This is a genomic window from Lysinibacillus sp. JNUCC-52, assembly GCF_015999545.1.
Lineage (GTDB): Bacteria > Bacillota > Bacilli > Bacillales_A > Planococcaceae > Lysinibacillus.
On record NZ_CP065546.1, the window covers coordinates 1,321,283 to 1,378,953 of the forward strand.

Consider the following 57,671-nt stretch of genomic DNA (forward strand, 5'->3'; position numbering starts at 1 on the left):
CTAAGGTTTTTTCCATTAAACTCATTGATAAAGCGATTACGAGCATCTCTATAGTTCGATTTAGCATAGTCTGCCAAATTCAAGCTTATGAATGCCAAAACTAAAAACAAAATAAACCCATAAAATAAACGTTTTGTTTTCTTATTTATACTAATATATTTCATTTTCATCCCTCCGCATTTACTATTCAAATAATGAAACCTGTAAATCGATTCCATAACAATGTACAAGCATGGCATGTAGTTGTCCTCTATGATGGTAAAGGTGTGCAACAATTTCTATCAACCATTCATAGCGTGAATAAGTAACACCCCAATAAGAAGTCACTTCCTCTAGCAGTTCTTCCTCAGTAAACCTCTCGTATTTTTCTTCTAAAATCTTATAATTTTTTATCAACCCGTCTTTTAATTCATCCAGACTGTTATAGGAAACATTCGTATAATATTCATCCATCTTGGCTTTGGAAGATCCGTCTGAAATAAGAGAATCCGCTTCACAAATCAAAGCAATATGTGTTAATAACTCACCAATAGAATGCTTATTCTCTGTAGGTCTTTTTTGCAAGTCATGTACTGCTAACCTATCTATCATTTGAACAATTGTCGTGACAGCGACTTTGATTTGATGTAATGTGCTCTTACAATAAATATTCATCTAAACTCCCTTAACTCTATAAATCATTGTCATGGACGTTCCTAATAATTCATAATCCTCAAAACCTAATTTTTTATAAATATGTACCGCCTGTCTATTTTCAAGGTCTACACTTAAAGAAATGGATTTATAACCGTCATTCATTGCTTGCTGAATGATTGCCTTCATCAGCAAAGTTCCTATTCCTTTTCCCCTAACTTCTGGAGTCAATGCTATTCCTAATTCAGGCGTATGATTATCTACATAGCCATATCCTTTATTACTCTCGTTAAACAAGCGATACCAAACAGCGCCAACAGGTTGGAGATTCGTATTTACTGCAATGAATGCTGTATCTCCATTTCGCCCCCAGCCTTCATGATATTTTTTAATATGACTTGAGTTGATTAAATCCTCTTTTTTAGGTTTGTTCTCAAGAATATGGATAGATTCATAAAGCATATCCGTCAAAAAATCCAATTCACTTTTTTCAACATTTTTAATTGTAATCATGCCAATCCCCCTGATACTTTTTATTTTCTTTTATGTACAATTGCTTTTTCCCTCAGCAACTAAAATACACTACGTAAAAATCGAAATATTATAAATATTACCTTACCTATATTTAGTATAATAAATAAAGAATAAAATTTTAAGTGAAACAGGAGGAATTTTTTATGTCATTATCCAAAACAAATGTTTGCATTTGGAAGCCATTTTCAACTTCACCACCACCGTTTACTCCTGCTGCTCAGGTAGCACTGAATAGGCTTATATACAAAACAGATTAAGAATCTGCGAGATATAAGCTGTTTCGCAGATTCGAAGGAGTAAACAATGCAATCTAAAATTCAGTTTATTTTATCCATGATTATTTTCGGTACAATCGGTTTAGTTGTACGAAATATTGATCTTTCTTCGAGCGAAAGAGCTTTACTAAGCAGTCTTATAGGATGTTTATTTTTAACCGTACTTTTCTTTATGATGAAGAAAAAAATATCATGGCAATTAATGAAATCCAATGCATCCATTTTGTTATTTTCCAGTATTGCATTAGGGGGAAATTGGGTTTTTCTTTACCAATCCTATGACCATACGACCATTGCCAACGCAACACTTGGCTACTATTTTGCACCAGTGTTTGTGATGATTCTTTCTCCAATTATATTGAAAGAACAATTGTCACTGAAAAAAGTAGTTTGTATTTTGGTCGCAATTATGGGGTTAGTTTTAATTGTAGGGGAAGGTGTGAGTGCATCTAAAACGGATGATCTCCTCGGACTTTTTTATGGATTAGTTGCCGCTGCTTTTTACGCTGCTTTATTACTATTAAATAAATTTATTAAAGGGATGGAGAAACTGGAGCTGACAATTATTCAGCTCGGTACAACTGCAATTTTTCTTATGCCCTATGTTCTCTTAACTTCTGGCTTTGGCATGTTTAACGTATCGAGAGCATCCATTCCTTTTATTTTTATTTTAGGGATTTTTAATACGGGGATTGGATTTTGGTTATTCTTTTCTGGTATGGAGAAACTTAAAGGGCAAAGTATTGCGATGTTAAGCTATGTTGATCCATTTGTAGCTATCCTGATTTCGGCTTTAGTACTGCAGGAGCAAATGACAATGCTTCAAATGCTCGGTGGTGCATTACTATTAGCCTCAACCTTCATGAGCGAAATTAAATCACTTACATTTTTGAAACAATAAATATCGCCCTATACAGTGGGAAGTATTGATTTCCCACTGTATTTTTATTTTTACGAATTTCTATTGATTAAAAATTACCAAAGTAAATCATTTAAAAATGTCAGAATATCTTCGTTCACGTCGTTTTGGTCTGTGCCTATTGTCATTAAATGCTTAGCGTTCGGATACCCTTTCATCGTTTTATACGGTGTTGCAACGTTTTGAAAAATTACCTCTGCACTGTCTTTATATAAAGAATCATCTAATACACCATATAAAATACTAATTGGTGAGGTAATAAGTGCTAATTGTTCCATCGTTCTTTGAATGAGGTGTTGGAATTCAACTAATGAGTTGATAGGCATCTGTTGTAGACGTGTTATTTCTAAATTTATTGCGTCTTCATTTTTTCCTTCGAGCTGTTTATAACCTTTTGCATAATGAAAAACACGCTGTTGAAGAAAAGTTGCTTCTCTATGTATGGGTACAGACATTGTCACAACACCAGTTACCGATAACTCTTGAGCTACTTTTAATGCAAATACACCACCAAGCGAAAGACCAACTACAGCTATTTTTTCATAGCCCTCATTCTTCAAAAATTGATAACCATCTAGTACATCTTGCCACCAATCAGTCGGTCTAAAAGTGAGCAGTTTTTCTGCTGTTAAACCATGTCCTTTGTACAATGGTGCGTAGCAAGTATAATTGTGCTTCTGCAAAAACTTCCCTAACTTTTTCATATCAATCGTATTACTTGTAAAAGAGTGTAATAGTAAAACAGCCTTGTCTCCACCTGTATAGAAAAAAGGCTTAGGGGGTATTATTTTCATCACGTTTTTATACCTCGCTAACATATGCTTTTTCTTCAATTTCATTTCGGAACGTCCAATTTCTTTTAAGGATAATTTCCATGCTTATTTACCAAGTCTATCAGCACTTCCAATTTCATTTCAACCTGCTGAAGGAAATCGAGCAGGCGAGCAATTTAAAACTTTGATATAATTTATGCGTACTATTGGAAATTTCAAACGTTAGAAAGAAGGAATAATAATGTCAGTAAGAAACAACGATAATTTGGTTAAATACCCCAAATTATTAGTTGCTGCTATCGTGTTGGGAGTCGTTTTAAACCCATTAAATACAACTATGATTACGGTAGCTTTGCCATCCATCCAACATGAATTTCAACTTACAGCACATGATATTTCTTTATTAATATCTTCCTACTTTATTGTAAGTGCCATCTTTTTACCTCTTGCTGGAAAATTTAGTGATCATTATGGTAGGAAAAAAATCTTTCTATCAGGATTAATCCTAGTTTCTATTTCTTCCTTATTCGCACCATTATCCCCTAATCTCATGTTTCTAATAGGAATGAGAACCATCCAAGCCATTGGAACCTCAGCTCTTTTTCCCGCTGGAATAGGGATTGTCCGTTCATATATTGATAAAAATCAAAATAGAGTAATCGCAACTTTAGCTGTATTTTCCACTACTTCAGCAGCACTCGGTCCAACAATTAGTGGATTATTAATTCAGTATGCTGGTTGGTCGGTTATTTTTTATGTTAATTTCCCTATTATCATAACTTCAGCAATATTAGCTTTAGTTTGTATACCAAAAGATAGTAGTATGGCCAGTCAACATTTCAAATGGGATTTACTTGGCATAATCTTATTTGGCACATTACTGTCATGCTGGATGATGTTTTTCCAATCATTAGAAAATGGTTTCAATGTAGGAATGTTAGTCTTATCGATTTTAACTTCACTTTTGTTTTACTACTACGAAAAAAAGAAAAAAGAACCATTTTTAAATGTGGTGTTTTTAGCAAAAAACCCAAAAATATCATTAGTTTATATTCAGTTTATACTAGTAACACTGGTCTTTTTCTCTTTAATTTTATCTATGCCTACTTACTTACAAAATGTGATTATGCTTGACTCCAAATCAGCAGGAATCATGTTGCTCTCTATTTCATTGTTTGCCATGCTGATGACACCTATTGCAACGCGGTGGATTGAGAAAGTAGGATTTAGAATTCCATTAATGTTTGGAGCAATTGTAGGAATTTTAGGTGTTGGATTATTGTTTGCCTTTAATCACACTTCAGATTTACTATGGGTGTTCACCGTGTTATCAATTATAGGGATAAGTAATGGTGCATTATCAATTGGTACACAAAATTCACTCTATTCGATTGTTTCAAAAGAACAAAGTGGCATTTCTTCAGGTTTACTACAGACCTCCAGATTTATAGGAAATATTCTTGCATCTAGTTTATATGGTGTTATGTTTGCTTCTGGGGTAAATGATGCAAATAAAAATGCTATTTCCTTCGTTTTACTAATTGTTTCTTGTTTGATAATACCTGCTATTCTTTTTATTACAAAGCGAGATAAAGGTAATCCGATAAATGAATATGTAGAGTAAAAATTTTAAAATAGATCCATCAATACCATTAACTTTAAGCTTCTCTAAATAAAAAACCAATCTCCTATCTCAGGAAATTGGTCAGTGTATTTCTATTTTTACATTTCTAAATCTGTAAATGCGTATGGTAGTAATTCCTTTAAAGTCAATTCTAAAATATCTTTATTTTCGTTTGTTAAATATACAGGCATGTCAGGTAAACAAAACTCTGCTAAAACTTGTCTGCAAATGCTGCAGGGCGGAAGAAAATCAACCGTATCACCTGCTACAGCAATAGCCTTGAAATCACCTTTTTGATAACCATTTGCTACTGCCGTAAAAATAGCGGTTCTCTCTGCACAGTTAGTTGCACCTAGAGAAACATTTTCTACATTTACTCCATTAATTACAGTATCATCTTTTAGCAATAGTGCTACTCCAACTGGGAATTTGGAATAAGGAACGTAAGCTTTTGCCTTCATCTTGCGCGCACTTTCCATTAATACTTCTTTATTCATAATATCCACCCTTTTTTCTAAGAATGAACTTTTTAAAGTTCCCTTTACGTCAACATATAGTTGACAGGACTATTAATACTATATGTGAAATAGGTATCTGTCAATATAGTAGATGTAACAAAAAATACTTTTAAAATAAACAAATGTTTAAGTAACCTTAAAAGTAAAAATGCCTCGATCAGATAGACAACGAGGCATTTTCTGTGTCAAAATTAATTACTTTTTAGGCTGTAAATCCTCTATGGAGTCTATATCCATATATTCAGGTACTACAAATCCATTTTTTGTCCCTTTTAAGTTCTCACCTAAATCATCTAAGTCATCCTTATATTTTTCATAAAATGAGCTATGTGTTGTTGGTAACCAAGCAGCTACTGTTGCATCAGCTACCCCTGTAGCGATTGCTTGAAACATAATGGCAGGATCTACGGGTGTAATTGTGACAGTGTATCCTAGTTCTTCAAATACTGCCTGTAGTACACTACTTGAAGCTCTTTCTGAATCCCATGGCGTAGAAGCTAATTCAATTTCTGTTCCATCTACTTTTTTCGCATCTTTTGTCCAATCTTTTACCTTGTCTTGGTTTTCTTCTATCCATTTGTCTGCTGCTTCTTCAAATGAACTCGTTTGTGCTTCAAACATTACAGCTTCCATATCTTCTGGTTCCCAATAGAAATTGTCGAGGATTTTATACGCATCAGGTAAATCTTTTTCCAAGTCTTTACGTGCAAGTGTATTAATGTTTTCCTCTCCACCTAATGTCCCTTGAGGATCTTCTAAAAATTTCAAATCATAAGATGAAAACATCCAATGTGGTGTCCATCCAGTAATAATAATTGGATCTTCATTGCGAATAGCCTGTTCTAAAGAACCTAACATCCCAGGTGTTGAACTTTGTTCAAGTTCCCATCCTTTTAAGTTATCATATTTCTCTAAAGTTTTTTCCGCAAGATCAGTCAACCCAGCTCCTGGTTCAATTCCAATAATCTTATAATCTACTTGTTCCCCTATGTTTGGCGCATTGCCTGTTGAATTGCCCTCGTCTTTTTTACTATCTCCATCACCACACCCCGTTAAAAGTAGCATAGTGGCTAATCCTAAAGTGAGTCCTACCGATTTCAATTTCATCTTTTTTCTTCCCCCTAGTTTGAAAACTTAGAGTTTCAGTATCTTCCTAAGAAACCCTTTATTTTAATTTTTTTACTCAGCTACCAAAAGTAACAACTTGATTTTAACAACAGGTTGTTACTTTTGTCAAACGACTCCCTTTCTAGAGATACCCCTCTTTGCGTATTCACTAACATCTTTTCTCAATAAAAAAATAGCCCTTTCTTCAGTTCTCACTATTATCCTTAAAAAATAAAAATCGCATTTTTAAGGCTAATTTTTCATACTATATTTCCATAATTTATTTAATAAATGAAATGAATGTATTAAAATTAAGGTAAAAGTTGGTTTGAAGAAACGTGAGGTGCGGACGATTTGAATAAAAATTTATTAGCAAATATATTTTTATTTATGGGAATCATTTTGTTGTTATTAAAATTATTCATTGTAATGGGGTATTTAAAAGAAGTTCGCGGAAACTACGGTACGTATATGGATGTATATTTGTTTTTCTTTTTCATTGGGGTCGTCTTGAAGTCATCGAGAAAGGGGAAAGGAAGCAACGCTTAAGGAAATACCCCGATACAATATATCAAGGCATTTCCATAGCTAAGGAGCCTATCGGTAAAACATTTATTATCTACAGCCATGTCATCCCCCTCCATTAAAATGGACCACCTTCAAAACCAATAGGCCAACCATCTTCTTTGAATTTTACTTTATACTGATATTCTTTCGGATGCTCACTATAAAAAGCTATACTAAAACCTGTGAAAATTCGATCATCAAAATTAATGATCTTGCCAAATGTTATGGTGGATAAATAGAAATCATCCACTTCTTGAGCAGGAAAGAAATTTTTTAAATACATGAAAGCACTGCTAACATGTTGATGAAGTTGATCGAATATTCGTTCCGCCAAGTCAATAAATTTTGCACAAGGCCTATCATTATCTCCTTGTACAAATATTTCAACATCTTCCCATTGAGCAATAGCCAAACTGCAAAACCATTGTTTTGGAAGGAAACTTTCTTCTTCATCTTCTAAATAGGTATTAGAAAGGTTCAATCGTTTTGCATCATTGTTAGTTAATGATTTAGAAAGAATAAGATTCTTAAGTAAAAAATCTTTCACATCTTTTATTTCGAAATAATCCACTTTTTCACCTCATAGTTCTTATTTAAAATAGTTGACCATTTTATATCGTGAATACTCATCGAGCCAATCGCTGTATTTTTCATATATGGGTAATATCGTTTCCTTATTTGTTGCAATGACTTCGCAGCCTCTATCATCATAAATAAAAAAAATAACATTTTTAGTGATGTTTATAAAAAACACATCTGGATAGCTCGCAGCCGATCGAAATTTTGGTTTTAGCGGGAAATCTTCGTTACACGCTGCTTTAATAAGTAATGGATATTTAATGTCTTGTTTATAGCACTTTAAGGAAAATCTGGAAATAAAATAATTATCCGCTTCCTCATCATCAAATACATTGGGCAATGTTTCTTGCCTCAAACTGAGTTTTACATCTTTATTTTTTATATAGTGATGATAAACATTCATTTTCTTAGATTCGAAAGACTTGTGCTGATAAACATTCGTAACAAGAAACAGCTCATCTGAATCAGAGAAAAGTTCATTGAAAATAACCATCGCCTGACTATATACGTAGTCGAACATCTCAAGATGGAGACGACCATCGTCTTTAAATTGATACATCCCCGCTCCTAGTTCAAAGTGCATACCTATATGCCATTGATGATAAAGACTAGGCACCAATGTTATTCCTGGAAATGTATTCGTTAAATAATAATCTAAATCTATCATTGTTCACTCCACTCTTTATATCTTTTAGCCCTTCGTCTGGACAATAAGAAAGGACCAATAATTGGTCCTTTCTTGTCGCAAATATTTACAACTTGTTACACTGTAATATGTTTAACTACAGCCATTTCCTTACCGAACCGATGACCTTCATCGATAAAGCCTAGACTCGCGTATAGCTTATGTGCTCCCACATTTTCAGGATGATAACCGACAACAATGTTTTTGAAGTTCGGTAATGTAGCCATCTTCGAAATCATTAACTTAGTTGCAGCTTTACCTATACCTTTGCCTTGGAAGTCCTTATCCACCATAATTCTATATATCCAATAACCATCCAGTTCTTCTTGAACAGAATTGTACATTAAAAAACCGACCACTTTTTCTTCAAAGTAAATAGCATACGGCTTTAAAGTAGGCTCAAACTTTGATTGAGCTATTGATATGGCATTCGGTTCAATGTATTTTTGTTGCTCCATAGAAATCTCTAACGTACAACATTCGTACCAGTTTTCAGCATTTAATTCTACAATTTTTACATTTTCATTCATCATTATTTTCCCCTTTCAAAATACGGGGAAACGCCAGTTAATGAGTCGTTATCCCCTTGTTACCATTAAGAATATAAAATCTTGTATTTGTCATAATGAACGCCTCCTCTAACAACGATTACCTAAAATAGTATGCGTGCATTTTTAGGCTTTTTAATTATACCATTTTTTTCATAAAAAAACTTTTTGTAGTGAACCTATATTATTAATTCCAAAAAGAAATCTATTCTTCTTCTTCATATTTTTCAAAAACTAAATCATTTGCTTTAATCTGACCATATGACCCGCTACTTTTAGGAATAGCGGCAACAAATCTCCAGCCTTCTTTACTATACTTATCGATTAATTCTCTATGACTCTCCATTGTTAATAAACTAGCAACCTTGGCTTCTACATACTTATATTTATACATTTTTATACACCTCATCTTTTATGTAATTATAAACATGAACAATGTGAACCATAGTTTAATTATTTAGCTCAATACATAAAGAAAGAGCACAATTGTGTATTCGAGAATTGCGCCCATTTATTTTTTTACAATTGGTATATAAATATCAAAATGCGGATGATTCGGGTCATGGTCAACTGGGTAGTGTTCGTGTTTAATCGGCATGTTTAGATCATAGTAAACTACTCCAGCTTCTTTGTATGCGGTATAGTCACTATTGAATAACCATTGATGTAAATCCGTATAGGTTTTTTGAACATCTTCCCCTTTGCAATGTGTCGTCTTCACATACGTCCATTCAGGAACCCGTAGTTCAATCATGCCATCAGGAATTTCCTGCTCTTCACTCACTTGATACACCGAGTAATGTACGAACCCATTCTCAATCACATGATAAGATAAACCTAATAGAACATGAGGGTTGATCTTATTCCCTACCTCATCAGCACAGTCTTTAACTTGTTGAATGACGTTTTTTAAATTCGGCACAATTTCAGAAAATGTCCCTACCCATTTTAATCCTACTGTCCGATAGGCTGGTAATGTTACAATTTCATAACTCAATTTATTTTCTCCCATTTAATTGTTTGGCATTAATAAAAAACGTTGATCCAATTAAAAATAAGCCTAAACAAATGAACATCGATATCCCTGAATATTTATCATCAAATATTGTTGTGCTTACCAAAATAACTAGCATCATTAGTGCAAGCGTTACATATAAGCCTTTCATATATTTCATAAGTAATACCTCCTCATAGTTTTAAAGAGTACACCTATTGTTCATGATTTTTTCTAGTTTGAATAAAGATAATAAATCCGACAATTAAAACCGCAAATGCTCCCAAACCTCTATAGATATAGTAGATGTTACTTTTTTGGTAAGTATACTCGCCTTCTCTAATTGCTTTTATATAAAGACCACTTCCTATGTGGATTGCAATTGCAGTGTCTGTATCTATCCCATCAATTGAATAATATTTCGTCCCTTTTGGATAGACATTTGAAAAGTTGCCTTCATATTGTTCCATATCTGAATACTTCGTGACTTCTCCAATTTCCTTATTAATCTTTTCTACATATTCATCACTAATGACATAAATATAATCGTTCCAAACAACGAAAGGATATGCCCAACTTGTTGCCATTACATGACATGGAAATAATGAAAAAACGACAATTGCAGTAAATAAGAAAAGTCTTGTATACCTCAAGTATGACACTCCCTCAATATATTTACTGATTAGACGATTAAAGTCCAATATAGTTACAAATATTCACATAAATACAATTAAGAGTTATATATCGTAGGTTAAATAACGCAATTATTATAGATATTTTCTCCACTCTTGCCATGCTTCCAAGTAGGCATCTAAGTCGTGCGGATGTACTTTAAAGCAGACGCCAATCCGTGTGTATAACTGAAAAAGCACTTCATCTATAAGTCGTTCCTTTGAAAAAGAAGAATCGCTGTTCCACAACGCAAACGATGACAATAATGTCTTCATATTTAAGCTATCTGGAGAAGAGCAAAAGGCATAGGTAAAATCATAAATTTTTGGTCCAATTAACGGTGACGGATCAATCACACCGTTGATCTTATTATCCAAAAATACAAAATTGTGAACACCTGTATCTCCATGTAAATAATATTTCTCTTCTTGAATATGATAAGCACTTAATTTTTTTACCAATAGCTCTACTCTTTTATGGTCATCGAATGGTAGTATGTCTTCTAAGTTCTTTTGAGCAAATGCTAGACTACTCTCATTAAATTCTGACCAACCATTTCTATGAAGTCCATTGACCCGTCCCCATGGAGTGTCCTGATCCACCCGCTGGTATTGATTGAATAACTCTTTTATGATAATTTCCAGCCATTCCAACTTGGACCCTCTACTAAAATGCGTCTCTCCAGAAATATAAGAGTAGACAATAAATTCTTTGTTTACGTCTGTATAAAGTACATCAGGCAATAACTTTACATCACGATAAGCGGATAGAAAATCGTTAGTGGCAGTAATACTAGCTGGGTTATCAATTTTTATTACAAAGGTTGGCGTATTGTTCATGCAGAGAGTATATAATACGCCACTTGTCGTTCCACTTTTTAACGTTTCTAATGTTAGACGATTGTTACTTATCAAACCTTTATTTATTAGTATTTCAATGACTTCATTTATTTTCTCCATCTTCCATCCCTCATTGATAATGTTCGATGTAATTGCCCTTTTCAAAAATTTCATTTGCGTTTAGGGCGGTCCATTCCTCTGGCGTTACATTCGGGTGTAATTTAAGATAGGATTTAACCATTTTATAGCCCTCACTGTAGCCATATGAATATGGTAGGTCATCCCCTCCAAAATTAATTTCTTGTGACCGCTCTAAGTTAATACTATTTAAATCTCCTACAACTTTTGACCAATTTTCTCTGTTGTATTCAGAGTACATTAAAGTGTCATAATCATTAGGATATTCAGGATAAACTAATTTACTAAACATAACCGCCTTTCCTTCAAAAACTAAGTTATCCAAAATCGTGAATTTCATATCTTTTTTCACATACTTCTCAGCCCAAATACTATGATGATATTCGTGAGATATGCCAATTCTTATATCCTCTTCTGTATAATCTTTATTGTATAGCACTGTGATTTTCCCCGCCCCGACCGTTACCATATAAGCGTTTACATTAGTGGCAGGAAAAACACATACAGTCGTTTCTTTTTCGGATGGAATAAGGTCTGAAGATTTGAAAAGAGCTTCTTTTATAAGCTTTTCTGTTTCTTCCCTATCAATTTTTTCACTCAATAATTGATTTTCTGTTAATTGGTCGGGCGCTACGTTTAGTGCATAATGTGCCATATGAAGATATTCGCCCTTGTCAAAACAATCACTATAGATAGGTTCAATAACCTCATCTTGATAAATTTCTCGTTTTGATTGGTTTGGGTTACTTTCAACCTTATCTTGATAGTTGTCATAAAGTTTAAAGGCATTGATTATTTTATACTTTTGCTTTGATTGAGGGTGTTCAAAAGATGAAACGATACTTTCAACATCTTCTTTTTTATGAGATTCCTCTGTTTGTGTACAGGAAGCAAGCGTTAGAATTGTGCATATTAGTATAAATACAGCTATTATTTTTGGTAATTTTATCAATAAAATACAACCTTCCCAAAACTTATATTTTACCATATTTTTCATATAATTTTATTATTTCTTATGGATAATTAATATATATTCCGAATATCTTCCCAACCATAAACGAGTTCCGCGAGTTTTTTGCCTGCAATCTGAATTTCAACAGTATCTATCATCTTCCCCCCAAGTGTTTCATAAAAATGACGTGAAGGATTATCTTTCAAGACAAGCACAAGCATAGAACGCAATCCCAGCCCTTTCAATTCTTCAACGATTGCTGTAACAAGTGCTCTCCCAACACCTTGTCCTTGGTATTCTCTTAAAAGATAAATGGCATATAATTCACCCTCGAAATCAATATAGTTACCGCTTCTTTCTTTACCGCCAGAAGAAAAACCAATAATTTGCCCTACGTTATTTTCCGCTACAAATACAGCGTCATTTGAAATATTTTTTATCCATAGCTGTTCTCGATTTTCATACGATAAATTTGTTAAGTATTCATTAGGAACGATGTTAGCATATGTTGTTCTCCAACTGTCGACATGTACTTTCGCTATTCCTTTTGCATCTGATGTGACTGCTTCTCTAATTTTAAAATTTTTATCCATACGATACGTTCACTCCAATGGAGGTTGATATAATCTTATAGTAGTGATTTGCACAGATTTTGTGGCGATTTGACCACGGGTATCGGCGTTTCTCAGGGGTTTATCGACGTTTTACTCCTAGCTAGCGGCGATTCCCGAGGCTTCATCGGCGTTTTACTCCGAGCTAGCGGCAATTCCCAGGGGTTTATCGGCATTTTACTCCGAGCTAGCGGCGATTCCCGAGGCTTTATCGGCGTTTTACTCCTAGCTAGCGGCGTTTCCCGAGGCTTTATCGGCGTTTTGCTCCTGGCTAGCGGCGATTCCCGAAGCTTTATCGGCGTTTTACTCCTAGCTAGCGGCGATACACATTAGCCGTTAGCAAAATTTTTTCACTTTAAATCCACACATCATTTTCAGCAGTCATTTCGCTATTTGTATCACCTGTATTGACAACGCCTCTAGGCTCCACTAGCATTATTTGGCATTCCTTTTCAGCAAAAGGCTTATGCTCTACGCCCTTTGGTATGACGTACATTTCTCCTTTTGATAGTTTGACCTCACCATCTCGAAATGCGATTACCATCTCTCCATCCAGTACGATAAATACTTCATCTGTCTCTTGATGTTGATGCCATACAAAATCCCCTTGAATTTTGACTAGCTTAAACTGATAGTCATTCATTTCAGCAATGACTTTAGGAGACCACTGCTCAGTAAACTTTGATAACTTTTCACTTAAATTAATAGGTTGATAACCCATGTAAATACCTCCTTTTTTTCCTTATATTATATTTTATCAGATATTCTCAGTTTTTAATTTCAAATTTTCTATCTTTTCTCACATTAGCAATTAGAGGCCTTAAATTCTGAAAATTATGTTAAAATAGACGAAGACTGCAAGGAGGTTTTACATATGGCAATTGAAAAAGTACGCGAACATTTCGCACAATGGAATTTACAGCATAAAATACAGGAATTGAGCGAAAGCTCTGCAACCGTTGAAATGGCAGCACAGGCACTTGGATGTGAACCAGAGCGTATCGCTAAAACATTATCTTTTCTAGTGAATGACGGCGCTATTTTAATTGTAGCTGCGGGCGATGCTAAAATTGACAATGCGAAATATAAGGTCGTTTTTGGAACGAAAGCTAAAATGCTGGCTAAGGAAGAAGTCAATGAACGGATTGGTCATGATATCGGGGGAGTTTGCCCGTTTGGTATCAATGAAGGGGTTGCTGTTTACTTAGATGAATCGCTCAAGCGTTTCTCAACGGTATTCCCTGCCTGTGGTAGCAGCAATTCTGCAATTGAACTTACCATTCAGGAACTAGAAGCATATACACCTTACCAGCAATGGATTGATGTTTGTAAAGGGTGGAACGATTAATAAACTAAAAAATCCACTTAGCCTCCTACGTATATGGAAAGCTAAGTGGATTTTTACTTTAAAAGGACAGCTTTATAGCCGACAGCTAGCCAATGGGAATCCCATTCTGTAATTTGATTGCCTACTCTACAAGACAAGCCACATGCACGATTATCTGCAATAAAAGAACCGATTAGCCATTTCTTAGAATGGAAACCATCTGCTTGTTGAATGTTGATTGAGGGCATTTCTACGTATTGCTGGTAAATAAACAAATTATCATCATAATGATTGTACGCAGAACCATTCGTTTTAGAACCATCACTCGCATAAATTTCAACCGTATTTCCTTCACGAGAATAGACTGGCTTTTTTACATAAGGCACTCCATCTGCTAAAAATGGCTCTGCGGAAATATACGTTGGTAACATATATTTAGTAATTGCAGCACGCTCTTCCGCAGTAAATAGTAGCGGATCATTTTTACGCTCCCAAATTAGCCACAACAAAATTTTCGATTGTAGAACATATGCCGCTGGAGCATTTATAATCGCAAGCTGACGATTTTTCACAAGGTCCAGTAATTGCAAACCGATTCTTTCCCCATCAGGTGATAAATCATCTATAATAAATTCTACGGGATGTGCAGGGCGATACAAAATATCAATTCTGTCCATTGAAGGCGTATAGAGCCCTCTCTTTGCGTCGGGCGTATCCTCTGAAAAAATAATTAGCTTGTCGATAGGTACATATTCAATATCAAATGGCACACATGTTTTCAAAAACTGCACCTGACAATACTCCTCATAATCCTGTTGTGCCGTTTTACCTGTAATGACGATTGTAGGCTTTTTCACATCATCTAAATAATGCATAGCAGCAAAAAGTGCACCAGATAATGTTTTATGTAATGCAGTCACATCATTAGGATTTACTAATTGAAAGTGTTGACAAAGTTGGTCATTCATTTCAAACGTTTCTTGTACAAGAAATGGCGTTTCACCATTCAGTTCAAGACATTTAATGTTGCCATCCTCAGTACAAATAAAATCAAAGCGAGCAAGTATAGACTGCTGTTGTAAATAATCTAACCCAATATACGGTATCATTTCTGAACGAATGCCAAGAGCAACAAGCTGTTCAGCTGTTAAATGTTTAAATTGCTTTCCCACTTTTAAAAATATTTGCCAAAGAATGTTTGAAGCATAATAAATCTCATCAATTTTCTCCTTCGGCAGCTCCATCACATCATATAACGCGTACTCTAAATCTTCAAAATCAGAAAAGAAATTTGGAAATTGGCAATAGAATAATTGCCGTTGTTTACAATAAATATCATGTTCCATCGAGAATTCTCCTTTTTCAATCGTTAAGACGAAGAAGAGCCTCCCCTAGATGCGCCTCCTGATCCAAAACCTGATTTTCCAGATGATGAGCTATTCGAATACGAATTAGATGAACTCGTATTATTTGAAGATGAGCCTGAACTATTCGAATACGAACGCTGACCACTTGAATATGAATTCGTGTTATTCGTATTAGTATTCGTGCCACTAGACGTTGAGCTATTTGATGTCGAACTATTTGTAGTAGATTCCTTAGTAGTAGAACTAGAACCACTTGTTGTTATACCAGTTGAAGTTGAAGAGGAGCCCCCCGTTGTAATGCCATTTGAATCCGCTTTTGGAGTGTTCGACTTATTGGTAGTCGTTGTCGCAGCTCCTGCCGAACCCCTACTATAATCGTCTTTATCTGTTCCATTTTTTAAATTGCGGCTTTTATAAATGGCACTTCCAATCATCGCACCAGCAGTAGCATACATTAAGCCATTAAAGAAATGCTGGGCGTAATACGGTGAATTTTCATCTAAACATTCAAACGAACCATCCTCACCTTCTTGCCATTCATCACACGCATCAGCCATTTCGCTGTTATGTACATTAAGTAAATCCTCATCACTAGTAGGTTGATTATTATTTTCTGACGTATTCGTTGTCTTGACTGGTTCATTAGATTCTTCAATTGCTTGTGATTCCGTGTCGCCACACGCTGCTAATTGCATGACCAGAAATGATGCAGTGGTCACTGCCATATATTTTTTTACTTGTTTTGCCATAATCGTACGCTCCTTATTTTCCAATACCTATTTTACGAATAACCTAACATTTAGTTTCATTTAGCTTACAAATTTATACTATAAAATAATAGCACAATACTATTCCGATTAAAAAACGCCAAAGCAATGGTGCTCTGACGTTAAAATTATTATTTTGTTGGTATGTTTTTTCCGTATGTCATCCATCTCCACATTTTTTCCAATGGTCCTATTTTAAAAAACTTAAACCAAATGACACTAAAGAGGATTTGAGTTATAAAAATCATCATGGCTATAATGACAATATAGGAAGTCGAGGGCACTTCAAGCCCCAATAGAGCGATAATAGCTAACCCTATAAAACTTTGAGCAATATAATTTGTGAATGCCATTTGTCCGACACGACCAATCGGCTTTAAAAAAGTTACTATTTTTCTATTTTCTAAAATAAGGAATAAACAAGCTAAATAAAAGTACGTAGTCGGGACTACTCCTAAACCTAATAGTAAATGAAGTTTCGGATCCTCATTTTGAGATGCAATCCAAATCCAACTAGATATAGCGATTACTATAGGAAAAGTTACATAGAGCACCGCTTTTATTTGTTTAGCATGCTGTCTTACGTTGCTTATCCAGTCTGCTTTTGCAACTAGAAAACCTGTTAAAAACATAATAAAAATAGTTAAAATATCATTTCCGAATATATTAAAAATTGATGACAGGATACGTAAGTTCGGCAAAAACATTTGTCCAAGTATGCTGATAATGTATACAGCAATAATGCCAAAAAGCCAGTTGCGAATTGTAGAAATCTTCGCCCGATAAAATGGTAATAAGAAAAGACCAATGACTGCATATATAGACAAAATGGAGCCCCAGAAAATAAAGATATGAACAACCCCAATAACAAATAGCGCTAGTAAACGTCTTGCAAAACGCAACCGCGGCTTATCACCTCTTGCTTCAGCACGGGAAGCAAAAATATAAAAACCGACACCGAAAAGAAATGAAAAAATGGAAAAGAATTTTTTCTCAATGAAAATATCAATAAGCGTATCAATTATACTATTGAATTTACTATATGGAGGCAACGCTACGCCCTCAACTATCAATTGGTAGGCACCTACATTAATAAATAAAATCCCAAACAATGCTAAACCACGAATAATATCTAAGGCTATAATTCTTTCTTTTTGCGAAACGGATGGATTCATGCTGTACAACTCCTTATTTTTACTACTTTATTTTCATTCGTCTTGGCTATTATAGCTACGCGACCTTACAGCAGTTTTTTGATTAGCTTACAAAAACCTTAACTGCAGGATTTTCATTCATTTTAACGATTTATGTAAAATGGTAGTTTCTTATTCAAAGAATAAAAATGGTCTGTTTTCATTTCCTAGACCTTATACTTATAAGCACAATCGAATACACCAATAGCTAGTTGAATGGGAAAGTCCTTTCATTCTTTTTTGCGTTGTCACTAGTTTTTCATCCCTTTTCAAAAGTTAAGTCAACATAATTTATAGTAGATAAACTATTTCTGAAAAGAGGTGACCATGGTGAAGAGGAATAGAAGATTAAGATTTTGTTATCCTGGCTATAAATATTGCGGACCTGGATGTTCAGGACCTGGTTCACCAACAAATGCTGTTGATTCTTGCTGCAAAAAGCATGATGAATGTTATTCAAAATACGGCAGAACAAAAAACTGCGATGAATTGTTTCAGCAATGTTTATTAGCACATATGAACACAAACAGTAAAATGGGGAGAGATGCTAGACTTTTCCACAAAGTTTTTAATTTACGTAATAATTTTTTATAGGTGTTTTGTTTTCAGAATTGTTTGCGTGCCTGACACCGCTACGGGCACACACGAAAGCCGCAACTCACGCTAATGCGTGGTATTTTGCGGCTTTTGTTTTGTGCTATTTTTGTAAAAAGTCTACTAATTGTTTGCGTGCCTGACGCTCCACGGGTACTTTTACTTAATCGGAATCCAAATTTCCGAATAAAGATTTTCGCTTGATGGGTCCTCCTCCGTATAAACCTCTAATTCTGCTGTACCAGCAGGCTCATACGGATTGGATGGGAACCATTCAGAGAAAATTTGCTTCCATGCATTTTGCATCGCATCTGGCATCGGACCATGTACTTCAAACACAACCCATTTCGATGCTGGCACTTCCATCGCAAATAAATTTTCTGGTACATCCCCTATGTGATCTGTCCCAATCCAATAATCCATTAAATTATTTTCTTTATAGTTTTCGTCGGGAACACAAACACCAAGTACCCCTTTAATTTGTCCGTCATTCAGTGCAAATAATTGCTCGTCTATTCCTTGACGATTCACTTCATCCCAAAATAGAGGTATGCCCTGCAAATTCTCGCCATTTTGGCAATTATACGTTCTTTTCATTCCTACAACTTGGAACTTCTCTTTTTCTACAATATTATATTTCATTGGTTCTGCTCCCTTCAGACTCACCTGGATTACGAGGCGGTTATATGATTGTAATGGTCCTTGCTGTTTTCGTGCTTCACTCGGTGTTACATTATGTTGCTTTCGAAATGCTTTTGTAAAAGCTTCAGGAGAGTCGTAGCCATATTGGAAGGCGAGATCGATTACTTTGATGTCAGTATTAATTAACTCCTGTGCTGCTAATGTCAACCTTCTTCGTCGAATATAATCTGCAATTGACATATCCGTTAAAATAGAAAATGTTCGTTGAAAATGAAAAACAGATGCATTCACTTCGTTTGCAATTTGCTCTATTGTAATCGTTTCTTGTAAATGCTCTTCTATATAATTTATTGCCTTTTGAATCGACTCAATCCAACTCAAACTCAAATGCTCTCACTCCTTGTTTAAAGAATATCGAATTTTAGTTTTTTCTTCCTGTCTTTTTATGCTATCTTTGGACTGGTTCCCTCGGTTGTATGCATAGTCTACTACATATCACCCATTTTCCAAACCCTTACTTAAAAGTGCTACTGCTTCAATCATAATTTTTTATAAGACCCAATAATATCAAAATTTTAAGTAGAAGGATAAACATTTTAGTGAGCTAAAAGTGACAGCCTATCACAAATCACTACGGTTTAAAACTTTTCAATGTTGATATTTATTGAGGAAAGTATATAAATGAGCAATTTTATTAATTATTAGTAGATTCTTAGTATTTAATTAATTCCAAATAAACAGTATTATTAAGTATTATAGATATTTCATCTAATGACACAATACGCGGAGGATATGACGATGTTAGAGATAACAAAAGAAATAACAACAAACCCAAAAGAAAAACCAGCAGTAGACCAATTAGGTTTTGGTCAATTTTTTACAGATCATATGTTTATAGTCGATTATACAGAAGGCAAGGGCTGGCATGATCCACGCATTATCCCGTATCAGCCGCTTTCTATAGATCCTTCTGCAGCAGTTTTCCATTATGGACAAGCTGTATTTGAAGGATTAAAAGCATATGCAACAGTGGATAATGAAGTACTTTTATTCCGTCCTGACCGTAATTTTAGCCGCTTAAATCATTCGAATGAGCGTATTGTCATTCCAGCAATTGATGAAGAATTGGCGTTAGAGGCGTTAAAGCAGTTAGTAGCATTGGATCGTGAGTGGGTTCCTAAAGCACCAGGAACATCTCTTTATATCCGTCCATTTATTATTGCTACGGAGCCACACTTAGGCGTACACCCTTCTAATAATTATAAATTTATTATCATTATGTCTCCATCAGGCTCTTATTATAAAGAGGGCATTAATCCAGTAAAAATCATGGTGGAACAACATTTTGTACGTGCTGTTGCTGGTGGAACTGGCGAAGCAAAAACAGCTGGTAACTATGCGAGTGCGCTAAAAGGACAAGAAATTGCCCATAAGGAAGGCTACTCTCAAACATTATGGTTAGACGGTAAAGAACACCGTTACATCGAAGAAGTAGGCAGCATGAATATTTTCTTCAAAATAAATGGAACAGTTATCACACCAGCATTAAACGGAAGCATCTTACCAGGAATTACACGTAATTCAATGCTTCAAGTATTAAAGGCGAAAAACATTCCAGTCGAGGAACGTCGCATTTCAATCGACGAAGTGGTAGAGGCTTATCATAACGGCACTTTGGAAGAAGCATTTGGTACTGGAACAGCAGCGGTTATTTCGCCTGTCGGAGAATTAAAATGGCAAGATGAAAAAATAGTCATTAATAATGGTGAGATTGGTGAAGTTTCTCAGATGCTTTACGATACATTAACAGGCATCCAAAATGGCACGCTTGAAGATACATTTGGTTGGACGATTAAATTATAAAAATATACAAAAAGTGTTAGATTGGCCGCGGTCAATCTAACACTTTTTTACTGTCGTTTTTTGTAGCGCAACATAAGCCACAAATATAATCATCTCCACTTTTTTTGACCTTTAATGATATTGGAATAACACCAAAATCGTTGTATCTTTTTCGCTTTCCCAAAGCTCAACAAAAAAGCAATATCCATTTGGGAAATCATTTAAAGATGCCTCATCATCAAGGCAAATGTTATTTTTATACTTAGTATTCCATTCTGACTTAACATCCTGTATGTATAAACGCTCTAATGTACTTTTTCGTTCCGTTTGATAGTTACAGATAAATATGTCTTCTACTACGCCATTAAATATCATTTGTCCAAGTTCCTGTAACGTAATATTATTAGAGTAGACTTTACTTGCCACTACTACTTCATTGTTATAAATCTGATTTTTTTCCTTGTCTATGAAGTAGCCTTTTCTTAGCACAATGTTCACCTCTTCTAGTTTATTAATCGTCTAAGAAAAATCAAACATTAACTTTATAATTCAATGCTAACTCATCCCCAGGTAGTCCTCTTATCCCCCAGTTATGCTTTGGTGTTTCAAAAATAGTAATTTCTATATCTTGAGGAGCTATACTCAATTGATTGTTAATTTTTTCAAATAGCAATGCGAGTAAATGTTTTTTCGTTTCCATCGTTCGACCTTCGAACATACTAATTTCAATAATGGTATAGGCTTCAGTTCTTTCACTTGGAAAGTAAAAATCTTCTTTGTCCATTGGGAAAAAACGATGAAATTTCTTATCTGCTGGATATGCTAATGCCTCCATCATACAAGAATGAATAATAATCGATAACGTTTCCTTAATCGGATTTAATTTGTCCTTAACACCATAAATCTTAATTTGTCCCACCCTCATCTCACCTTTCTATTTTAACCTCCCCATTTCTATTCTATAAAAAATTAAGATATTCCTTTATTCCCTTTTGTAAGCCATCGTGTACTAATTATTGTTAAAATAAAATTACGAAATAATTATTAAAAGGGGAAATAGATTTGTTATATTATGTAATCGATGCATTTACTGAAACAATGTTTAGCGGGAATCCTGCTGGTGTCGTTATCCACGAAAATTTAAATGAAGTGTTTATGCAAAAATTCGCGACTGAAGTTCGCTTTTCAGAAACAGCCTTTATCAAAAAAATAGACAATAAAAATTTTGAAATCAAATTTTTTACTCCGACTTCACAGGTGGATCTTTGCGGGCATGCAACAGTTGCCTCCTTCAAAGCACTGCTTGATAGCAAAGCAATTGAAGATAACAATTCTTACTATATGAAAACACTCGCTGGTACTCTTGCCGTTGAGCTAAAACAATCATTCATTATGATGGAGCAAGCTGAACCTAAGCTTGGAAAAATATTTGATGATTACGATTCCTTATCAGCGCTTTTCAAAATAAATAAAAGCCAAATAGGCGATCAAACGTTTAATTTAGTACCTCAAGCCGCAAGTACAGGACTTTGGGATATTATGCTTCCAATAAAAACAAAAGATGCTTTGCATGCGTTAAATCCTGATTTTAAAGCACTTGCTGATTTTTCAAAAATTAATAACATAGGAGGAGTCCATGCATTTACGCTCGACACAGCAGAAGGAATTGCGGAGAGTCGAAACTTTTGCCCACTCTATGGGATTGATGAAGAAGCTGCCACAGGTACTTCAAATGCTGCATTAACCTATTATCTTTTCCATAACCAAGTATTAAACGAATTTAATCAAGAGTACAAATTCTTGCAAGGGGAAAGCATGGGCAGACCTTCTACGATTATGACTAAATTAATACATAAAAATAATCCACGTGTAATGGTCGGTGGGAATGCAGTTATATTAACAAAAGGTAAGCTATACTAAGCGGGAACTATATGGACTAGAGAACGCCACTAAACTGCGTAATGGAATTTGCAGATCGACTCCATTACGCGTTACTTGGTTGTTTACCCAATCTTGAATAAATCGAGCTTGATGAATGTTTAAATGCGGTAGGTTGTTACAATCAAAGAATCGATGCTCGTGACTTTCTTCAGAGCGTTGAATTAATTCCCCTGAAAAATGGCTTGTATGAAAAATAATTTGAACACTGAAAACTTGATCGCCATTCGGATATAAAGCAAATCCCTCTTTACCAGAATAAATACCAAACAAATCTAAATGTTCGACTATTAATCCTGTTTCCTCAAAAGTTTCTCTTACAGCCGCTTCAAGGAACGACTCTCCAGGCTCTAAAATGCCACCTGGTATGCCCCAAACATCTCGATCCGTTCGATGTTGTAATAATATTTGATTGTCCTGTTCAAGTATCACGCCACAGCCTACAGTTATTAACATTTCATTGCCAATAAGCTGCCTCATTGTTTCTATATAACTCATCTTTTCCTCCTTGATACCATAAGTAATTTAATCCTTCGCTTCCCTTTTCAGTTATTTCACTGTTAATGCAATCAATATTACAGTGAATTTACCAATTGGCAAATTCACGATAATATGTAAATATAATTATATATGTAAAATTATAGTAATCAAGAAATACATAGCAGAAAGGAATAAATTATAGTGAATATTGAGTGCACACGCTATCGCGTGAAACAAGGAAAATCAGATAAAGTCAAAGAGTGGTTGGCTTTCTTGAATGATAATATGGATGATGTACTCGTTACTCTTGAAGGCGAGCGTATGTATGTTGAAACCATTTTTCGAGAAGTTTTAAACGGAGAGGAATATTTGTATTGGTATGTTGTTCAAGGGACAGATGGCATAAATGTCGATGAATCAGAACATTGGCTTGATAAAAAGCACATAGAATACTGGGATGAATGTATTGATAAGACCTTTAAACCTGTAGAGTTACAAACTGAAGTAGTCATGATTCCTGAGAAAGTGCGAAATTCTATGAAGTAAACAATGGGGCGTTTATCCAAGAAGGATTAACGCTCTTTTTTGTGGTTGACTTCATTAATCCAAGAGCACAGGTTTCTTCAGTAACTTTATTTTTTTGATTTTCGCATTGAATATACAGTCATACTTTAGGGCAAGAATAACTTATCAAAATCTATTATGAGGTGAACTATGAAAAAATTAATTATCGGTACTTTTACAGCAATTTTAACAACAGGATTACTGTTCGGTTGTGGTACATCGAAAGAAGACAAAACAGAACCCAACGATACTGAAGCACCTTCAACACATAAAGATCACATGGATGACGAAAATAAAACGGATGACACTTCAAAGGAGTAAGACTTCCATAAGTTCAATAGACATAAAAAAAACCAGCTCAAATAACTAGAGCTGGTTTTAAAACGTTGAAATCATCGTAGTAATCACTGGTTACCTCTTGTCAATCGCCGATAAAACTCAAGAAATCGCCGGTTACCCCGTGTCAATCGCCGATAAAACTCAAGAAGTCGCCGGTTACCCCGTGTCAATCGCCGATAACCCCTTCCTAATACATCGTCAAATACTCATCACGTTCCCAGTCGTGGACGCGTGTGCGGTATTTGTTCCATTCGATTTCCTTCGCTTCTGTGAACTTCTCAAATATATGATTGCCAAGTGCGTCGCGTACAGTATGATCCATCTCTAGTTCAAGTAGGGCGTATTCTAGAGAAGAAGGTAAACTATCTATGCCATTTAATTCACGATCCGCGCGATTCATTTTATAAATATTTCGATCCACAGCATCTGGAGGTGTTAAACCTTTCCGTATCCCATCAAGTCCAGATGCTAAAATAACAGCCATCGCTAAATAGGGGTTCGCCGCGGGGTCAACAGAACGTAATTCGATACGAGTTGAAAGTCCTCGTGCTGCTGGGATGCGAATAAGTGGTGAGCGGTTTTGAGCTGACCAAGCTACATAGCATGGTGCCTCATAGCCTGGGACTAAACGTTTATATGAATTTACTAGAGGGTTTGTCACTGCTGTAAAGCCGTGAACATGCTTCATAATCCCTGCCATAAAGCTGCGAGCCGTCTCGCTTAATTGTAATTCTGCATGTTCATCATAGAAGGCATTTTTATCTCCTTCAAACAATGAAAGATTGAAATGCATCCCTGAGCCATTCACACCAAATAGCGGTTTTGGCATAAAGGTTGCATGTAATCCATGCTGTGCTGCTACTGTCTTTACGACTAGTTTGAACGTTTGAATATTATCGCACGCTTCAATAGCACTTGCATATTTAAAATCAATTTCGTGCTGACCAGGTGCGACTTCGTGGTGAGACGCTTCAATTTCAAAGCCCATGCCCTCTAACTCAAGCACAATATCACGCCGACAGTTCTCGCCTAAATCAGTAGGTGCTAAATCGAAATACCCTCCGCTATCATTTAATTCAAGCGTTGGATGCCCTTTTTCATCCAGTTTGAATAAGAAAAATTCTGGCTCTGGACCAAGGTTAAACGAGCTAAAGCCTAACTCTTCCATTTCCTTTAATACGCGCTTAAGATTGGAGCGTGGATCACCTTCAAACGCTGTACCATCTGGTCGTGCAATATCACAGATAAAGCGCGCTACCTTACCTCTTTCTGCTGTCCAAGGAAAGATAACGAATGTATCTAAGTCAGGGCGTAAATACATATCAGACTCCTCAATACGAACAAACCCTTCAATTGATGAACCATCAAACATGACCTTATTGTCTAATGCTTTCGCTAATTGACTAACTGGTACTTCCACATTTTTTATTGAGCCCAATATATCAGTAAATTGTAGGCGAATAAATTTCACATTTTCTTCTTTCACCATGCGGATAATATCATCTTTTGTATGATGTTTCATTCTTCACCACTCCAATTTGTCATTTTTCTTAACGTGTTTTTTTATAACTGCTTTTAAAGTACACTAAAACAACAAACAAGCGCAATGGGCATGTAATGTTTTCTTACATACATTTTTTCGAATAAAACTATCTTTATTTTAGATGTATAGATATATTAGATTAGACCTACATTTATCTTTCCGCCAAAATAAAACTTAATGATTAATTAAACAATCCTCATATAGAACATTAGCCTTGCATTATTTATATTTTACTGGTACATTATAAGCGAAATATAATTTAAATAGTACCTTATAGGATATTTTCACTATTTTATATATCAATCCCTATTAAAGTAATTGAATTATTCGAAAGTAGCTTTTATAATAATGACGTCGGTGGATAAAGGCCTTTTGATTCCATCCAGTACCAAATAAAACTCCGTTTCAAATGGTCTAAACTACCAAATTGAAGTAAACTTCGCAAACTCCAGGCAAATGATTGCGCATCGCCTTAAAATTCCTATACAACGTACTGTCACCAACATTAAGTATCCATATATTCAGAAGATACATAGACTTACAAGCTTTTTACTGCTATAGGGGTGACACAAACCATAGGGTGAAAACCGTATTAGTCAACGATATTCATTCCTTTATCACACATAACTATTTTTTATATAAATGACATTAACTCTCAGTTAGTAATCTTAAAATACGTGAATTTCTTAAACACCGCTAATGTATAGAAAACACAATACCTATTATACTGGTTGGGTTTAGACATGCGTTTTCATTCCTATTCTTTCTCAATATAATGGCGATGACCTATTTAACTTTACTTACATCATTTGCGAAAATGTAAATGTAATTTCACGCACAAGATAGGTGATTGGTAATGAAATTTACACTGCGAGTTCAAGCAAATCGACAAGCAGTTCATTTTATCGATAAGGTAATGGAAATTTATACAACTCATTATAATTTACCCTTTGGTAGAGAATTACGATTTGTTTTACATGAACTAGTCATTAATGCAGTTGAAGCGACGGAAAAAATCGGTACAACCCCTCTTTTAAACACAATTGAAGTTCATGTTACACATGGTGATGAGGAGATTATGTTAACTGTCACCGATGAAGCGAATGGCATTACCAAACATGATTTAATGAAGGCTTTACAATTCGATTTTAACCAATATAATTACACAGATCGTGGTCGAGGATTATTTTTTGTTAAAAATATGGTCGATCATATTTGGTTTAAACATATTTCGAACACAAAATTTTTAGTCGGTGTTTCAAAGAAAATTCATGGATAAGTACATCTGAAATTTGGAGGGACTTTTAAATGAAATGGACGATACGAAAAAAAATTAATTTACTCATCTTTACCTGTATGTTTCTAATGGTATCCATACTAGCAATCATTAATTATATTGGAGCAAAAAAGAATTTTTTAGAAAGTGCGGATGCGAAAATTTTATCCGACTTGCAGTTAAGCTTTAAGTATTTTGATGTAATCGCACCTGGCGACTGGACTATCAAAAATAACGAATTGTTTAAAGGTGATATTAAAATTAATGATAATTTCGCCATTGTGGATGAAATTGAAGAACTAGCAGACGGTAACATTGTGACCATCTTTCAGCACGATACACGAGTAAATACAACGGTAGTCGAAAATGGTGTGCGACAAGTAAACACAAAGGCTCCTGAAGAACTTATTACTACGGTATTAGAGCAGAAAGGACGTTATATTGGCTCAGCAAATGTATTAGGGATAATGTATCAAATAGCGACCGAACCGATTATGAACAGCAACGGTGAGGTCATTGGGATGTGGTCGACTGGTACACCATCAGCGCCCTATATTAATATCGCTAAAAAATATGTAATGGAAAACATTTCTATTTTAATAGGCATTGCCATTTTAATGTTTGTCAGCATTAGTTGGCTTTTACAGCGCCAAATTATTGCACCAATTAATCAATTAAGTTTGAATGCTAAAGAACTTGCTAATTTAAATTTAAACGTAAAAATAGTAAAGCCTAAAGGAAATGATGAAATCGCCAATTTAGCCCAAGCCTTTCATCATATGAAACAACGTTTAACAGAAACTATAACCATTGTCTCGCATAGCGCAAATCAAATAGCTACATCCTCGCAAACATTAGCCGAATCATCACACCAAACAAGTGCAACTTCAAACCAAATTGCTTTAACAATGAACGACATTTCAAATGGTACCACCATTCAATCTGATCAGGCTGAACGCATTGTCATAATGATGAAAAAAACGATCGAGGAAGTAACCAATAGTTTAAAAAAGGCAGAAACAACTTTAAATAGGGCGATTCAATCTACTTATATCGCTCGAAAAGGAGAAGATGCAATTAATGAAGCAATCAAACATTTAAATACAGTCACTCATACGGTTTCATATGCTACCGATTCGATTCAAAAACTAGGCAAACGCTCTGAAGAAATAGGTGGTATTATAACTGTCATAACTGGTATTGCGGAGCAAACAAATTTATTAGCCTTAAACGCCGCCATCGAAGCTGCTCGAGCTGGAGAGCAAGGAAAGGGCTTTGCTGTAGTCGCCTCTGAAGTTCGTCAGCTCGCTGAGCAGTCGAGTATGGCTTCTGGTCAAATTACAGATTTAATTAAAAACATACAAGCCGAAACCGCAGTGACCGTTCGAACTATGGAAAGTAATTTACTAGCAGTAGAGGAACAAGTGAATATCATTAGCAAAGGTGGACATGCCTTACAAGAAATCGTTGAACATGTTGTTGAAACAGAACAAGGTGTGAACCAAATGAAATCCGCATTCACGCATGTCAGTGACAATTCATTAGCTGTTCAACAGGCAATACAAGATATCTCACGCATTCTTGAAGATTCTGCGGCGGCTTCTGAAGAAATGGCCGCTACGTCTGAAGAGCAACATGCAACTGTAGCTGAAATCTCATTAAAATCAGAGGAATTGGAAGAAATTTCTACAAAGCTTCAAAACGAAGTGAATAAATTTAAATTTTAATCGATCACTAAATACTATGGAGGAGCACTAATATGAGTAAGAATAATATGATAAATATTAATTCGAAAGCCGATTACATTTCAATTGCTTTTACAGGTAATTTAGAATATGGATTAATCGATGAGCTAAAAGAAGAGCTCCATGCTATTAGTTTAGAACCAAAGCATGGCTACATAATTGATATGCAAAATGTCACGAATATTGATAGTACTGGTTTTGGTATGATTATTAATTTCGCAAAGAAAGTTATGATTGCCGAACGGAAAATCGCCATTATTGTGACAGATGAATTTATTCGAAAACTGTTCGCTATCTCCCAATGTGATAAAGTATTCCCTATTGCAAAAAGTGAACTACAAGCACAGCAAATGATTAAAGAAAAAAGCTGGTCAGGTGAACTCGCACTAAGTGAATATTAGATTAGGTGCCAGGCACGCAAACAATTCTGAATTCTTTCAGTCCTCTGCGAGAACCCAAAACAAAGCCGCAACAAATCGCGTGATAGCGAGTGTTGCGGCTTTCGTTGCGCGCACGAGTGCCAGGCACTCACACAATTTTACTCTTCAATTATTTTTGTAAAAGCATATTTAATAAAACAACGATAATAACGATCGGTACGACCACTAACATTAATATGCGATATGTCTTATAAAAACCCTGCCCCATTTGACTTCCCATTAACAATTCCTTTTTCACAAAGCTTTTATCAACTACATAAGCAATAAATATCGCAATCAATAAGTTGCCCATTGGTAACATTAAATTGGACACTAAATAATCAGTAGCATCAAAAATCGACTTCCCGAAAATAGAGACATCTGCTAACAAGCTAGACGATAAAGCCGACGGAATGGCAGCAATAAAGACAATAACTCCTAGTAACAACGTTAAGACTGAACGTGACATATGCCACTTTTCTATAAATGCTGCAACAATAATTTCATATAAACTAAATGATGACGTTAACGTTGCAAATAAAAACAGTAATAAAAACAGCGCTAAAAATACTTCACCAAAAGGCATTTGACTAAATGCAGTCGGTAGCACCATAAATAATAAGCCAGGTCCAGCTTGTGGCTCTAAATCAAAAGCAAACACTACAGGGAAAATAGCTAGTCCTGCTAAAAATGACACAAGCACCGTCAGTATAACTACTGAACCTGCTGAGTTTGGTAAACTAACATCCTTTTTCAAATACGAACTATATGTAACTAAACAAGAGAACCCGACTGCCAAACCAAAGAATGACTGCCCTAATGCTTCTAATAGCGCCTTACCCGTTATATTTGTAAAATCTGGCCATAGGAAGAATTTCACACCTTCCATTGCCCCATCTAATGTTAATGCTCGAATAACAAGAACGATGAACATCACAAATAATAATGGCATCATCCACTTATTTGCTTTTTCAATACCATTTTGCACACCGAGCGAAATGACGAGTACATTTACCAGTGTAAATAACGCTAAACCTAATAACGTAATCCACGGCGTGCTAATAATTGTTCCAAATAGTTCACTCGGATTAACCGTAGAATCAATAACAGCCCCTGATACACCTAGGCCACTATATATAAATATCCAGCCCCCTACAACACTGTAAAAGGTTAATAATAAAAAACAGCCAAGTACACCCATGCGTCCAACCCAAGCCCAAGCAGGTTTCGTTGGAACTACCTTTTTATAGGCTGTGATCGCCTCCGATTGCGTACCACGCCCTAAAATATACTCAGATAATAACATCGGTAGGCCAATTAACAAAGTGAACACCACAAATATAAGGAAAAATGCGCCTCCCCCACTTTGACCTGTCACATAAGGTAGCTTCCAAATAGCCCCTAGCCCAATCGCAGCACCCGCCGATGCTAAAATAAACCCTAACTTACTGGACCATTGTCCATTGTTTTCACTCATCTCTTCAATCTCCTCAAATCTAACTAATCTCACATTAATTGTACATTAAAATAGTAATTTAGACTAGTCAATTCCCAAAGATTTCACATGCTAATGGATCTATAAACAAAAAACCCCGAGTAAGAATAAACTCGAGGCTTAATTTATTATTTTGATAAATACATTGTACGTTGTTGCTCAATCCATCTGCGCATCGTTGTAAACAGTAACGCCATAATCGCTGTTAATAGCACACCTTTGACGATATTAAATGGCAAAATACCTGCAATAATCATTTTATATAATGAATCGCCAACTACTGGCTCCATGCCTAAGAAATACGTGTACATCGGTAAAAATACTGCGTAATTTAAAACGCTCATACCTACTGCCATAACGATTGTTCCTGTTGCCAAACCTCCAACGAGACCTGCAATTGTTTTAAAACGATTAAACACAAATGATACTGGTAAAATAAATAATATACCCGTTACAAAGTTTGCAATATGACCGACTGGAACCCCTGTAGGCGTACCTGAGAAAATCCAATCCAATATATTTTTAAATAGTTCTACTAAAATACCCGCTACTGGACCCATCGTAATAGCAGCAAGTAAAGCTGGCATATCACTGAAATCCACCTCTAAGAATGCTGGGAACGGCGGAATTGGGAAATTAAATAGCATTAATAAAAACGAGATACTGCTCAGCATACCAATCGTAATAAAAGATTGCAGTTTGATATTTTTCTTCATTGAAAACTCTCTCCTCTTTGCTGATTCAATCTTGCAAGAAGAAAGGTTACGACGTAATCGATTGTTTTTTCACGAAAAAACCCTTATGCACATCAGCATAAGGGAGAAAAGGCATGATTAAATAGCGCCATTACTAGCTTTTTTTGTGCAAACAGTGCAATCCATAGACACACTGAAAAAAACGTTCGCACATAGCTTAATTCGTAACAACGAATGACGATCGTACCTTCATCTTCTCCCATCCAGACTATACTGTCGGCCTTGGAATCACACCAAGTCAGCCATGCAAAAAAATCTTTGCACAGGTCGCGGGCTGAAGAGCCATGTAGTAAATCTTACGAGCTAATGTAGTTTGTAATACACTAGCGATTTACAACTCTATTACCGCCGGTCGGGATTTTCACCCTGCCCCGAAGATGAATCAATATTATTTTATAAATTAACTATAATGTTTTATCGCACAAAAGTAAATACTTCTGCTTAAAAAATTCCGATTAAATTTGTATGTTTTAATCTGTGTGCGATGAATTCCGTTTTAGCATAAGGATTCCGCTTTCTAACACTGGAATTCCGCGATTCAGAGCTTGATTTCCGCGTTATAGCACTCGAATTCCGCGCTTCGACATCAAGATTCCGCGTTCCAGCACCCTGATTCCGCGATTCACCCTACAGCATTATTCCGACACGGAGACACAAAAAAGCAGCTATCTCCCAATAGATAGCTGCTGTACTTTGTTACTGCATCGTTTGTTTATTTGCCCCTACAGGCATGGGTAAAAACTTTGTTAAATCAAAGCCTTCCCAACTCTCCTGTACGACGTTATCTAAGCGCAGTTTTTTATCGAAGCTTGAAGCTGTCAGCATCATTGCTTCGATTAATTGCGTAGCTCTTACTGCATCCATTGTCGTCAAATCAAGCGGTGCGTCAAATGTGATGACAACACCCCCCTCTTCCTCTTTCACTGTATATGTTACATTTTCAGGGACAACGGGTACATAAATATCATCTCTTTTATCACGCATGGCAATAAGTGCCTCTGTAACAGTTGGATACGTTTGGTGGAAGTCGGGCGATAAATATTCAGTCCCATTTTCTTCTGTATATAAATAATAGTTGTAATGATGATCTTTCGTTAACTGAATAGGCTCACTTGGCTCACCAGCCTGTGAGAATTCATAAGGAGTACCATCTGCATTTTTTAACGAAATCGCTTTATATTCTGAGTCGGTAAACGTATCCTTTAACGAGCTTAAATATTTTGTTACGGAAGCTGACGCTACATCGTAATCATTTTTTTCAGGTAAGACGTGAACTAGCGTCTCTCCTTCTTCTTTCAACTCACCTTTGTATGGATGATAATTAGCAAAGCCTAGCGCTTCCTCATCAATTTGTGGTGCGTATTTTTCATACATTTGTAGTGTTGTCGGCTTTTTCTTTCCAAAATCAGCCGTTATTTTTTCATTCGGGATAACATAGGTCATTGGTATGCTATCAGCATTGCCACCTGGTAAGCCGATTCTAAATACGACTGCATTTGCTAAATCTTCTTCGTAAACCGATGTACGAAGGGATAGCATTCTTGCATGTTCGGCACCGATATTTGCTTTCATCACACCATCTGCATTTTCACTTTCTGTTACTGCTTGATCCTCTTGCATCGTAGAAAAGTTTTCAGGGGGGGCGTTTGCCTCGTCCTTCACTGGATTATTATTTGATAAAAACACGTACCCTGCTACGGATAGTACCAAAACTGCTGCAATACTGCTAAAAATAGGTAGTCTACTCTTTCTACGCTGCTTCACAGGCTTCATACTTTCATTTTCTTGAACAGCGATAGACTGCTCTTGTTCTTCAAGCACTTTTGAATCTGTCGGTTGTTGCATTGCTTCTTGAAGATGTATATTATCTTGCAGGCGGGCATCTGCAAGCAATCGCTTCAGCACTTCTTCTTTCGAACGGTCATCAGTCAGCTTCGGGGCATTCTTCAACATTTGTTCTAGTTGTTCATCGTTGTCAAATTGTTTATGAGTCATTGCCTTTTCGCCTCCTGTTCCCTTACCTGTTGTAGCTGTTGCCTTAAAAACTTAATGGCTCGATGTTGCGTCGTTTTAACCTTCGCTTCTGTCCAATCAAGTATTTGCGCCGTTTCAGCAATCGATAAATCTTGGAAATAGCGCATAATAATAACCATTTTTTGATCTCCTGTACAAATTTCAAGCGCAGACTCTATCTGCATTAATTCATCACTGGCCTGTAGCATTTCTTCTGGTGATGGTGTGGTTGAATGTAATTGTTCCGTTTCCCAGTCAAAAAAATCGAGCGAATGTTTTTTCCGCACGGCCTGCTTTCTAAAATGATCGATTGCGACATTTTTCGCAATGGCAAAAAGCCATGTTTTTTCACTGCTATTTCCTGCAAATTGTTCATAAGAACGCAGAACACGAACGTACACCTCATGTGATAGATCTTCAGCAAGTGTACGATTTTTTACTAGATAAATAAGAAACTGGAACACATCTTGATGGTATGAATCGTATAATCGATGGAACACGGAGTCATTCAAAGCACTCCACCCCCGTTCTCATAGTATTTGTCGTCTAACGCTCGCACAAGTTACATCGTAATTAATGTTTTGCTTTAAAATTTCACTATGTGCCAAATACCTGTATAAACCTCCATGCAAAAAGCTTACAGGCATTGGCATTAAGTCAGCTAATACACTTTTCAAATCAATGGGTTTTTATCGGACAAAGTTAGTCAAAGGGTAAATAGAAAGTAAAGGTTGTACCTTCTTTTAATACACTGTCGACCATAATATTCCCAGAATGAGCTTTTACAATATTTCGAGCAATGGCAAGCCCTAAACCCGTTCCCCCTTTAGAACGTGTACGCGCTTTATCTGCCTTGTAAAAACGCTCAAAAACATACGGCAAATCTTCCTGTGGAATTCCGTGGCCCGTATCCTGAACAGAGATTTTGGCAAAAGTCGGCTCCTGCTCTACTTTCACAAAGACAGAGCCTTCATCTGTATGACGCAGTGCATTATCTACTAAATTCGTTAACACTTGTTCAATACGATCCTCATCCATGCTTATTACCGCATCTTCATCAAACTCACTATTAAATAGGAGCTGCACATGCTTCTCTTTTGCTACTTGGGCAAATTTTTGTGTAATGCGCTCAAATGTCGCGTTAATCGGCACTTCATCTTTGTATAGTGTCATATGTCCAGATTCCATGCGTGCTAAATCCAATAAGTCTGTAACTAAACGTCCCATACGCTTTGATTCATCATAAATAATTTTTGTAATCTCATTACGCTCTTCTTGATCTTGAATAAAATCATCATCCATTAGTGCTTCTGAGTAGCCCTGAAGCATGGAAATAGGTGTCCGTAACTCATGTGATACATTGGCAATAAAGTCTGAGCGAAGCTTTTCTAGACGATGCTGCTCTGTCATATCACGAATAACAGCAACAGCTCCTCGTATCAATTCCCCACTATAGAGCGGACTAATCGTAAATGTATAATAATTTCCATCCATCTCAATTTCTTCTTCTAGCTTATCCTCAAACATTAATACGTGATCAAGCATATGATATAGCTCAGGTGGAATAGGCTTCGCACTTTGAGAGCCTTTATTAACAAACCATTTTTGCATTAAGCGTTCCGCAGGTGGATTGCTAAGTAAAATAGTACGATCACGATTAAACGTAATAACAGCGTCAGTCATAGAAGTTAAAATATTGGACAATTGCTCATTCTCTTGATTGATTACCTCTAAATTATGCTTTAATTGGCGTCCCATTTGATTGAATGCAACTGCAAGCTGCCCAATTTCATCGTTTTGCGTTGTCGGCATTTTAGCCTCGAAATTCCCTTTAGCAATTTCGAACGCAAGCTCGCGCATTTTTCGTAGCGGTGAAGTAATACGTGATGATAGGAAAAAGGCAAAGAATGTCGTTAACACAAAAGCAATAAACGCCGCTAAAAAGACAATTTTCGTAGTCTCTTTTGACGTTTTATGTAACGCATCTGGACTTTGGTAAATAAAGACCGCACCATGCACTTCATTTTCCACGTTTAGTGGGAAACCTAGCACGACATACGATTCCATTTTTTCTTTATCAGTCGACGATGGCATCATCATTTCCTTAATGATAGGATCATCTGATTTAAATACTTCATGGAATGCTTTATTCGCTAAAATCGCATCTTGTATTTCTTCTTTATTAACGCCTTCTTGCATCGCAAATGTTACTTCCAGATGATTAATCGCAATAAGTGCATTTGTCCCATCAGGTAAAATATCTGTTAATAATTGCGAAGTCGATTCTGCTGTCTCATTGTCGTCCACTATACTCGCTATTGTTGCAGCCGTTTGACGCAATGAAATTTCCGCTTGCTGCATGTGATAGTTTTGAAGAAATTCGAGCATTAAAACCGTGAAAACAAATAATACAAATGAAACGAGAAGCAATATGGTTACCCATAGCTTCCCGACAACACTGTTCCATATTCTATTCATTGACAACCTCAAATTTGTAGCCAACGCCCCAAACAGTGACAATCATTTTTGCAGCGTTTTCTGAAACACGATTAAGCTTCTCACGTAATCGCTTCACATGTGTATCTACTGTACGTAGATCGCCAAAGAAATCGTAATGCCAAACCTCTTTTAGTAATTGTTCACGGTCAAATACTTTGTCTGGAGATTTTGCAAGGAAATACAATAATTCATACTCTTTCGGTGTTAAGTTTACTTCGATTCCCTCTGCAGTTACACGGTGAGCATCATGATCTATCATCAAGTGTTGGAATACCACTAAATCTTTAGATGAAGATGCATTTGTTGTAGGTGAAAATGCTTGTGAGCGACGTAAAATAGCTTTTACACGTAGCACTACCTCGCGAGGACTAAATGGCTTTACAATATAATCATCTGCCCCAAGCTCGAAGCCTTGTACACGGTTTGCTTCCTCACCCTTTGCAGTTAATAAAATAATTGGCGTAGCAGCACGTTCTCTAATTTCTGCACAAACTTCTAGCCCATCTTTTTCAGGCATCATAATATCTAGTAAAATACAGTGATATTCTTTTTCTAAAGATTTCTCGATCGCTTCTTCACCATTCTCTGCTTCGTCGACTTGGTATCCTTCGCGCTCCAAATACATTTTTAATAAGCGGCGAATACGATCCTCATCGTCTACTACTAATACTGAAATATTCTCTGACACTTTCACGATCCCTCTCTTCCAAACTTTCTCTACCCTCTATTGTACATGGTACACAACGTCTTGAAAAGAAAAGAAAGCCCTTTCGCCGCAGCGAAAAGGCTTTTCGTTCCCATTGTTACGCGTAGGAGTGTAAACCCGCAAGAATTAAGTTAACAGCTATTAGGTTAAATAAAATAATACCAAAGCCGATTAATGCTAACCAAGCCGATTTTTCACCTTCCCAGCCTTTAGATAGACGTAGATGTAGGAATGCTGCATAGAATAACCATGTAATAAGAGCCCATACTTCTTTCGGGTCCCATCCCCAGAAACGACTCCATGCAAGTTGTGCCCAAATCATCGCAAAGATGAGTGCGCCTAACGTGAAAACTGGGAAACCGATAATTACAGATCGATAACCAATTTCATCTAATAATTGTAGATTTACACGTTTAACAAGCGGCTGGAATATTGCGCTAATTCGTCGACGTGCAATCAGGCGAATTAATAAGTATAGTAATGACCCTACTAATAATGACCAAACGACTGTTGTTAATTTTTTCGCATTAATGAGTGCAGGCATTTCTACTAATGGCGACATGCCATGTTCCTCAACTGCCTCATAATCGTGCATACCAAAAATCGGTGGCAAATTGTAAGTAATTTGACGAGATACACCTTCTTTATCAAGATACGTGTATTTCGATTCGTAATGCATAGCACTAAATGTAGATGACACAATAACAAACCCAATAACAACAACTAAACAGTACATAACCGCTTCAAGCCAGAAACGTTGCTTTGAAGGTTTCTTTAAATCAACTACTTTTAATAAATAAATTAATCCTGCAACTGCACTAATTGCTAATATTGATTGCCCCATTGCAGCTGTAATTACGTGAATTGTTAACCAATAACTTTGTAATGAAGGTACCAATGGACTTACTTCGCTCGGGAACATCGACGCATATGCAATAATTAAAAGCGCTACAGGTAACGCTACAAATCCTAATGCTGTCAGACGATAAATAAAGTAAATTAAAATGAATGCTGCAACGATAAACATCCCAAAAGCAGTCGTAAATTCAAACATATTACTTACAGGAGCGTGCCCTGTATGAATCCAACGTGTAATAAAATAACCAAGTTGTGCAAGGAAACCAATAATCGTAACTGTGATTGCCAGTTTACCCCATTTATCAGTATTTTTACCTGAAGCATTGGATTGTTTAATTGCACCGCCAAATAATAAGGTTGCTACTAGATAGGCTACAAATGCAACAAATAATAGATTCCCACTTAAGTCAATTAAACTCATAAGGTGTTGTCACCTTCCTTTTCATTTTTGCCACGGCTTGTGGACGCTTCGTCCTCTTCTGCGGTATCTAACTGATCTTGATATTGTGGTAGACCAGCAAATGCAGTCACGGCATCTAAATCTTTTTTCATGCTAAACATGTTTTTGTTTACGTGGGCAGCCATCAGTAATTTACCATCTGGCTCTACTTGTAACCAAAGACGACGGTGATTCCAATATGAACCAATCGCAACGCCAATCATGAAAATAATACCACCAACAAATAAAATAGGGATTGTGCGGTCTTTACGTATCGTAAAGCCTGACAAATCTCGTGTTTCTACACTTGTAAATTTCATTTTGTATTGATTTTCGCCTAGTGGTTCTAGTGTTTGTTTAATCGCAACAAAGCTTGTTTCACCCTCTGGTGTTTCTGGTGTCGTCATTTTAAATAGAAATGCTGGATTATTAGGAACAGACGTCGCAGTTTGCGGTACACCATTTTCAAAACCAGAGAAGTCTGGTGTGTAGACAAGTAGTTTAACAGATGTACCATTTCCTAAATCGTAGTCCTTTTTAGGATTTGTTAAATCGACTTCTACTGTACCCAGTGATTGCTCAGTTGTTTTATTGACTAGTTCAAAATTCATTTGCTTTAATTCATTTAGACGATAATCCATTTGATATAATGCGTAGCCTGCTTCTTTTAACGGATGGTTCACTCGAACAGAATAATCTTTTACCTTCTCTAGATTATCTATATCACCTGCGATGGCATCTTCAGGCTGTTTGTATAACGTGACATTTGTTTGGAAGTTTTTCGCAACGACGTTTACACCTTGTTTTAGCTGTTCGCCTTGTGGTGTATTATCATGTGTTTCTAAAATAAATTCATGATTTTCAATAAAATAACCTTCCATGCCAGTGATTGCACGTTTTTCACCTTCACGCACCCATATTGATTCATCGACATAAAAACCAGGAACTAAACGCAACATAACCCCTGCTAAAAAGATAATGAGGCCTACATGATTTATGTACGGACCGTAACGAGCGAAACGTCCTTTTTCTGCTAACAAAGCACTTCCATCGCGACGAACTTTATATTTCATCTCAGTCATTTTCTTTTCGACCTTATTAAGCGTCTCTTCAGGGCTTTCCGTCACTTGCCCTTCCGCAATAATACGTTGGCGCTTCATAAAGCTTTCATGGCGCTTTACTCGTTGATTTTTCAATGATTTATAAAGTGGTATACCACGGTCAAGACTTGCAACAATAATCGAAACTGCAAGCATCCCTACTAAAATTTGGAACCACCAAGAGCTATATAAATCAGAAAGACCTAATGTATAATAGATTTTCCCTAAGAAACCATAAACATCCTCGTAATATGCTCCTTTTTCTATGTCAGAAGCTTTTACGTAAAATTCTTGCGGTAGTAACGTACCGATTGAAGCTGCTATTAACGTGATAATAATTAAAGCGATTCCAACTTTAACACTAGAGAAAAAATTCCAAATTTTATCGACAATTGTTTTGTTGTACGTTTTTGAGCGAATAGCCGTACCATCATAGCGCATATCGACAACTTTATTTTGTTTTTCTTCTTCGGTTAAAGGACGACCACATTTCTCACAGAGCTTCGTGCCAAACGGATTACTATGTCCACAAGCACAAATAATATTCTCCATCGTCAATTACCCCTCATTTTGGCTTTATTAATTCCATGTAAGAAGCGATATTCGCCTCTGTCATTTCTCCTGTAGTAATTTTAACTACCTTACCATCTGGATCAATTAAAACAGTTGCAGGTAAATTCCCAACATTATAGGCAGTCATAACACTTTTTGTTTTGTCAATTACTACAGGAAATGTAAGACCGTACTTATCGACAAAATTTTGCACTTCAAAATCTGTTTGTGCAATATTGACAGCTAATGTTTGAACACCTAGGTCTTTAAAGACTTGATATTGATTGTTCATCGCAGGCATTTCCTTCTCACATGGCTTACACCAAGTTCCCCAGAAATTCAAAAATACCCCCTGCCCTCTATAATCAGACAGTTTGTGTTTCTCTCCATTTAAATCTACTAACGTGAAGTTCGGTGCCTCAGAGCCAACTGCTACTAACTCTACCTTATCCTTTGTCGCTGTCCCGTAAACAGTGTACCCTATGGCAAGCGCCAAAATAACTAAAATAATGGTACGGGTTACAAGACGTTTTTTCTTTTTCTCCAAGTTAATAAACCCCCTACTCAAATACGCCTCGAGGTAATTATGTCGATATTTCGCCTTTTTGCAAGAAACATCTGTTATATCTCCCCGAGACTTACTTTGTTCAGCATCTGCTGGATAAATTTAAAACTGGTGGACTATTCTCACCTATTATAGCAAAATGATACAAATTAACTTAGTTATTAATTATGAATGATTTATGAACGTTTTCACACGAGGAAAGTGAAAAACTCACTATACGGATAACCGTATGTTCACTTTCCATCGCTAATGTCCGTTTAGCCGATTTGTCCCGTTTCAGCTAACACACGCAGTTGCTTGACTTCATGTTTCGACAATTCACGGTATTCTCCTGGTGTTAAGCCATATAAATCTAAAAATGCAAAACGTTCACGTTTCAGTTTAACGACTGGTGTGCCGATTGCCTCAAACATACGACGCACTTGACGATTTCGCCCTTCGTGAATAGTAATTTCACAAATCGCCTTGCCCGCTTGCTCATCAAAAGAAGTCATACTCACTTTTGCTGGTGCTGTTTTACCATCTTCTAGTTTAATACCACGTTGCAGCTTTTTTAGCCCCTCAATTGTAGGTATACCTTTTACTCGTGCAATGTACGTTTTATCAATTTTAAATTTTGGATGCGTCAACATATAAGAAAACTCTCCATCATTTGTCAGTAATAATAATCCAGATGTATCATAATCTAGACGACCAACAGGGAAAATACGTTGCGGAATATGCTTAAATAAATCTGTGACAGTTTTGCGTCCTTTATCGTCTGTTACAGCAGAAATTGTTCCGCGTGGTTTGTATAGTAGGTAGTAGACTTTATCTTCTTTCTCAAGCTTTACACCTTCTACTTCAATTGTATCCGAGTTAGATACTTTTGTTCCTAGTTCTCTTACAACAACACCGTTTACCTTTACTTTACCTTCTACAATTAATTGCTCTGCTTTACGCCTTGAAGCGACACCAGCATAGGCAATAACTTTTTGTAATCTTTCCATTCTTTCACCTCTAGTTAAAAATGTAACCTTTTTAAGATTATTTTTCCCGTCAATCTGTGAAAATTATGTCATACTTTTGTGTAATATAAAAGAGAAACTAATTACGCACTAGTAATACGATAATTCTAAATAGTGTATTATTTGCTAGTTTTTCGATTATTTTTCTGTCCGTAGCCTAAAGATTCTTCGATATACACTATTTATTTCTAATATAGACCAATCAACAAAATGCAAATCGTATTTAGTCCGCATATTAAAAAAAAGTGCCAGGCACTCACACAATTTTTCCGCATATAGTATATTTTATAACCTAATTAAAAAAGCTGCCCTCCTTGGACAGCTTTTTAATTATTCATTTTCACTATATACATTTTCGATGGCCATGCCTTGTTTACTTAATTCATAATTAATATATGTTTTCGCTTTTGATAACTTCGACGATAAAGATTGTTCGATTGAAGAACCATCGTTTACCGTAAAAATAAGCTTATCTGGTTTTGTAACGCCATCTTTTTGCACATTTATTTGTTCGACTTTAACAATCTCATCCCAGCTTGTCGAGTCTTCTTTTAAACTAAAAAATTGATTCATATGTAAGCCTTTTTCGTCAATAATTTGATAATGATTGATACATAAAAATAAGATTACAAGAACGAGCAGCCAAGATGTTCCAACGATCGTTCGTTGTACATATCTTCCCTTTTTCGTAGTTGTAGTAATCAAAATATTTATTAATAGAATTATGGCCATTGCAATTAAGGCAAACATTAAAATAATATATGCTTTAAAAACGGTCTCAAAAAGGTAAAATTCTTGCGGTCGATAAAGTAGCTCCTGAATGGGAAATAACAAAATAAAGGGTGCTGTAAAGCTTGAAAGAAATAAAATAATGATGATAGCGATTTGCGTTTGCTTACGATTTTTTTCACTAGTAGCGATAATTGTTTACCTCCTAATGCTTCTCTATTACAACTCTCATTATTTTACACTATTTACAATAAATATAAAACACTTTCAAGTAAACAATTCACCCTATCAGTCATTATAAAAAATCAGCGCATCGCTTTTAACGATCCGCTGATTCTACTTTTACAGGCGTTGCATAAATACGCTCTTCCCCAATAAATATCGAAAGCACTGCTTCCTTTCTTTTTCTGGACACCTGAAGTACTTGCCTAACTATCTTTTTTTCCTCTTTGTTTAATTGCAATTGAATTGGTTGCTCTAGACGGATAGCCAGTTTATTGTTGACATTGTATTTGCCCTTTTTCACAACTGTTTCCATATCATAATTTTGCCAAACCTCATTTGCTAAACCTCTATGGATATTCCAGTCATCCGATGCATTTAAAGTGACTACAATACATGTTTGCCCATCTTTATGAAAAGCGGTTGCCAATGTTCTTCCTGCTACCTTTGTAAATCCAGTCTTTCCAGCAAAAGCTGTGCCCGTTGCTGATTTTAATGAACTAACAGGTTGCTCTGTTTCATCATCTATATCTGCCGCGACTCCTGAGCCTTCTCGTAATAAGCGGTGTTTATTTTCCCAAAGCATGCCGTTTTCTGTGTCAGCTCGATAAAGGATAGTAGATGCAATTTTTTCAAACGTTTTGTTTTGAAGTGCTAATCTCAACATCTCAGCCGTATCCCTTGCAGATGATAAATGCTCGTCATGATGCAAGCCAGATGGATTCATAAAAACTGTATTTGTGAGACCAGCAATGACCGCTCGTTCGTTCATTAATTTGACAAAGCCTTCAACTGAACCACCAGCATGTTCGGCTAATGCTGTTGCAGCATCATTGCCCGATCGCAGCATTAAGCCATAGAGCAAAGTTTCAACTGTTACCGTCTCACCCGCTTGCAGATAAATAGAAGAGCCTTCAGCCATTGCAGCCCTTGGAGAAATTACTACCTCATCTTGTAAATCACTGTTTTCAATAGCAACGAGAGCTGTCCAAATTTTTGTTAAGCTTGCGATTGGGAGCCTTGCATCACTATTAGTACCTGATAATACACGACCTGTGTCGCCGTCTAACACAACATGGCCGCTTCCGCCTCTTGCCAAACCGTTTTGTGGAAAAACTAAAATCCCCACTACAATCATGCACAACAATACTCGTAGTAACCGTAGCAACAAGCCACTCCTTATTATAAGTGATAGATAAGTATAACGATGAACCTAAAAAGGAAAGCGATTAGCACATTTCCTCAATTACTTAACGCCGTTAAAAGTTTCTTGGAATTTGGTCATAAATAAATCCGTTTCTTGCTCTGCATCTCCATTTTCCTCCTCAGGTAATGGAGGCATTTCTTCAATACTATTTAAGCCAAAGTAATTTAAGAACTCTTTCGTTGTACCATATAAAATGGCACGTCCAGTTCCTTCTGAACGGCCAACCTCTTTCACTAGCCCTCTGGAAGCGAGTGTTTGCAGTGGGCGTTCACATTTTACGCCACGTAAATCTTCAATTGCCACCCTTGTAATAGGTTGTTTATACGCCACTATAGCCAACACTTCTAAGGATGCCTGAGATAATGATTGTGCAGTGGGATTCTCAACTAATTTTTGAATCGTATCTGCAAGCTCTTGCTTTGTAATTAACTGATAAACACCAGCCATTTCTTTAATTGTAATTCCTCTATTTTCATCTTTCTCATATGCTGCACATAAAGCATCCATAGCTTGTGCAACTACTTCCTCTGCATCACCAAGTAGCTGTGCTAATTGCTTAATCGTTAAGCCATCATCACCCACAACAAATAATAAAGCTTCAATTCTACTTTGTAGGATCATTGTTTTCGTCATCATCCCATTCCTCCTTCTGTAATGTGACCGTTAGTTCTTCAAAATTACCATCTTGCTCAACAAGGACAATCTGACGTTTCATCAGTTCCAGCAGTGATAAAAACGTTAAAATCAATGTTGGTTTATCCTCATAGGGAAAAAGCTCGAAAAATGACGCACGTCCACCTGTGGAACGTAAAGAATTCACAACAGAACGCATTTGATCCTTAACGGAGCGCTCCTGTCTCGTGACAGTTGTTTTCAATGGCTTTTTCAATTTTTTTCTGCGCATCAGCTTTTGGAAGGCGCCAAGCATATCATATATATTGACATTCATATCGAACAACGCCATTTGTTCATCTGAAGCCAATCCCGATAAATCTGAAGGTGGTCTTGTAAACACCTGCGCTCTATCCGATTCAAGCTCCTGTAGATTGCCTGCCGCTTCTTTATATTTTTTATATTCTATTAAACGTTGCACCAGTTCCTCACGAGGGTCAGGTCCATCGACTTCAATTTCCGCATCCTCTAGCTCTCCTTCATGTATCGGTAGGAGCATACGGCTTTTAATGGCTAAAAGTGTAGCAGCCATCACTAAATACTCACTCGCCTCATTTAATTCCAGAACCTGCATGGCATGAATATGATCTATATATTGTTGCGTAATTTCTGCCATTGGAATATCATAGATATCAATTTCCAATCTGTGAATTAAGTGCAATAATAGATCAAGAGGTCCTGAAAAGGCTTCTAATTTTACTTCATAAGACATTATTTTACCACCCTGATATTCAATGTTCTTTTAGTATAGTGGAAAGGAGTCCAAAATGCATCCACAGCACCATACTTTATTTATAGATTACTGTGCCTATTTCAATGGCAATGGGGATTTTTTTGAATGCCATGAAGTACTTGAGGAATATTGGAAGGACCTCGCGCCTGGCAATAAAAATCATCCTCTTGTAGGTTATGTTCAATTAGCGACAGGATTATATCATTGGCGTCGCGGCAACGCAACGGGTGCTTTCAAAATCCTACATAAAGCACTCAACAATTTTCAACTTAATAAAGGCAATGTATTTTTTAATGAAATAGACTACACCACTCTTCTCGCACAATTAACGGAAACACTAGACCATATTCAAACAGGCAAGTCCTTTCAGGCGTTTCAATTACCGCTAATGCCTGCTTTACATGATTTAGTGATGGCACGCATATTGCTTTTACCTGAAAGTAGCTCTGACTATCTTCTTCATAAACATATGCTACGTGATCGCTCACATATTCTTGCTGAGCGACAAGAAAGCAAACAAAGAAAAAGCAGACGTTAATTTTCGTCTGCTTTTTCTTCATTACATTGTATACATTTTTGCACAAATTCACGGGTTTCATCCGTTGCACGTACTTGTTCGTACTGGCCAAGATCTGCTACTTCTTGTAGCATCTCTTTAGCTACACCTTCACCTCTATAGGATGGAACTACAGAGACGTGCTGAATAGTTGCCGTGTTATTGTCTACTACAAGCCCGACGATCCCAACATACTCATCGTTCTTTTTCCATAAATATAATACCCAATTCTCATCATTTTCATAAGATTGGATTGTCTCTGTGAGCTTTTTAATGTCTTTTTCGTTAGGCATAAACGAGAGTAGCCCCATCGCTATTTTCTCGAAAGCTTTTTTATATCGAATTAACATAATTGTCTATTCCCTCTTTTTCTAGCTGTACATAATCTTTGACTATCCTACACGATTTGTACTATTACCGCAAGCCAATTTCTGTCTTACGAACCAGGGCCGAGAATACCTTTTGATGCTAACACCCAATAGACAACGCCCCACAATAAAATAAATGTCGTCATGGACGCTAATAAAACCCACTTATTTTTTCTCAAATTCATTCACCCTTTTTTAACGTTAACGGGAGATCATTTTGTACAATATCTTCATAACTTTCACGTTTAATGGCTAATTGGTGCTGTCCATTTTCTACAAATACCACCGCTGGACGTGGTACACGATTGTAGTTGCTCGCCATCGAATAGCCATATGCCCCAGTACAGAAGATTGCTAGTACATCACCTGAAGCTGCTTCTTGTAATTTTGCATCGATAATCAATTTATCGCCCGATTCACAAAGTTTTCCAGCTACAGTGTACGTCTCTTCTTTTGGTGCATTGGCTTTACTTGCAATAACCGCCTCGTATTTCGCATCGTAGAGTGCAGGACGAATATTGTCACTCATTCCGCCATCAACTGCAATGTAGTTACGTACATCTGGTACTGTTTTTTGAGAACCAATTGTATAAAGTGATGTGCCTGCATCGCCAACAAGTGAACGACCTGGTTCAATCCAGATTTCTGGCATCGTTAGACCAAGTACTGTTGCTTTGTTTTTCACAACTGTAATCATATCCTCAACATATACTTGTGGCTCAAGCGGTGCATCTTCTTCTGTATAGCGAATACCAAAGCCCCCACCTAAGTTTAACACAGTACACGTAAAACCGTGAATCTTGTTCCAACTAGAAATCTTGTCGATTAATTTTTCTCCCGCTAAACCAAAGCCCGCTGTGTCAAAGATTTGAGAACCAATATGGCAGTGTAAGCCTAAAAGTTGTAAGTATTCATGTTTAAATGTTTGCTCAAACGCTTCATCTGCTTGGCCGTTATTTAAATCAAAGCCAAATTTAGAATCTGCTTGCCCTGTCGTAATGAAATCATGTGTATGTGCCTCAACACCTGGTGTGACACGCAACAAAATACGCATGTTTTGCTGACGGCGCTCTGAAATTTCTTTTAAAAGCTTAATTTCATAGAAGTTATCTACTACAATACAACCAATTTTTGAGTCAAAGGCTAGCTCTAATTCTGCAATACTTTTATTATTGCCATGGAAGTGAATGCGCTCTGCTGGGAATCCTGCTTTTAATGCTGTAAATAATTCTCCACCCGAGACAACATCCAATGATAGATTTTCCTCTGCTGCTAATTGGTACACCGCTACACATGCAAATGCTTTTGAAGCATAAGCTACTTCTGCCTTTACACCTAGTTTTTTGAATGTATCGATAAAGCCGCGTGCGCGTTTACGTATAAGCGCTGTATCGTACACAAAAAGTGGTGTACCGTATACTTTTGCAAGCTCTAGTGTGTCTACTTGTCCTATTGTTAAATGTCCATCTTCAGAAATCGCTTGTGTTCCATATAAATGCATTTGCATCTCTCCCTTTTTCACGTTTCCATTTTGTGAATTTGCGCCTCGTGGTATATTTAAAAACCTAGTTTAAAAACATCTCCATCGAGGCATTATTTTTCATTAGCAAGACCATTACATGTTGGCATGCTAACAAAAGTAATTTTTGCAAAAATCACAAAATACTATAGGTGAACTTTATCACATGAAAAAAGTGAGTGCAACGGCTCCTATGATCTTTTTCGCTGTTTGGAATCGACGATAAATGGTCTTAATGCATCCGACGTCATTGGGAAACGGATAATTACCCGAAGCATTGCTGTCGGGAAAAATGGTACGAGCGGCCATAAATACGGCGCTTGTAACGGACGCAATGAACATAAATACGTGAATAATATAAATATTCCAATGAATAATCCATCCGCCCCCCAAATGCCAGTCATAAGGAGCAAGAAAATTCTAAAGAGCTTAATGGAAATACTTAGCTCATAAGATGGAATAATAAATGTAAATATTGCTCCTACGGCTGTATATAACACAACTTCCGATGAGAAAACGCCAACATCGATGGCGATTTGTCCAATGATGACCCCTGCTACTAATCCCATTGCAGTGGATAATGGCGTAGGGGTATGAATGGCGGCCATCCTTAAAAATTCAATTCCTATATCAGCTATTAGGATTTGCAGTAATATTGGAATATGTGATTTTTCCTGACTACCTAAAAAGGACAAGGAATCAGGTAATAACGATTCGTTCGTTACAAATAAATACCACAATGGTAATAATAGTAACCCCATAACCGTTCCGAAATAACGCATAAAACGAACAAATGTCCCAACAATTGGCGCTTGTCTGTATTCTTCAGCATGCTGCAATAAATGAAAAATTGTAATAGGTACTAAAATAACAGAAGGTGACGTGTCCACCATGATGGCCACATGCCCCTCTAATAAATGAGCAGCGACAATGTCAGGTCGTTCTGTATAACGAACAAATGGTATAGGGTGGAACTTTTGCTTAAATAGCCACTCCTCTAGAGATTTATCGGCCATCGTCAAACCATCATGATTAATTTGACCAAGACGCTGTCGCAATTTATCGAGCATTTCCTCATTTGCAATATCCTTCATAAACGCAATTGCGACATCGGTCTGACCGATTTTGGATATTTTATGTAGCTCGAAGCGTAAATTACTGTTGCGAATGCGTCGACGCACTAAAGCTGTATTTTGTGAAATCCCTTCCGTAAAGCCATCCCTTGAACCACGTATTACCTTTTCATTATCAGGCTCCTCAGGTGATCGCCCTGGATAATTTCGCAGCTCAGCAACATAACAGTAACCACTTTTCGTAATAAATGTTACTTGTCCACTTAAAATGGCGAGCAGGTAGGCTTTACGCTCTGTTTCTTCAGAACGGCCATGGAAGTTAAAAAGTGTTTCAAAATATTCTTTCTCATCGTCAATATCGATGTCTTCTTCAGGTAACATACTTGATAGTAACTGTGTTAAGGTTTCCCCATCTACAAGTCCACTAATATATGCACAAAGAACCGGCAAATCTTTGACAAATAAATGCTTAATGCCAACGTCAAATGATTCGCCGTCCCCAAATTGCTCTTTAAGAAAATCTTCGGCTTCTTCTAAGCTGTTAAATAGTTTATTTGTCATGCTGTCACCATTTTCTTAGATGTCTTTTTCTACTCCATGCTCAACTGTGGCGCTTGTGGCCATCCAGCTTTTTAACTGCGCTAAAATCTTTTTCTCTAAACGAGATACTTGTACTTGTGAAATACCAAGCCTGTTGGCTATTTCCGTTTGTGTACAATCTGAAAAATAGCGTAAATAAATAATGGATTGCTCTCGAGGATCTAATCTTGTAAGCACTTCTTTGAGCGGAATATATTCAAATGGTTGCTCAGACTTTTCATCCTTCATTTGGTCCATTAACGTAATGGAATCCCCTTCACTTTCATACAATTGCTCATGTAAGGAAGCAGGATCCCTTAATGCATCCGAAGCAGTGACGATTTCCTCCGTCGTCACCCCAAGTACTTGTGCTAAATCTTGAATGGTCGGTGGATGCTCATTGTTCTTAATAAATTCGTCAGTTGCATGGCGTATTTTAAAGTTAAGCTCACGAATAGAGCGGCTAACCTTCACCATGCCATCATCTCTTAAGAACCGCTGTATTTCGCCGATAATCATCGGCACCGCATATGTGGAAAACTTCACATCGTATGCTAAATCAAACTTATCTACAGATTTCATAAGCCCTATACAGCCAATTTGAAATAAATCTTCGAGCTCCACGCCCCTTGTAGTGAAGCGTTGGACGATGGACCATACAAGTCTCGTATTCCCCTCAATCATTCGTTTACGAGCTTCATGGTCGCCCTGTTGTGAACGCGCAATTAAATCACGCATTTCCTCCTGTGACAAAAGCTTATCGGACGACTGTTCTATCGGCTTCACGATAGCAACCTCACATTACCGCTGTGCGAACCGAGTAAAATTTTTTCGTAAACGTTACTGTTGTGCCTTGTTGCCATTGAGACATGACTGTCAGCTGATCTGAAAAGCTATCCATAATTGTAAAGCCCATTCCCGAACGTTCCATTGCACTTTTCGTTGTAAACAAAGGTTCCATTGCTTGACTTACATCTGCAATACCAACCCCTTTATCCATTACAGATACGGTTACAATATCATCCTCACGTTTTGCATGGACTGTAACAACACCTTTACCATCCTCTTCATAACCGTGGATAATCGCATTGGAAACAGCTTCCGAGACAACTGTTTTAAATTCTGATAGCTCATCAATTGTTGGGTCTAATTGTGCGATAAAGCCTGTAATGGCCACACGTGCCAAAGCTTCATTTTCGCTAATTGCTAAAAAAGTTAATGTCATTTCGTTATCCATTTACAATCCCCCTAACTCGATCAATCGCTTCTTCCTCTGTTGCATCCATCATCCACGGCCCTAAACCAGAAAATTGAAATACTTTTCGCATTGTCGGCGATGGATTTAATAAAATTGTTCGTCCAGCCACTGCTTCTAATTCACGCATTCGACCAAGGACAAGGCCAACACCTGAACTATCCATAAACGATAGTCGTTCAAAATTCCAAATGATGGTCGTTACTGCGCCTTGAAATATTGCTGCAGAAATTTTAGCTCGAATTTGCTCTACTGCATGATGATCGAGCTCCCCAAATAAACGTACAACCACTGTCTCTCTTGTTACCATTTCTAATTGAAAATGCATGAACATCGCCTCCTCCTCGTGCAATTCCACATTCCTTTTGACAAATCCTTGCTGTTGACAGAACTAGTGCCAAGTCTTTCGAAATAGTGTAAAATCGACATTCTTATTGCTTTAAGGTTATGTGCAGTATGGGATAAATAAGAAAGTTTTAAACGTGGTCTACATTTTTTGTAAGTGTAACTGTGAAGGAGGCTTTTTTATGTAGTTATTTAGTAAAAAGGCAGCCGAAAAACAAAAGAAAAAGTGTTCGATTGACGGCCGTCAATCGAACACTTTTTGCGTTGTCGTTGATGTTTTCTAAAGCGAATGTTCCCGTATAGAGGCCCGCCTTTTCTATCTTCAACTCATGTATTCTTTTTATTTGATTAATTAAGCAATTGTATAAGCTTGCTGTACTTTATCAACTGTTTCCTCGTTGATTTCACTGTTTGAATAAAGATATGCTATCGTTTCGCCAGTTGATACACGGTCACCTTTTTTCGCAACTAGCTGAATGCCCGCATCATAATCAAGAGCAGATTCCTTCGTTAAGCGACCTGCGCCGAGACTTACGCTTGCTTCACCGATCATCAATGCATTAATAGACTCTACAACGCCATCAGAAGCCGCTGTGACAGCAATTTTATGAGCAGTATCATTTTGCACGATATCCGCTAAATCTCCGCCTTGTGCCACAATAAACTCCTCAAACTTAGCAGCTGCTGTGCCATCCTCCAGCACTTTTTTGACTGCCGCATTTGCTGTTGTTTCATCTACTCCTGCTGCAATCTGATACATAAGTGAGGAAATAATGATACACTCCTCTAGTAAATCAGCATGTGTCTCTTCTAAGCGACCACTTAGTAGAGCATAAGCTTCTACTACTTCAAGCTTGTTACCAATCATTTTTCCTAGTGGATTATCCATATCACTAATATGCGCGACTACTTTACGCCCTAGTTTTTCACCAATCGCTGTCATCGCCTCAGCTAATTTTTTAGCTTCTTCTTCCGTTTTCATAAATGCACCAGAGCCACATTTCACATCTAGCACAATGCCATCTGCGCCACTTGCAATTTTTTTACTCATAATAGACGCAGCAATTAACGGAATAGAATCGACCGTACCCGTTACATCACGCAATGCATAAAGTTTTTTGTCCGCTGGCACAAGATTACCCGTTTGACCAGCAACAGCAATTTTATGTTTATTAACATTATCAATAAATTCTTGTGAAGACAGCTCTGTTTTTAAGCCTCGAATCGATTCTAGTTTGTCAATTGTACCACCTGTAATACCAAGGCCTTTACCACTAAACTTCGCCACTGGAATGCCTAGTGAAGCAATAATCGGTGTTACGATTAACGTTACTTTGTCACCGACACCACCTGTTGAATGCTTATCTATTTTAAAGCCTTCAATCGAAGTTAAATCAATGACATCTCCTGATTCAATCATTGCCTTCGTTAAATAAAACGTTTCTTCATCTGTCATACCGATTAAACGAATGGCCATTAATAAAGAGCTAGCTTGATAATCTGGGATAGAACCTTTTGTATAGCCTTCAACAAAGTATTGGATATCTGCCTGCGAAAGCTCCTTACCTTGTTTTTTCTTTTCAAATAGTTGCACCATATTCATCGAAAATTCCTCCTTATTTTAAATCGTTTAAGAAACTTTTACCGAATGGTGGTGCTTCTACATTGAAGTTTTCAGCGACAGTTGCGGCAATATCTGCAAAAGTCTCACGTAGAGCTAGCTCGCTACCACCTTTAAAACGTGGTGAATAGATAATTAATGGTACATATTCACGTGTATGATCTGTGCCAGGGAATGTCGGATCATTTCCGTGGTCAGCCGTAATCATCAGTAAATCATCTTCTGTCATTGCCTCTAAAATTTCAGGAAGGCGTGCATCAAATTCTTGTAATGCATTACCATAGCCAAGTGGATCACGGCGATGGCCAAAGTTTGCATCGAAATCTACTAAATTTAAGAAGCTAATCCCGTGGAAATCACGACGTGCAACTTTTGCAAATTGATCCATACCGTCCATATTATTTTTTGTGCGTACTGCATCCGTAACACCTTCACCATTGAAAATATCAGAAATTTTACCGATTGCAATGACGTCTAACCCTGCATCCTTTAATGCATTCATCGTTGTGCGACCAAATGGCTTTAACGCATAATCATGACGATTTGGCGTACGTGTAAAGTTGCCTGGTGTACCGATAAATGGTCGAGCAATTACGCGTCCTACTAAGTACTCTGGCTGCAATGTTAACTCACGTGCAATTTCGCAAATTTTATATAGCTCTTCAAGTGGAATGATTTCTTCATGTGCTGCAATTTGTAATACAGGGTCAGCAGATGTATAGACAATAATTGCCCCTGTGTCCATATGTTCCTGTCCAAAGTCATCAATCACTTGCGTGCCACTTGCTGGCTTATTACATAGAACTTTTCGTCCTGTACGTTGCTCAAGCTCCGCAATCAGTTCAGCAGGGAATCCTTCAGGATACACTTTAAATGGTTTATCAATGTTAAGACCCATAATCTCCCAGTGCCCTGTCATTGTGTCTTTCCCAACAGATGCTTCCTGCATTTTACCGTAGTATGCTTTTGGTGCATCTACTGCTTGCATTCCTTGAAGTGGCTCAATATTTGCTAAGCCAAACGATTCCATATTGGGCATTGTAAGCCCATTCATTTTTTCAGCGATGTGGCCTAATGTATGAGCGCCTACATCTCCAAATTGAGCTGCGTCTGGTGCCTCACCAATCCCAACTGAATCCATTACAACGACATGGATTTTTTTAAATGGTTTATTCATAATTGTTGCCTCCTAATCTCACGACTCCATTTTACCAAAAACAAGCTAAAGGATAAAGGTCAGACATCCGACTAAGGTAAATATTTATTCTTTTATACGTGGTAGAGACTCTATCCATCACTTATTTTTGCGTTAAGCACGTGGATGGTACTGCTTATATACTTCCGATAGTCTCGTTTTACTAATGTGTGTATAAATTTGGGTTGTAGAAATATCTGCATGACCTAACATCTCTTGTACTGCACGTAAATCTGCCCCATTTTCCACTAAATGGGTAGCAAAGGAATGTCGTAAAGTATGTGGTGTTAGTTCATGCTGGATTCCTGCCTTTAATGCGTGCTCCTTCATTAATTTCCAACAACCTTGTCTAGTTAAACGTTTTCCACGTTGATTTATAAAAAATGCATCTGTTTTTGGATATTTCCCTTGTAATGTTCCTCTTGCGCCATCTAAATAAACACTTAAAGCAGAAAGAGCGCTTTTTCCTAGTGGAATGATACGTTCCTTGCCGCCCTTTCCAAACACACGCACAAAGCCCATTGTCAAATGAATATCAGCTAAATCAAGTGCAATTAGCTCACTAATACGCATACCAGAGCCATATAACAGCTCTAGCATCGCCACATCACGAATACCCTGCGGCTTACTGCGGTTCGGTGCTGCCAGTAAAGCTTCAATTTCTTCAATGGAAAGTACGTTCGGAAGTTTTTGTTCAATCGTTGGCATTTCTAAATGGACTGTAGGATCAGATTCTGTTCGCTTTTCTCGAAGTAAAAATTGGTGAAAACTACGAATGGACGAAATATGGCGTGCAATTGTACGGCTTGTCTTTCCTTGCATGCGTAGTTGCTCTAAATGCCGTAATATAGTTGTCCGTTCTACTTTGCGAAAATCGGACATTCCTTCAGCTTCTTGTAAAAAATGAACATAGTTTTCTAAGTCTCGGCGATAGGATGCTAATGTATTAACGGATAATTGCCGCTCTACCTGGATAAAATGGATATAATCCTCTATTGCATATTGAAATTCATTCATCACAACGCCCCCTAACTGTCAATTATTCTCTATTTTAGCACGCCTATAAAAAAAGTGCGAAAGGGCTCACTTCATTCGAATTGGCTAGTTTAATAGAAAGGTACAGCAAACAAACTAAAAAACAAAAAACTGCCTAATGCAATCTATACATAAGATTTCATCAGACAGTTCCTCGTTATTGTTCTTCATTCGTTTCGTCGTTTTTATCATGACAACGCCAGCATATACCGTGGAAAGTTAGTCGGTGATCTTTTATAATAAAGTTCCAACGTTTCTCAACAACGGCTTCCACATCTTCAAGTAAGTCCTCTTGAATTTCATCTACAGCACCGCACTCGATACAAACTAGATGATGGTGGAAATGTGCAGCTCCTTCTTGGCGCAAATCATAGCGTGATACGCCATCACCAAAGTTGATTTTGTCGACGATTTTAAGCTCTGTTAGTAATTCTAATGTTCTATAAACAGTAGCCAGACCAATTTCAGGTGCCTTATCTTTTACTAAAAGATAGACATCCTCTGCACTTAAGTGGTCCTCTTCGTGCTCTAGCAAAACAGCAACTGTTGCTTCTCGCTGCGGCGTCAGCTTATAACTAGCACTATGCAACTGTTTTTTTATACGATCAATACGGCTTTCCATGTGACGCCCCCCTAAACTCATTTCATTATACCAAAGGAGTAAATCCTATTACAAGATAGTGATTAGATTTCAAGTACATTTATGCTTTTAGCTGTTACATTACTTGAGTACATACGATATTACGATAAACTCAGCAACTATTATGATGAAAAAAGCGATAAAATTCAACAAAATTGTCCGTCCATTCATCTTTTTCCCGATTTTTCGCTTCGACCAGGAGGGTACAAGTAAATTACATAATACTAGCAACAATATACAATAGATAAGCTGAAATGGAAACCACCAAATCGTATATAGCCAAAACGCCTCAAGTTTTTGTAGTAAAAATACGGAGCTAAATCCAAAAAAAGTTGCGCGTATTGCGACTGTAACACGTACTAAAACTTTTAAGACACTATGTGTAGCAAGTAACAATACAATGCCGACTGAAGCGGCGACAGGTAGCACTAAACGGAAAATAGATTGCCTGTCCACATCTGCTAAACGAGGTTCTATAAATAAAATAAAAGGCTCTGCGTTCGCCCCTCCAATAATATGAAAGCAGATGACGCCACAAACGAAGCTCACTGCAACAATTGATGCGTGATAAAATAGAGAAACCGTACGAGACATTAGCATGCTCCTTTTCTATCAAGGTTTTTACAGCTTATGCTCGTCCGCTTCTATTATGCTAAACTTTATTTATCTTGTTGCAAAGCAAACCAAAGTACTGCAAACGCTGTCTTGGCGTCATAAATACGTCCATCCGCGACCATCGCTTGTGCCTCTTCCAACGAAACTTCTAGTAATTCGACAAATTCATCTTCATCGAGTTCTGCTCTATTTTCAATCTGATATAAATCGGTCGCAACAAATAGGTGAATCACTTCATCCGCAAAGCCTGGTGAAGTAGCAAATGCTTGTAAATACTCAAATTGATGTGCGCCATAACCAGTCTCTTCTTCAAGCTCTCGACGTGCAGTATGAATCGGTTCTTCCCCTATTTCAAGTTTACCAGCAGGAATTTCTACAATAGAACGCTCAAGCGCTTTACGGTATTGTTCAACCATTACAAGCTTACCTTCGTTGGTGATGACAATGACAGCTACTGCTCCTGGGTGCTTAATAATTTCACGCTTAGCCGACTTGCCATTTGGTAATGTGACATCATCGACCTGTAACTTTACAATTTTCCCATCATAAATGGATGTCGTTTGTGTCGTTTTTTCTTCAAACTTTTTCATTGCCTATAACCTCGCTTGTTCTTCAGATATGTTCATTGTACCATTACAAGTAGAGAAATCGAAGGAGGGGCATTCGTATGAAAAAAAGACAGCTCGGTTCAAGTAATTTATATATTTCAGAAATTAGTTTAGGAGGTATGTCTCTTTCGACAGACAAACAAAAGGCAGCAGCCATCGTTGATATGGCTTTAGATGCTGGTATTAACTATATTGACACTGCCGATTTATATGATTTTGGTGCCAACGAACAAATTATTGGCTCCATTTTGGGCAAACGTCGACAAGATGTAATTGTAGCAACGAAAGTAGGCAATCGTTGGACAGAAGGTGTGGAAGGCTGGCATTGGGATGCCTCCCCTGCTTACATTCAAGAGGCGGTTTATAAAAGCCTAAAAAGACTCGGTACAGATTACATCGATGTCTATCAACTACATGGCGGCACAATAGAGGACGATTGGGATGGCATTATGGATACTTTTGAAAACTTGAAAAAAGAAGGTGTCATTCGCGAATATGGTATTTCCTCTATTCGACCAAATGTACTTAAACGTTTTCTACCTGCAAGCGCTGCAAAAAGTGTCATGATGCAATATAGTGCGTTAGATCGTCGCCCTGAAGAATGGCTAGATTTTATTGCGGGTGAAGGTGCTTCAGTAGTAACACGCGGTACCGTTGCAAAAGGCTTACTAACAAACACTTGGAAAGAACGCTTGCAACGCGTTGACGGTTATCAAACCTATACAGCAGATGAATTAACAGCGACATTAACTGACTTAGCAAACCACTATGAGGATTTACATGCATTCGGGCTTGCCTTTAATTTGAAGGAACATGCTATTGCTTCCACTGTGATTGGTGCTAGTTCACAGGAACAACTTGCCCAAACACTGACAGCCTATGAAAAAGTCAATGCCATTACCAACTTTGAAGTAGCCAACACGCTGACAAAAGCGGAACAATACGCAGATCACCGATGAAAAAATGGCTCGTTTTATTGCTCCTTTTAGTTATTCTCGCCATTTCCTCTAGCATGAGCTACGAACAACAGTCTATTATTCCTGAGCTAGAGGAACTGTTGGCTAATAAACCTTTTGAGGCACAACTGTCAGTATTAAAAATTCCATATTGGGATACCGTAGTGTCTGTTGAGGAGCGAGGCTACTTTGAATTTATAGAATTTCTAATTCGAAAATTCACCCATTTTATAGGTTTTGGCTGTATTGCGCTCGGAATCTACTTTGCATGGGGAAAACGACGTTTTGCTACGGGTGTCGCCATTGCTCTAACGGCAGTAATTGCAATGCTAGATGAATTCCGCCAAAGCTTTACACCTGGACGCACAATGAACGGGCAAGATGTCCTAGTCGATACAGCTGGCGCTATTGTTTTTATTAGCCTCGTCTTAGCCGTAAAGAAAATACGAATGCTAAAAAAATAAATTTCGTTGGGCTATCGGCGATTTTAAGCATTCTATCGGCGATTCTCACGGGGTTATCGGCGATTCTCGGCATTCTATCGGCGATTCCTGCCATTCTATCAGCGATTAACTAAAAAACAGTGAATCTCCCAAAAGAGATTCACTGTTTTTACTAATCTAAGACTAAAATTTAGAGCCTTTATCACCGTATTCGTTTAATAATTCTTCAAACGATTTGTTTTTCTCACGTTGCTTACGCTCAAAGGCTAGCTGTGCTTGACGCTCTTCCTCCGCTGCCTGTTCTTTT

The 57,671-nt window shown here is 37.0% G+C and carries 67 protein-coding genes and 1 riboswitch (2 of these 68 running past the window's edge); of the genes, 15 read left to right on the forward strand and 52 right to left on the reverse strand.

The window, feature by feature from the left end; translation table 11 throughout:
- The 3 genes in view from JNUCC52_RS06870 to JNUCC52_RS06880 are tightly spaced (at most 19 nt apart) and all read right to left on the reverse strand, a layout consistent with a single transcriptional unit that may run on beyond the window.
- Positions 1–164, reverse strand: partial view of a hypothetical protein gene (locus JNUCC52_RS06870; protein ID WP_337981769.1) — the beginning only. It extends 382 nt beyond the left edge of the window; only the first 164 of its 546 coding nucleotides appear in the window; it begins with the start codon at positions 162–164; the stop codon falls past the left edge of the window.
- 19 nt (positions 165–183) lie between these two features.
- On the reverse strand, positions 184–654 hold the full coding sequence (locus tag JNUCC52_RS06875) for a DinB family protein (RefSeq protein WP_337981770.1): 471 nt from the start codon (positions 652–654) through the stop codon (positions 184–186).
- The gene (locus JNUCC52_RS06880; RefSeq protein ID WP_337981771.1) at positions 655–1,146 is read right to left on the reverse strand and encodes a GNAT family N-acetyltransferase; all 492 of its coding nucleotides are present in this window, start codon (positions 1,144–1,146) and stop codon (positions 655–657) included. It lies immediately after the preceding gene.
- A gap of 324 nt (positions 1,147–1,470) precedes the next feature.
- Here JNUCC52_RS06880 and JNUCC52_RS06885 point away from each other — a divergent pair, with 324 nt between their 5' ends.
- Positions 1,471–2,343, forward strand: a complete 873-nt coding sequence (locus JNUCC52_RS06885; protein ID WP_173478305.1) for a DMT family transporter — start codon at positions 1,471–1,473, stop codon at positions 2,341–2,343.
- A 74-nt stretch (positions 2,344–2,417) separates the two neighbouring features.
- Here the strand turns inward: JNUCC52_RS06885 and JNUCC52_RS06890 are convergent, their stop codons facing one another.
- Positions 2,418–3,200, reverse strand: coding sequence for an alpha/beta hydrolase (locus JNUCC52_RS06890; RefSeq protein ID WP_337981772.1), 783 nt, complete (start codon positions 3,198–3,200; stop codon positions 2,418–2,420).
- Positions 3,201–3,375: 175 nt separating this feature from the next.
- Here JNUCC52_RS06890 and JNUCC52_RS06895 point away from each other — a divergent pair, with 175 nt between their 5' ends.
- Positions 3,376–4,758, forward strand: coding sequence for an MFS transporter (locus JNUCC52_RS06895; RefSeq protein WP_337981773.1), 1,383 nt, complete (start codon positions 3,376–3,378; stop codon positions 4,756–4,758).
- A 98-nt stretch (positions 4,759–4,856) separates the two neighbouring features.
- Here the strand turns inward: JNUCC52_RS06895 and JNUCC52_RS06900 are convergent, their stop codons facing one another.
- Together JNUCC52_RS06900 and JNUCC52_RS06905 are read right to left on the reverse strand one after the other, a co-directional pair.
- Complete coding sequence (locus tag JNUCC52_RS06900; RefSeq protein WP_173478303.1) at positions 4,857–5,255, reverse strand: cytidine deaminase; 399 nt, start codon at positions 5,253–5,255, stop codon at positions 4,857–4,859.
- 216 nt (positions 5,256–5,471) lie between these two features.
- The gene (locus JNUCC52_RS06905) at positions 5,472–6,383 is read right to left on the reverse strand and encodes a glycine betaine ABC transporter substrate-binding protein (protein WP_173478302.1); all 912 of its coding nucleotides are present in this window, start codon (positions 6,381–6,383) and stop codon (positions 5,472–5,474) included.
- Between the two features lie 354 nt (positions 6,384–6,737).
- Between JNUCC52_RS06905 and JNUCC52_RS06910 the strand changes: the two genes are divergently transcribed.
- Complete coding sequence (locus JNUCC52_RS06910) at positions 6,738–6,932, forward strand: hypothetical protein (protein WP_173478301.1); 195 nt, start codon at positions 6,738–6,740, stop codon at positions 6,930–6,932.
- 94 nt (positions 6,933–7,026) lie between these two features.
- Here the strand turns inward: JNUCC52_RS06910 and JNUCC52_RS06915 are convergent, their stop codons facing one another.
- The 11 genes from JNUCC52_RS06915 to JNUCC52_RS06965 all read right to left on the reverse strand — a co-directional run bounded on the left by JNUCC52_RS06915 (position 7,027) and on the right by JNUCC52_RS06965 (position 13,689).
- Positions 7,027–7,521, reverse strand: coding sequence for a hypothetical protein (locus JNUCC52_RS06915; protein WP_337981774.1), 495 nt, complete (start codon positions 7,519–7,521; stop codon positions 7,027–7,029).
- An 18-nt stretch (positions 7,522–7,539) separates the two neighbouring features.
- Positions 7,540–8,196, reverse strand: a complete 657-nt coding sequence (locus JNUCC52_RS06920; RefSeq protein WP_337981775.1) for a DUF3885 domain-containing protein — start codon at positions 8,194–8,196, stop codon at positions 7,540–7,542.
- A gap of 95 nt (positions 8,197–8,291) precedes the next feature.
- Positions 8,292–8,747, reverse strand: coding sequence for a GNAT family N-acetyltransferase (locus JNUCC52_RS06925; protein WP_173478298.1), 456 nt, complete (start codon positions 8,745–8,747; stop codon positions 8,292–8,294).
- 220 nt (positions 8,748–8,967) lie between these two features.
- Entirely contained in the window at positions 8,968–9,156 is a 189-nt protein-coding gene (locus tag JNUCC52_RS06930) for a DUF4177 domain-containing protein (protein ID WP_173478297.1), read from the reverse strand.
- A 117-nt stretch (positions 9,157–9,273) separates the two neighbouring features.
- Positions 9,274–9,759, reverse strand: a complete 486-nt coding sequence (locus tag JNUCC52_RS06935) for a GyrI-like domain-containing protein (protein WP_337981776.1) — start codon at positions 9,757–9,759, stop codon at positions 9,274–9,276.
- Position 9,760: 1 nt separating this feature from the next.
- Entirely contained in the window at positions 9,761–9,937 is a 177-nt protein-coding gene (locus tag JNUCC52_RS06940; RefSeq protein ID WP_173478295.1) for a hypothetical protein, read from the reverse strand.
- 34 nt (positions 9,938–9,971) lie between these two features.
- The gene (locus JNUCC52_RS06945) at positions 9,972–10,409 is read right to left on the reverse strand and encodes a hypothetical protein (RefSeq protein ID WP_337981777.1); all 438 of its coding nucleotides are present in this window, start codon (positions 10,407–10,409) and stop codon (positions 9,972–9,974) included.
- 114 nt (positions 10,410–10,523) lie between these two features.
- Positions 10,524–11,387 (reverse strand): protein kinase family protein, encoded by an 864-nt coding sequence (locus tag JNUCC52_RS06950; RefSeq protein ID WP_337981778.1) that lies wholly within the window; start codon positions 11,385–11,387, stop codon positions 10,524–10,526.
- A 10-nt stretch (positions 11,388–11,397) separates the two neighbouring features.
- Positions 11,398–12,354, reverse strand: coding sequence for a DUF2268 domain-containing putative Zn-dependent protease (locus JNUCC52_RS06955; protein ID WP_443136920.1), 957 nt, complete (start codon positions 12,352–12,354; stop codon positions 11,398–11,400).
- Positions 12,355–12,428: 74 nt separating this feature from the next.
- Positions 12,429–12,950: a GNAT family N-acetyltransferase gene (locus JNUCC52_RS06960; protein ID WP_173478293.1), complete on the reverse strand. Its 522-nt coding sequence runs from the start codon at positions 12,948–12,950 to the stop codon at positions 12,429–12,431.
- 373 nt (positions 12,951–13,323) lie between these two features.
- Positions 13,324–13,689 carry a cupin domain-containing protein gene (locus JNUCC52_RS06965; RefSeq protein ID WP_337981780.1) on the reverse strand — a complete coding sequence of 122 codons (366 nt, stop codon included), beginning with the start codon at positions 13,687–13,689 and terminating at the stop codon, positions 13,324–13,326.
- A gap of 153 nt (positions 13,690–13,842) precedes the next feature.
- Here JNUCC52_RS06965 and JNUCC52_RS06970 point away from each other — a divergent pair, with 153 nt between their 5' ends.
- Positions 13,843–14,316 (forward strand): YbaK/EbsC family protein, encoded by a 474-nt coding sequence (locus tag JNUCC52_RS06970; protein ID WP_173478291.1) that lies wholly within the window; start codon positions 13,843–13,845, stop codon positions 14,314–14,316.
- 53 nt (positions 14,317–14,369) lie between these two features.
- On the opposite strand, the gene JNUCC52_RS06975 is transcribed toward JNUCC52_RS06970, so the two are convergent.
- From JNUCC52_RS06975 to JNUCC52_RS06985, 3 genes are all read right to left on the reverse strand, one after another.
- Positions 14,370–15,641: a glutathionylspermidine synthase family protein gene (locus tag JNUCC52_RS06975; protein ID WP_337981781.1), complete on the reverse strand. Its 1,272-nt coding sequence runs from the start codon at positions 15,639–15,641 to the stop codon at positions 14,370–14,372.
- 23 nt (positions 15,642–15,664) lie between these two features.
- Positions 15,665–16,411, reverse strand: a complete 747-nt coding sequence (locus JNUCC52_RS06980; protein WP_173478289.1) for a hypothetical protein — start codon at positions 16,409–16,411, stop codon at positions 15,665–15,667.
- 149 nt (positions 16,412–16,560) lie between these two features.
- Entirely contained in the window at positions 16,561–17,604 is a 1,044-nt protein-coding gene (locus tag JNUCC52_RS06985) for a DUF418 domain-containing protein (protein WP_337981782.1), read from the reverse strand.
- 345 nt (positions 17,605–17,949) lie between these two features.
- Between JNUCC52_RS06985 and JNUCC52_RS06990 the strand changes: the two genes are divergently transcribed.
- A complete protein-coding gene (locus JNUCC52_RS06990; RefSeq protein ID WP_173478287.1) occupies positions 17,950–18,216 on the forward strand; it encodes a phospholipase A2 family protein in 267 nt (88 codons plus the stop codon).
- Between the two features lie 159 nt (positions 18,217–18,375).
- Here the strand turns inward: JNUCC52_RS06990 and JNUCC52_RS06995 are convergent, their stop codons facing one another.
- A complete protein-coding gene (locus tag JNUCC52_RS06995) occupies positions 18,376–19,239 on the reverse strand; it encodes an AraC family transcriptional regulator (protein WP_337982198.1) in 864 nt (287 codons plus the stop codon).
- A 411-nt stretch (positions 19,240–19,650) separates the two neighbouring features.
- On the opposite strand from JNUCC52_RS06995, the gene JNUCC52_RS07000 reads away from it, so the two are divergent.
- Positions 19,651–20,721, forward strand: coding sequence for a branched-chain amino acid aminotransferase (locus JNUCC52_RS07000; protein WP_228134423.1), 1,071 nt, complete (start codon positions 19,651–19,653; stop codon positions 20,719–20,721).
- A 111-nt stretch (positions 20,722–20,832) separates the two neighbouring features.
- Here the strand turns inward: JNUCC52_RS07000 and JNUCC52_RS07005 are convergent, their stop codons facing one another.
- Together JNUCC52_RS07005 and JNUCC52_RS07010 are read right to left on the reverse strand one after the other, a co-directional pair.
- Positions 20,833–21,189 (reverse strand): hypothetical protein, encoded by a 357-nt coding sequence (locus JNUCC52_RS07005; RefSeq protein ID WP_337981783.1) that lies wholly within the window; start codon positions 21,187–21,189, stop codon positions 20,833–20,835.
- 40 nt (positions 21,190–21,229) lie between these two features.
- On the reverse strand, positions 21,230–21,619 hold the full coding sequence (locus JNUCC52_RS07010) for a tautomerase family protein (protein ID WP_337981784.1): 390 nt from the start codon (positions 21,617–21,619) through the stop codon (positions 21,230–21,232).
- A 143-nt stretch (positions 21,620–21,762) separates the two neighbouring features.
- Between JNUCC52_RS07010 and JNUCC52_RS07015 the strand changes: the two genes are divergently transcribed.
- Complete coding sequence (locus tag JNUCC52_RS07015) at positions 21,763–22,620, forward strand: PhzF family phenazine biosynthesis protein (RefSeq protein ID WP_337981785.1); 858 nt, start codon at positions 21,763–21,765, stop codon at positions 22,618–22,620.
- Here JNUCC52_RS07015 and JNUCC52_RS07020 read toward each other — a convergent pair.
- Positions 22,612–23,136: an NUDIX hydrolase gene (locus tag JNUCC52_RS07020; protein ID WP_337981786.1), complete on the reverse strand. Its 525-nt coding sequence runs from the start codon at positions 23,134–23,136 to the stop codon at positions 22,612–22,614. The genes JNUCC52_RS07015 and JNUCC52_RS07020 overlap by 9 nt on opposite strands.
- A gap of 183 nt (positions 23,137–23,319) precedes the next feature.
- Here JNUCC52_RS07020 and JNUCC52_RS07025 point away from each other — a divergent pair, with 183 nt between their 5' ends.
- On the forward strand, positions 23,320–23,664 hold the full coding sequence (locus JNUCC52_RS07025) for a DUF6176 family protein (RefSeq protein WP_337981787.1): 345 nt from the start codon (positions 23,320–23,322) through the stop codon (positions 23,662–23,664).
- A 168-nt stretch (positions 23,665–23,832) separates the two neighbouring features.
- Positions 23,833–24,003 carry a hypothetical protein gene (locus JNUCC52_RS07030; RefSeq protein ID WP_173478282.1) on the forward strand — a complete coding sequence of 57 codons (171 nt, stop codon included), beginning with the start codon at positions 23,833–23,835 and terminating at the stop codon, positions 24,001–24,003.
- 205 nt (positions 24,004–24,208) lie between these two features.
- On the opposite strand, the gene glnA is transcribed toward JNUCC52_RS07030, so the two are convergent.
- A complete protein-coding gene (gene glnA / locus JNUCC52_RS07035; RefSeq protein ID WP_173478281.1) occupies positions 24,209–25,543 on the reverse strand; it encodes a type I glutamate--ammonia ligase in 1,335 nt (444 codons plus the stop codon).
- Between the two features lie 877 nt (positions 25,544–26,420).
- On the opposite strand from glnA, the gene JNUCC52_RS07040 reads away from it, so the two are divergent.
- From JNUCC52_RS07040 to JNUCC52_RS07050, 3 genes are read left to right on the forward strand one after another with little or no spacing between them, the layout of a single operon-like run.
- On the forward strand, positions 26,421–26,843 hold the full coding sequence (locus JNUCC52_RS07040) for an ATP-binding protein (RefSeq protein ID WP_173478280.1): 423 nt from the start codon (positions 26,421–26,423) through the stop codon (positions 26,841–26,843).
- 29 nt (positions 26,844–26,872) lie between these two features.
- Positions 26,873–28,567, forward strand: a complete 1,695-nt coding sequence (locus tag JNUCC52_RS07045; protein WP_173478279.1) for a methyl-accepting chemotaxis protein — start codon at positions 26,873–26,875, stop codon at positions 28,565–28,567.
- A gap of 32 nt (positions 28,568–28,599) precedes the next feature.
- Positions 28,600–28,986 (forward strand): STAS domain-containing protein, encoded by a 387-nt coding sequence (locus JNUCC52_RS07050; RefSeq protein ID WP_337981788.1) that lies wholly within the window; start codon positions 28,600–28,602, stop codon positions 28,984–28,986.
- A 148-nt stretch (positions 28,987–29,134) separates the two neighbouring features.
- Here JNUCC52_RS07050 and JNUCC52_RS07055 read toward each other — a convergent pair whose 3' ends face one another.
- From JNUCC52_RS07055 to JNUCC52_RS07120, 14 genes are all read right to left on the reverse strand, one after another.
- Positions 29,135–30,481: a sodium-dependent transporter gene (locus tag JNUCC52_RS07055; protein WP_337981789.1), complete on the reverse strand. Its 1,347-nt coding sequence runs from the start codon at positions 30,479–30,481 to the stop codon at positions 29,135–29,137.
- A 146-nt stretch (positions 30,482–30,627) separates the two neighbouring features.
- Entirely contained in the window at positions 30,628–31,215 is a 588-nt protein-coding gene (locus JNUCC52_RS07060; RefSeq protein WP_173478276.1) for an ECF transporter S component, read from the reverse strand.
- 226 nt (positions 31,216–31,441) lie between these two features.
- Positions 31,442–31,637, reverse strand: a riboswitch (FMN riboswitch).
- 313 nt (positions 31,638–31,950) lie between these two features.
- On the reverse strand, positions 31,951–33,249 hold the full coding sequence (locus JNUCC52_RS07065) for an RNA polymerase subunit sigma (protein ID WP_337981790.1): 1,299 nt from the start codon (positions 33,247–33,249) through the stop codon (positions 31,951–31,953).
- Positions 33,246–33,779, reverse strand: a complete 534-nt coding sequence (gene sigX, locus JNUCC52_RS07070; RefSeq protein ID WP_173478274.1) for an RNA polymerase sigma factor SigX — start codon at positions 33,777–33,779, stop codon at positions 33,246–33,248. The genes JNUCC52_RS07065 and sigX overlap by 4 nt, the downstream gene beginning before the upstream one ends.
- A 190-nt stretch (positions 33,780–33,969) precedes the next feature.
- A complete protein-coding gene (locus JNUCC52_RS07075) occupies positions 33,970–35,745 on the reverse strand; it encodes an ATP-binding protein (RefSeq protein WP_173478273.1) in 1,776 nt (591 codons plus the stop codon).
- Complete coding sequence (locus JNUCC52_RS07080) at positions 35,738–36,454, reverse strand: response regulator transcription factor (protein WP_024361488.1); 717 nt, start codon at positions 36,452–36,454, stop codon at positions 35,738–35,740. Before JNUCC52_RS07080 ends, JNUCC52_RS07075 begins: the two co-directional genes overlap by 8 nt.
- A gap of 115 nt (positions 36,455–36,569) precedes the next feature.
- Positions 36,570–37,751, reverse strand: coding sequence for a c-type cytochrome biogenesis protein CcsB (gene ccsB, locus JNUCC52_RS07085; protein WP_173478272.1), 1,182 nt, complete (start codon positions 37,749–37,751; stop codon positions 36,570–36,572).
- Positions 37,748–39,421, reverse strand: coding sequence for a cytochrome c biogenesis protein ResB (resB, locus tag JNUCC52_RS07090; protein ID WP_173478271.1), 1,674 nt, complete (start codon positions 39,419–39,421; stop codon positions 37,748–37,750). The genes ccsB and resB overlap by 4 nt, the downstream gene beginning before the upstream one ends.
- Before the next feature lie 13 nt (positions 39,422–39,434).
- On the reverse strand, positions 39,435–39,968 hold the full coding sequence (resA, locus tag JNUCC52_RS07095; protein ID WP_173478270.1) for a thiol-disulfide oxidoreductase ResA: 534 nt from the start codon (positions 39,966–39,968) through the stop codon (positions 39,435–39,437).
- Between the two features lie 275 nt (positions 39,969–40,243).
- On the reverse strand, positions 40,244–40,975 hold the full coding sequence (locus tag JNUCC52_RS07100; protein WP_173478269.1) for a pseudouridine synthase: 732 nt from the start codon (positions 40,973–40,975) through the stop codon (positions 40,244–40,246).
- A 348-nt stretch (positions 40,976–41,323) separates the two neighbouring features.
- Entirely contained in the window at positions 41,324–41,827 is a 504-nt protein-coding gene (locus JNUCC52_RS07105) for a hypothetical protein (protein WP_337981791.1), read from the reverse strand.
- Positions 41,828–42,041: 214 nt separating this feature from the next.
- Positions 42,042–43,112: a D-alanyl-D-alanine carboxypeptidase family protein gene (locus tag JNUCC52_RS07110; protein WP_139859744.1), complete on the reverse strand. Its 1,071-nt coding sequence runs from the start codon at positions 43,110–43,112 to the stop codon at positions 42,042–42,044.
- A gap of 78 nt (positions 43,113–43,190) precedes the next feature.
- Positions 43,191–43,784 (reverse strand): SMC-Scp complex subunit ScpB, encoded by a 594-nt coding sequence (gene scpB, locus JNUCC52_RS07115; RefSeq protein WP_139859748.1) that lies wholly within the window; start codon positions 43,782–43,784, stop codon positions 43,191–43,193.
- A complete protein-coding gene (locus JNUCC52_RS07120) occupies positions 43,756–44,535 on the reverse strand; it encodes a segregation/condensation protein A (protein WP_139859742.1) in 780 nt (259 codons plus the stop codon). Before JNUCC52_RS07120 ends, scpB begins: the two co-directional genes overlap by 29 nt.
- 55 nt (positions 44,536–44,590) lie before the next feature.
- Between JNUCC52_RS07120 and JNUCC52_RS07125 the strand changes: the two genes are divergently transcribed.
- A complete protein-coding gene (locus JNUCC52_RS07125) occupies positions 44,591–45,094 on the forward strand; it encodes a DUF309 domain-containing protein (protein WP_173478267.1) in 504 nt (167 codons plus the stop codon).
- Here JNUCC52_RS07125 and JNUCC52_RS07130 read toward each other — a convergent pair.
- The 12 genes from JNUCC52_RS07130 to JNUCC52_RS07185 all read right to left on the reverse strand — a co-directional run bounded on the left by JNUCC52_RS07130 (position 45,091) and on the right by JNUCC52_RS07185 (position 55,947).
- A complete protein-coding gene (locus tag JNUCC52_RS07130; protein WP_139859738.1) occupies positions 45,091–45,462 on the reverse strand; it encodes a GNAT family N-acetyltransferase in 372 nt (123 codons plus the stop codon). The two genes, JNUCC52_RS07125 and JNUCC52_RS07130, sit on opposite strands and share 4 nt — an antisense overlap.
- A 199-nt stretch (positions 45,463–45,661) precedes the next feature.
- A complete protein-coding gene (gene lysA / locus JNUCC52_RS07135) occupies positions 45,662–46,981 on the reverse strand; it encodes a diaminopimelate decarboxylase (protein WP_337981792.1) in 1,320 nt (439 codons plus the stop codon).
- 209 nt (positions 46,982–47,190) lie between these two features.
- Positions 47,191–48,633 carry a spore germination protein gene (locus JNUCC52_RS07140; protein ID WP_173478265.1) on the reverse strand — a complete coding sequence of 481 codons (1,443 nt, stop codon included), beginning with the start codon at positions 48,631–48,633 and terminating at the stop codon, positions 47,191–47,193.
- A 15-nt stretch (positions 48,634–48,648) separates the two neighbouring features.
- Positions 48,649–49,437, reverse strand: a complete 789-nt coding sequence (locus JNUCC52_RS07145) for a SigF/SigG family RNA polymerase sporulation sigma factor (RefSeq protein ID WP_337981793.1) — start codon at positions 49,435–49,437, stop codon at positions 48,649–48,651.
- A 10-nt stretch (positions 49,438–49,447) separates the two neighbouring features.
- Positions 49,448–49,888, reverse strand: a complete 441-nt coding sequence (gene spoIIAB, locus JNUCC52_RS07150; RefSeq protein WP_173478263.1) for an anti-sigma F factor — start codon at positions 49,886–49,888, stop codon at positions 49,448–49,450.
- The gene (spoIIAA, locus tag JNUCC52_RS07155; protein WP_173478262.1) at positions 49,881–50,234 is read right to left on the reverse strand and encodes an anti-sigma F factor antagonist; all 354 of its coding nucleotides are present in this window, start codon (positions 50,232–50,234) and stop codon (positions 49,881–49,883) included. The genes spoIIAB and spoIIAA overlap by 8 nt, the downstream gene beginning before the upstream one ends.
- A 369-nt stretch (positions 50,235–50,603) precedes the next feature.
- Positions 50,604–51,854 (reverse strand): thymidine phosphorylase, encoded by a 1,251-nt coding sequence (locus tag JNUCC52_RS07160; RefSeq protein WP_337981794.1) that lies wholly within the window; start codon positions 51,852–51,854, stop codon positions 50,604–50,606.
- A gap of 13 nt (positions 51,855–51,867) precedes the next feature.
- Positions 51,868–53,049: a phosphopentomutase gene (deoB, locus tag JNUCC52_RS07165; RefSeq protein WP_173478260.1), complete on the reverse strand. Its 1,182-nt coding sequence runs from the start codon at positions 53,047–53,049 to the stop codon at positions 51,868–51,870.
- A 132-nt stretch (positions 53,050–53,181) separates the two neighbouring features.
- On the reverse strand, positions 53,182–54,084 hold the full coding sequence (gene xerD / locus JNUCC52_RS07170) for a site-specific tyrosine recombinase XerD (protein ID WP_337981795.1): 903 nt from the start codon (positions 54,082–54,084) through the stop codon (positions 53,182–53,184).
- A 175-nt stretch (positions 54,085–54,259) separates the two neighbouring features.
- On the reverse strand, positions 54,260–54,724 hold the full coding sequence (gene fur, locus JNUCC52_RS07175) for a ferric iron uptake transcriptional regulator (RefSeq protein WP_069510924.1): 465 nt from the start codon (positions 54,722–54,724) through the stop codon (positions 54,260–54,262).
- A gap of 99 nt (positions 54,725–54,823) precedes the next feature.
- Positions 54,824–55,336 carry a hypothetical protein gene (locus JNUCC52_RS07180; RefSeq protein WP_228134421.1) on the reverse strand — a complete coding sequence of 171 codons (513 nt, stop codon included), beginning with the start codon at positions 55,334–55,336 and terminating at the stop codon, positions 54,824–54,826.
- 65 nt (positions 55,337–55,401) lie between these two features.
- On the reverse strand, positions 55,402–55,947 hold the full coding sequence (locus tag JNUCC52_RS07185) for an NUDIX domain-containing protein (protein WP_173478257.1): 546 nt from the start codon (positions 55,945–55,947) through the stop codon (positions 55,402–55,404).
- Positions 55,948–56,024: 77 nt separating this feature from the next.
- Between JNUCC52_RS07185 and JNUCC52_RS07190 the strand changes: the two genes are divergently transcribed.
- Together JNUCC52_RS07190 and JNUCC52_RS07195 are read left to right on the forward strand one after the other, a co-directional pair.
- Positions 56,025–56,924, forward strand: a complete 900-nt coding sequence (locus tag JNUCC52_RS07190) for an aldo/keto reductase (RefSeq protein ID WP_173478256.1) — start codon at positions 56,025–56,027, stop codon at positions 56,922–56,924.
- Positions 56,921–57,385: a VanZ family protein gene (locus JNUCC52_RS07195; RefSeq protein WP_337981796.1), complete on the forward strand. Its 465-nt coding sequence runs from the start codon at positions 56,921–56,923 to the stop codon at positions 57,383–57,385. The genes JNUCC52_RS07190 and JNUCC52_RS07195 overlap by 4 nt, the downstream gene beginning before the upstream one ends.
- Positions 57,386–57,547: 162 nt before the next feature.
- On the opposite strand, the gene JNUCC52_RS07200 is transcribed toward JNUCC52_RS07195, so the two are convergent.
- Positions 57,548–57,671 carry the end of a YqkE family protein gene (locus JNUCC52_RS07200; protein WP_173478254.1) on the reverse strand. It continues 143 nt past the right edge of the window, so 124 of the gene's 267 nt are visible here — the last part of the coding sequence; its start codon lies beyond the right edge, outside the window — the gene reads right to left on this strand; its stop codon occupies positions 57,548–57,550.

Bases quoted from the DNA above. Each gene is read 5' to 3' on its own strand.
- glnA (WP_173478281.1), bottom strand. From the start codon at position 25,543: ATGAAACATCATACAAAAGATGATATTATCCGCATGGTGAAAGAAGAA.
- JNUCC52_RS07020 (WP_337981786.1), bottom strand. From the start codon at position 23,136: ATGAGTTATATAGAAACAATGAGGCAGCTTATTGGCAATGAAATGTTA.
- JNUCC52_RS07120 (WP_139859742.1), bottom strand. From the start codon at position 44,535: ATGTCTTATGAAGTAAAATTAGAAGCCTTTTCAGGACCTCTTGATCTA.
- JNUCC52_RS06895 (WP_337981773.1), top strand. From the start codon at position 3,376: ATGTCAGTAAGAAACAACGATAATTTGGTTAAATACCCCAAATTATTA.
- JNUCC52_RS06880 (WP_337981771.1), bottom strand. From the start codon at position 1,146: ATGATTACAATTAAAAATGTTGAAAAAAGTGAATTGGATTTTTTGACG.
- spoIIAB (WP_173478263.1), bottom strand. From the start codon at position 49,888: ATGGATAACGAAATGACATTAACTTTTTTAGCAATTAGCGAAAATGAA.
- JNUCC52_RS06925 (WP_173478298.1), bottom strand. From the start codon at position 8,747: ATGATGAATGAAAATGTAAAAATTGTAGAATTAAATGCTGAAAACTGG.
- JNUCC52_RS07060 (WP_173478276.1), bottom strand. From the start codon at position 31,215: ATGAAGAAAAATATCAAACTGCAATCTTTTATTACGATTGGTATGCTG.
- ccsB (WP_173478272.1), bottom strand. From the start codon at position 37,751: ATGAGTTTAATTGACTTAAGTGGGAATCTATTATTTGTTGCATTTGTA.
- JNUCC52_RS06885 (WP_173478305.1), top strand. From the start codon at position 1,471: ATGCAATCTAAAATTCAGTTTATTTTATCCATGATTATTTTCGGTACA.
- deoB (WP_173478260.1), bottom strand. From the start codon at position 53,049: ATGAATAAACCATTTAAAAAAATCCATGTCGTTGTAATGGATTCAGTT.
- scpB (WP_139859748.1), bottom strand. From the start codon at position 43,784: ATGACGAAAACAATGATCCTACAAAGTAGAATTGAAGCTTTATTATTT.
- JNUCC52_RS07000 (WP_228134423.1), top strand. From the start codon at position 19,651: ATGACGATGTTAGAGATAACAAAAGAAATAACAACAAACCCAAAAGAA.
- JNUCC52_RS06980 (WP_173478289.1), bottom strand. From the start codon at position 16,411: ATGGCAAAACAAGTAAAAAAATATATGGCAGTGACCACTGCATCATTT.
- JNUCC52_RS06900 (WP_173478303.1), bottom strand. From the start codon at position 5,255: ATGAATAAAGAAGTATTAATGGAAAGTGCGCGCAAGATGAAGGCAAAA.
- JNUCC52_RS07195 (WP_337981796.1), top strand. From the start codon at position 56,921: ATGAAAAAATGGCTCGTTTTATTGCTCCTTTTAGTTATTCTCGCCATT.
- JNUCC52_RS06975 (WP_337981781.1), bottom strand. From the start codon at position 15,641: ATGGAACATGATATTTATTGTAAACAACGGCAATTATTCTATTGCCAA.
- JNUCC52_RS07030 (WP_173478282.1), top strand. From the start codon at position 23,833: ATGAAAAAATTAATTATCGGTACTTTTACAGCAATTTTAACAACAGGA.
- JNUCC52_RS06875 (WP_337981770.1), bottom strand. From the start codon at position 654: ATGAATATTTATTGTAAGAGCACATTACATCAAATCAAAGTCGCTGTC.
- JNUCC52_RS06930 (WP_173478297.1), bottom strand. From the start codon at position 9,156: ATGTATAAATATAAGTATGTAGAAGCCAAGGTTGCTAGTTTATTAACA.
- JNUCC52_RS06985 (WP_337981782.1), bottom strand. From the start codon at position 17,604: ATGAATCCATCCGTTTCGCAAAAAGAAAGAATTATAGCCTTAGATATT.
- JNUCC52_RS06965 (WP_337981780.1), bottom strand. From the start codon at position 13,689: ATGGGTTATCAACCTATTAATTTAAGTGAAAAGTTATCAAAGTTTACT.
- JNUCC52_RS06905 (WP_173478302.1), bottom strand. From the start codon at position 6,383: ATGAAATTGAAATCGGTAGGACTCACTTTAGGATTAGCCACTATGCTA.
- JNUCC52_RS07100 (WP_173478269.1), bottom strand. From the start codon at position 40,975: ATGGAAAGATTACAAAAAGTTATTGCCTATGCTGGTGTCGCTTCAAGG.
- JNUCC52_RS07160 (WP_337981794.1), bottom strand. From the start codon at position 51,854: ATGAATATGGTGCAACTATTTGAAAAGAAAAAACAAGGTAAGGAGCTT.
- JNUCC52_RS06890 (WP_337981772.1), bottom strand. From the start codon at position 3,200: ATGAAATTGAAGAAAAAGCATATGTTAGCGAGGTATAAAAACGTGATG.
- spoIIAA (WP_173478262.1), bottom strand. From the start codon at position 50,234: ATGCATTTTCAATTAGAAATGGTAACAAGAGAGACAGTGGTTGTACGT.
- JNUCC52_RS07050 (WP_337981788.1), top strand. From the start codon at position 28,600: ATGAGTAAGAATAATATGATAAATATTAATTCGAAAGCCGATTACATT.
- xerD (WP_337981795.1), bottom strand. From the start codon at position 54,084: ATGAATGAATTTCAATATGCAATAGAGGATTATATCCATTTTATCCAG.
- JNUCC52_RS06950 (WP_337981778.1), bottom strand. From the start codon at position 11,387: ATGGAGAAAATAAATGAAGTCATTGAAATACTAATAAATAAAGGTTTG.
- JNUCC52_RS07190 (WP_173478256.1), top strand. From the start codon at position 56,025: ATGAAAAAAAGACAGCTCGGTTCAAGTAATTTATATATTTCAGAAATT.
- JNUCC52_RS07185 (WP_173478257.1), bottom strand. From the start codon at position 55,947: ATGAAAAAGTTTGAAGAAAAAACGACACAAACGACATCCATTTATGAT.
- JNUCC52_RS07075 (WP_173478273.1), bottom strand. From the start codon at position 35,745: ATGAATAGAATATGGAACAGTGTTGTCGGGAAGCTATGGGTAACCATA.
- JNUCC52_RS06970 (WP_173478291.1), top strand. From the start codon at position 13,843: ATGGCAATTGAAAAAGTACGCGAACATTTCGCACAATGGAATTTACAG.
- JNUCC52_RS07045 (WP_173478279.1), top strand. From the start codon at position 26,873: ATGAAATGGACGATACGAAAAAAAATTAATTTACTCATCTTTACCTGT.
- resB (WP_173478271.1), bottom strand. From the start codon at position 39,421: ATGGAGAATATTATTTGTGCTTGTGGACATAGTAATCCGTTTGGCACG.
- JNUCC52_RS07065 (WP_337981790.1), bottom strand. From the start codon at position 33,249: ATGACTCATAAACAATTTGACAACGATGAACAACTAGAACAAATGTTG.
- JNUCC52_RS06940 (WP_173478295.1), bottom strand. From the start codon at position 9,937: ATGAAATATATGAAAGGCTTATATGTAACGCTTGCACTAATGATGCTA.
- JNUCC52_RS07180 (WP_228134421.1), bottom strand. From the start codon at position 55,336: ATGTCTCGTACGGTTTCTCTATTTTATCACGCATCAATTGTTGCAGTG.
- JNUCC52_RS07040 (WP_173478280.1), top strand. From the start codon at position 26,421: ATGAAATTTACACTGCGAGTTCAAGCAAATCGACAAGCAGTTCATTTT.
- JNUCC52_RS06990 (WP_173478287.1), top strand. From the start codon at position 17,950: ATGGTGAAGAGGAATAGAAGATTAAGATTTTGTTATCCTGGCTATAAA.
- JNUCC52_RS07125 (WP_173478267.1), top strand. From the start codon at position 44,591: ATGCATCCACAGCACCATACTTTATTTATAGATTACTGTGCCTATTTC.
- JNUCC52_RS07055 (WP_337981789.1), bottom strand. From the start codon at position 30,481: ATGAGTGAAAACAATGGACAATGGTCCAGTAAGTTAGGGTTTATTTTA.
- JNUCC52_RS06960 (WP_173478293.1), bottom strand. From the start codon at position 12,950: ATGGATAAAAATTTTAAAATTAGAGAAGCAGTCACATCAGATGCAAAA.
- JNUCC52_RS06920 (WP_337981775.1), bottom strand. From the start codon at position 8,196: ATGATAGATTTAGATTATTATTTAACGAATACATTTCCAGGAATAACA.
- fur (WP_069510924.1), bottom strand. From the start codon at position 54,724: ATGGAAAGCCGTATTGATCGTATAAAAAAACAGTTGCATAGTGCTAGT.
- JNUCC52_RS07130 (WP_139859738.1), bottom strand. From the start codon at position 45,462: ATGTTAATTCGATATAAAAAAGCTTTCGAGAAAATAGCGATGGGGCTA.
- lysA (WP_337981792.1), bottom strand. From the start codon at position 46,981: ATGCATTTATATGGAACACAAGCGATTTCTGAAGATGGACATTTAACA.
- JNUCC52_RS07140 (WP_173478265.1), bottom strand. From the start codon at position 48,633: ATGACAAATAAACTATTTAACAGCTTAGAAGAAGCCGAAGATTTTCTT.